Genomic DNA, 56,458 nt, shown 5'->3' on the forward strand with positions numbered 1-56,458 from the left:
CCCGCCTCCCCCCACCCAACCATGCAAAGACCTTCTACCTGAGTCCGACGTTCTTGACGAGGGTTCTCCGTGGGGTCCCCCGGCGCCGGGGCCCGCACCGGACGGCCTCAGATCAGGTCCCGCCGGCGGAACGCGGCGAACGCGGCCGCGACCAGCGCCGCGGTCAGCGCGAGCAGCACCGCCAGCCCCGAGCCCCAGCCGATCGCGTAGTAGCCGTCGCAGAAGCCCGCGCTGCCGCCGTCGCAGGCGAACCGGTCCCAGAACTGGACCTCGCCGCTGAGCCACGCGCCCACGTAGCTGGAGAGCATCCAGCGCTCCGGCCGGGTGGCGTCGACGATGTCCAGCACCAGCCGCGCGCCCAGCTCCCACACCACCAGGTACGCGGCGACCGTGCCCAGCGCCGCCGCGGTGTGCCGGCCCAGCGTGGCGATGGCGAAGCCGAGCGCCCCGGCCAGCAGCACCAGTACGAGCCCCCGGCCGTACGTGGCGCCCAGCGACCCCCAGAACGCGGCGTTCGTGCCGCCGGGCAGCCCGGCGGTCCGGCCGATCAGCCAGAACACCCCCAGGTACGTCGCCGACGCCACCGCCGAGAGCGCCAACAGCGCGCCGAGCAGCGTGCCGAGCTTGGCGCCCAGCACCGTCCAGCGGCGTGGCCGCCACAGCAGCAGGTTGACCACCCCGCCCGAGTTCAGGTCGGCACCGATGTAGGAGGCGCCGACCAGGAACCCGAAGAGCATCAGGAACGCGACGAGGAAGTAGAGGAGCGGCTTCGCCTTCTGGGCGAAGACGAAGACCCCGTTCAGGTAGTTCGCCGCGGTGACCGGCTCCGGCCGCAGCGCCGGGTCCAGCTCCGCGCAGTCCCGCGGGAGGTAGTCGTTCTCGTCCGGCGTGATCTCGCCCGCCCTGATCCGGAGGCAGCGGGTGTGCGCCGCCTCCATCTGGGCCACCTCCTCGGTCGCCTGTGCCCGGGCCCGGCTCAGCTCACCCGGGCTGGGCCGGTGCGAGCCGGCCAGCGTGGTCGCCACGGTCACCGCGAAGGCGACCAGCAGCAGCACCACCATCAACTGCACGAACCGGCGGGCGGCCAGCCGCTCCACCTCGGCACGGACCAGGTTCACGCGCCCACCTCCCGGCTCTCGCGCACGTCGAGATCGATCACCATGTCGTCCGCCGCCGCGCCGTCGACCTGGCGCGGCAACGCCGGGTGCGGGGCGTCGCCGGTCAGCTCCAGGAAGACGCTCTCCAGGTCCGGCCGGAGCGGGACCAGCTCGCGGACCCAGAGGCCCTGCTCGCCCAGCGTGCGGCTGATCACCTCGGAGTCGTCCACCCCGGCCACCACCAGGTGGTCGGGGTGAGCCGTGACCGACACGCCGGCTTGACCCAGCAGCGCCCCGGCCCGCTCCGGCTCGGCCACCCGGACCCGCCACTCGTGCTGGTCGAAGCCGGCCAGCACCTCGTCCACCCGGCCGTACGCCACCCGCCGGCCGTGGCTGATGATCGTCACGTGGTCGCAGATGAGCTGGATCTCGGCCAGGATGTGGCTGGACAGCAGCACGGTCACCCCGGCCGCGGCGAGGGACCGCATCAGGTCCCGCATCTCCCGGATGCCGGCCGGGTCCAGGCCGTTCGCCGGCTCGTCGAGGATCAGCAGCTCCGGGTTCTTCAACAGCGCCGACGCCACCGCCAGCCGCTGCTTCATGCCCAGCGAGTAGCCCTTGACCCGTTCGTCGCCCCGGTCCCGCAGGCCGACCTGCTCCAGCACCTCGTCGACCCGGGTGGTGGGGACGCCCCCGGCCAGCGCCAGCAGCCGCAGCGTCCGGCGGCCGGTGAAGTTGGCGAAGAACTGCGGGCTCTCCACGATCGCGCCGACCCGGCCCGCCACCTCCGGCAGCCGGCCGGGCGACTCGGCCCCGAGCACGCTCATCCGGCCGCCGTCGGCTCGTACCAGCCCGAGCAGGGCGCGCAGCGTGGTGGTCTTGCCCGAGCCGTTCGGCCCGAGGAAGCCGTGCACCTGCCCGGACTCGACCAGCAGGTCGAAGCCGTCGACGGCGGTCCGCCGCCCCTGACGCAGGCTGTGGAACGTCTTGCGGAGACCGGCGATCTCGATGACCGCGCTCATCCGTGGGGCTCCTCGGGACGGTCGGGCATGCTGCGTCCTTTCGGTGTGGTGACCAACGACACGGCGCCCCACCCTATGGTGGCGACGCCGCCCGTGGGGGGCAGCGCGCGGGCTGCGTGATTGGATGGACCGGTGACTGGGGACCTGGATCTGGTGATCAGCCTCGACGGGGTGACCGTCAAGCGCTCCGGCACCGCGCTGGTGCACGACGTCGACTGGCGGGTCGAGCTTGACGAACGCTGGGTGGTGCTCGGCCCGAACGGTGCCGGCAAGACCACCCTGCTCAACCTGGCCGCCGGCCGGCTGCACCCGACCGCCGGCACCGCGCACGTCCTCGGCGAGCGGATCGGCCGCACCGACGTCAACGAGCTGCGGATGCGGATCGGCCTGTCCACCGCGACCCTCGCCGAGCGGATCCCCACCGACGAGCGGGTGGTTGACGCGGTGGTCACCGCCGCCTGGTCGGTGGTCGGCCGGTGGCGGGAGAGCTACGACCGCACCGACGAGGCCCGCGCCCACGCACTGCTCGGCCAGCTCGGCATCGGCCACCTCGCCGAGCGGGCGTACGGCACGCTGTCAGAGGGCGAGCGCAAGCGGGTGCAGATCGCCCGGGCCCTGATGACCGACCCGGAGCTGCTCCTGCTCGACGAGCCCGCGGCCGGGCTCGACCTGGGCGGCCGCGAGGAACTGGTCGCCCGGCTCGCCGAGCTGGCGTACGACCCCGACGCCCCGGCGCTGGTGCTGGTCACCCACCACGTCGAGGAGATCCCGCCCGGCTTCACCCACGCGCTGCTGCTGCGCGAGGGTGGCGTGGTGGCGCAGGGCCTGCTCGCCGACACGCTCACCGCCGACAACCTGTCGAAGACGTTCGGCCTGCCCCTGGTCGTCGAGCGGTCCGGCGACCGCTGGACCGCGCGGGCCGCCTGACCGGCGGGAGGACCACCGTGCAGCAGCCCCGGGTCGCCGTGGTGGGCAGCGCCAACATGGACCTCGTCGGCACGGCCGCCGCGCTGCCCCGCCCCGGGGAGACCGTGCTCGGCAGCGACTTCGTCATGCTGCCCGGCGGCAAGGGCGCCAACCAGGCCATCGCCGCCGTCCGCGCCGGCGCGTCCTGCGTCTTCCTCGGCGCGATCGGCTCGGACGCCTTCGGGGTCACCCTCAAGGCCCGGATCACCGCGGCCGGCGTGGACGCCGGCCAGCTCCGGGTGGTGTACGGAGCCTCCGGCGTCGCCCTGGTCATGGTCGGCGGGGCGGGGGAGAACGCCATCCTGGTCACCCCCGGCGCCAACGGCGCGTTCACCGGCCTCACCGAGGGCGAGCTGCACGCCGTACGTGAGGCGGACGTGCTGGTCGCGCAGCTGGAGGTGCCGGTCGAGACGGTGACCGAGGCGGCGCTGGCGGCCCGGGCGGCCGGCACCCGGGTGGTGCTCAACGCGGCGCCGGCCCGACCGGTGCCGGCGGAACTGCTCGCCGCGGTGGACCTGCTGGTGGTCAACGAGACCGAGGCGCACGCGCTGACCGCGCGGGGCCGGGACGAGCCGACCGCGCTGCTGGCGCTGGTGCCCCGGGCGGTGCTCACCCTCGGCGCCGACGGCGCCTGGTACGTCGACCGGGACGGGACGGAGTTGCACGTCCCGGCGGTGAAGGTCGACGTGGTGGACTCCACCGCCGCCGGGGACGCGTTCACCGCCGCCCTCGCCGTGGCCTGGGGCGAGGGGCGCGAGCTGGTCGACGCGGTGCGCTGGGCGGCGGCGGCCGGGGCGGCCTGCGTACGCCGGCTCGGCGCCTCGGTGGCGCTGCCCCGCCGGGCCGAGATCGACGAGCTCTACACCCCGGCCTGACCGGCCCAGGCCGCGTCGGCCCGGAACGCCCGCCGGTACGCCGACGGCGAGGTCCGCATCGCCCGCCCGAAGTGGTGCCGGTAGGTGACCGGGCTGTCGAAGCCGACCGCCGCGGCGATCTCCGCGACCGGGGCGTCGGTCGTCTCCAGCAGGGCCAGGCTGGCCCGGATCCGCTGGTCGATCAGCCAGCGGATCGGGCTGGTGCCGGTGGCCCGGGCGAAGTGCCGCAGGTAGCTACGGGCGGACAGGTGCGCCTGCCGGGCCAGCGCCGCCACGGTCAGCGGCTCGGCCAGGTGCCGCACCGCCCAGGCCATGCTGGCCGCGATCCGGTCGTCGTCCGGGTCGACGCTGACCGGCGCTTCGATGAACTGGGCCTGGCCGCCGTCCCGGTGCGGCGGGATCACCAGCCGGCGGGCGACCGCGTTGGCCACCGCCGCGCCGAAGTCGCGGCGCACCACGTGCACGCAGAGGTCCAGCCCGGCGGCGCTGCCCGCGCTGGTCAGGATGTCCCCGTCGTCGAGGTAGAGCACGTCCGGGTCGACGGTGACCGCCGGGTGCCGGCGGGCCAGCAGGTCCGCGTACCGCCAGTGGGTGGTGGCCCGGCGGCCGTCGAGCAGGCCGGCGCCGGCCAGGGCGAACGCGCCCGAGCAGATGGACATCAGCCGGGCGCCCCGGTGGTGCGCCCGGCGCAGCGCGGCGACCAGTGCCGGCGACGGGTCGGCGGTCACGTCCGGCACCCCGGGCAGGATCACCGTGCCCGCCCCGACCAGCGTCTCCAGGCCGTACGGGGTGTGCAGGGCGGCACCGCCGACCACCGGCACCGGCCCGGGCCGCTCCGCGCAGACGATGAGCTGGTACCAGTCGACCTCCAGCTCGGGCCGGGGCAGGCCGAACACCTCGGTGACGATGCCGGTCTCGAACACCGACATCCCCGGGTACGCGAGCACCGCCACGGTCCGGTCGACGGGAGTCATGGCGGGATGTTAGCGAAGGACGGCGATCACGCCACTCCCGCCGGTGCCCCGGGCGGCCGCAGGATCGGGGCATGACCTTCTCCGTACCGCCGGCCGACCCGGCGACCGCCGCCGCCCACTTCCGTGCCCGGCTCAGCTTCGAGACCGACGTCAGCGACGTGCACGCCGCCTTGGAGGCGGGCACGCCGGGCCTGGTCGTGGTCGACTCCCGGGGCGACGCGGCCTGGCGGCAGGGCCACCTGCCGGGCGCGCTGCACCTGCCCACCGCCGAGATCGCCGCCCGCGCCGCCGAGCTGGTGCCGCCCGGGTCGACCGTGGTGACCTACTGCTGGGGGCCCGGCTGCAACGGGGCGACCCGGGCCGCCCTGGAGTTCGCCCGCCTCGGTCGGCCGGTCAAGGAGATGATCGGGGGCCTCGAGTACTGGGCCCGGGAGGGGCTGCCGGTGGTCACCGCGACCGGGACGGTCCGCCGCCGGGTGGACGAGCTGACCGCGCCCCGCGCGGCGGTGACCTGCGACTGCTGACGGCGGCCGGCTGCGGTCCGGTCAGTCGGCCGCGGCGTCGCGGTCGGCGGGTTCGTCGGCGAGGCGCTCGCCCCGACGGCGGAGCATGCCCAGGCCCGGGATGCCGGCGACGGCGAGCTTGAGGTCCCGGGTGACGGCGAGCAGGTCGTGCAGGTCCGGACCGACCCGGTCCAGGGTGGCCAGGATCGGCAGCACGTCCGAGGTCAGGTGCTCCTTGAGCTTCGGCAGCTCGTCGACCAGGCGGATCGCGGCGGTCACCTCCTCCGGGCTGAGCTGCTCGACGAACCGGGCCGCCATCGGCGCGGCCCGGCGCAGCGTCGGCTCGTACGCCGCCAGCAGTTCCGCCGCGGTGCCGGCCGCCACCCCGGCGGCGGCGGAGACCTGCTCGGCCTCCCCGACCACCACGGCGGCGGCCGCGGCGACCTCGGTCGCCGTGCCGACCGCCGCGGTGGCGGCGACGCTGATCACACCGACCTCCCGGACCGCCGCCTCCGCGTCGGTGAGCACCCGGTCGGTGCGGTCGAGGGTGCCCTCGATCCGGTCCACCACCCCGTTGATCCGGCGCAGCAGCGCCTCCACGTCGTCGAGGACGGCGAAGGCGCGGGCCGGCACGGCGGCGAACGCGGCGGCCGAGCCGAGCGCCTGGTCCAGGGCGGAACGGGTGAGCCCGACGACGGCGCCGGGGCGGGGGAGGGGAATCGCCATGCCCACCAGTGTGCGTCGGTCCGGCCAGCACCGCCGGGTCAGCGCATGCCCTCGAAGGTGACCTGCGGATCGTTCTGCGCCGGCGTACCCCATACCGCGTCGTCGTACGCGGCGTCGCCGGCCAGGTGCCGCAGGAACCACTCGGTGAGCAGCCGCCGGGTGAGCTGGAGCTGCGTCGTCCGGCTGATCGAGCCGCTGTCGCAGAACAGCGAGCCGCTGTCCATGAAGCCGCAGTGCGAGCCGCCCTTGATGATCCGGAGCTGCTTGGCCGGCGGCTTCGCCGCGTAGATCGGGCGCTGGTGGTCGGCCACCGGCGCGATGGTGTCCCGGTCGCCGGCGATCAGCTGGACCGGGACGGTGACCGTGGCGGCAGCTGCCTTGGCGGACGGGTTGGTCTCGGCGGCGGCCAGGTTCGCCACCGTGACCACCCTCGGGTTCCGGGCCGCCGCCAGGATGCTCGCCCCGCCGCCCATGGAGTGGCCGGACAGCCCCAGCCGGTCGACGCTGACGTGCCCGGCGAACCGCGAACTGGTCGTGGTGTCCTGCGCGACGGCCCAGGCCAGCGCCGCGTTCAGGTCGTCGGCGAAGGCGCTGTGGTCGGGCGAGAAGCCGCCCTGCGAGGTCGGGGCGATGACGATGAAACCCCACGTCGCCAGGTGGGACAGCGTCGAGGAGTACTTCGACACGCCCTGCAGGAAGCCGTGGCCGAAGGCGATCGCCGGGAACCGTCCGGCCGCCACCGGCTGGCCGCTTCCGGCGGCGGTGGCCGGATACGTGATCCGCGCCGAGAACGAGCGACCGGCCGCGCTCACGGTGGCGTCGACGTACCCGGCGGCGTACGGGCCGGGCGCGGACGGGTCGGTGACCGCCACGGCGGCGGCCGGGTCGGCGCCGGCGGCGGGCGCCGGCAGCACCAGGGCGAGCGCCGCCGCGACCGCGACGGCCAGTTTCCGCACCATGACAACCTCCTTGATGGACTTCGATGTCCATTCAGGAGAGCAGGGGCCGGAGTCGCTGCCCACACCCCGGTTCGTCAATAACGGGGGAGTTATGGCCCTCCCGCCCGTGGTGCTGCACCCAGAGTTCGTGCACCCGGCTGCCCCGCTCGTAGGAACGGTCCAGCCAGCCGAGCGGCAGTTCCAGGAACGGGGTCAGCGCCAACCCGATCGCCACGAAGGCGACGAGGACGAGCAGGGCCAGCTTCCAGTTGCCCCGGTCCTGCGCGCGCGGTGCCGCGTCGTCCGTTAATAGAGGGTCATCACTCAGCCTAACCACCCGCACTCAAGCGCGGCCGGTGCCGCCGGCTCTCGTTCCGCTGGCCCGCGCCGTGGCGGCTTGGCCGCAGCAACTACAAGGTTGATGACGTAGGTGACTCACCGTGGGCGACGTGCTGGCAACGGCACGCGGTGGGGACGAGTCGGTCCGCCGGCGCGGTGAGATCCGTCTACATCATCAAGTTTGTAGCGCCGAGGGAGGCATGCCGGTGGCTTGCTGCCCCGCTGCCGGCGCGGCGCCCCGGCGGGTGTCGGCCGGCCGTCGGGCGGCGGTCGGGGCGGGTAGGGCGGGACCGCGCGCCAGGCGTCGCGCGGGTAGCGTCGCGGGCATGGCGGAGCGGAGCGGGGCCGGGACGGCCATGACCGAGCAGGAGCGCAACGTCGAGGCGGTCCGGCGCTATCTGCGGACCTTCCTGACCAAGGACCTGGGCGAACTGGCCGAGGTGGTCGCCGAGGACGTGGAGATCTACGGGTCCGGCACGGCGGTGCGCGGCCGGCGCTATCCGGAGGGCGCCGTCTCGTCACCCGGGCTCACGGTGCTCGACCAGGAGATCGTGGAGATCTTCGCGGCCGAGGACCGGGTGGTGGTCTCGATGGTGCAGACCTACCGGCGGGACTCGACAGGGGCCACGACGGTGCAGAGCGCCTGCAAGATGTACCGGCTGGCCGGCGGGCGGATCGTGCAGTTCTGGGGCGAGCAGGACACCTACGGCCTGCTGCGCGGCCTGGGGCTGCTGCCTGACGAACCCATCACGTTCGACTGAGCCGGCGCCTGCTCCATCGCCCGCTGCACGGCCCGGTAGATCTGGCCGAAGCGCAGCGCGTCGCCGGTGCGGAGCAGCCGTACCGGCTGGTCGCGCCAGCGCGCCCACATCTCCAGCTCCCGGCTGCCCCGCGCGTACGAGCGGTCCAGGCGCTCGAAGAGCACGTCGGCGAGCGGGCCGACGCCGAGGCCGACCAGCACGGACGCCCCGACGATGGCGACGGTGACCACGGGGGAGCGGTGCAGCCAGAGCGCGAGCGCGACGCCGAGCCCGGCGGCCACCAGAGGACCGGCGAGGGCCGCGCCGATCGCGCCCCGGCCGGCGAGCACCCGCCACGACCGGCTGCCCCGCCGGTGCCAGACCATGCCCAGCTCGGCGAGCGGGTACGTGCGCCCGTCCACGCGCAGGGCCGTGGAGGTGACCTGCACCGACCGGTCGTCGTAGTACGTGATCATGGCCTCACTCCGGGTGTCGGGGCCGACACCACACTGTCTACCCCAACGAGCCGGGCCGTAAGGTTGGCACGCGACTTCGACGAGGAAGTGAGGGCAGCGTGGGCGAGTTCGTCAGGCTGGAAGTGAAGGACGGCATCGGCACCATCCGGCTGGAGCGGCCGCCGATGAACGCGCTCAACACCCAGGTGCAGGAGGAGTTGCGCGCCGCCGCGGCCGCGGCGACCGCCGACGCCGAGGTCCGCGCGGTCATCGTGTACGGCGGGGAGAAGGTCTTCGCGGCCGGCGCGGACATCAAGGAGATGGCCGACATGTCCTACGTGGACATGGCGGAGCGGGCCGCCGACCTGTCCAGCGCGCTCGGCGCCATCGCCCGGATCCCGAAGCCGGTGGTCGCCGCGATCACCGGGTACGCCCTCGGCGGCGGCTGCGAGCTGGCCCTCGCCTGCGACTGGCGGATCGTGGCCGAGGACGCCAAGCTCGGCCAGCCGGAGATCAAGCTCGGCATCATCCCGGGCGCCGGCGGCACCCAGCGGCTGGCCCGCCTGGTCGGCCCGGCCCGCGCCAAGGACCTGATCATGACCGGGCGGATGATCGACGCGGCCGAGGCGCTGCGGATCGGCCTGGCCGACCAGGTGGTCCCGGCCGCCGAGGTCTACGACGCCGCCGTCGCGTACGTGAAGCCGTTCCTGACCGGCCCGGTGCAGGCCCTGCGGGCGGCCAAGGCGGCCGTCGACGCCGGCCTCGACATGGACCTCAACTCCGGCCTGGCCTGGGAGAGCCAGCTCTTCGCGGCGCTGTTCGCCACCGACGACCGGCGCGAGGGCATGGCCGCGTTCGTCGAGAAGCGCAAGCCGGGCTTCACCGGCCGCTGAGCCGCGCCCCGGGTCGGCGGTCCACCCCGCCGCCGACCCGAGAGCGGTTCACATCTCGCCTACCGGCCAGTAGCGTGTGACTCCGGTGCGGCGACGAAGGGGAGTGGCGATGACGGAACGGGTCGAAGGTCACGGCGGCGAGCTGGCCCTCGCGGCGCTGCGCGCGCACGGCGTACGGGAGATGTTCACCCTCTCCGGCGGGCACGTCTTCCCGCTCTACGACGCCGCGCACAAGGCCGGCTTCCCGCTCTACGACGTCCGGCACGAGCAGTCCGCCGTCTTCGCCGCCGAGGCGGTGGCGAAGCTCCAGCGCCGCCCCGGCCTGGCCGTGCTCACCGCCGGCCCCGGCGTCACCAACGGCGTCTCCGGCCTGACCAGCGCCTTCTTCAACGCCTCGCCGGTGCTGGTGCTCGGTGGTCGGGCCCCGCAGTTCCGCTGGGGCTCCGGCAGCCTCCAGGAGATGGACCACCTGCCCCTGGTCGCCCCGGTCACCAAGCACGCCGAGACGGTGTTCAGCGCCGACGACATCCCGCGGGCGGTCACCGCCGCCCTCACCGCGGCCCTCACCCCGCACCGCGGCCCGGCCTTCCTCGACTTCCCGCTGGAGGCGGTCTTCTCCGTCGGCGACGCCGAGCTGCCCGCGGTCACCCCACCCGCCCCGATCGAGGCCGACCCGGACGAGGTCGCGAAGGCCGCCCGCCTGATCGCCGGCGCGTCCCGGCCGGTCGTCATCGCCGGCTCCGACGTGTACGCGGGCGACGCGGTCGACGCCCTGCGCGCCGCCGCCGAGTCGCTCCAGGTGCCGGTCTTCACCAACGGCATGGGCCGCGGCGCGCTGCCGCCCGAGCACCCGCTCGCCTTCGCCAAGGCCCGCCGGGTCGCGCTCAAGGGCGCCGACGTGGTCGTGGTGGTCGGCACCCCGCTCGACTTCCGGCTCGCCTTCGGCGACTTCGGCGACGCGCAGGTGGTGCACGTGGTCGACGCGCCCAGCCAGCGCGCCGGGCACGTCCAGCCGGCCGCCAACCCCGCCGGCGACCTGCGTCTGATCCTCACCGCGTTCGCCGAGCACTCCGGCGACCGGGCCGACCACGCCGACTGGATCGCGCAGCTGCGCACCGCCGAGGACGCCGCGAAGGCCCGCGACGCCGAGGAGATGGCCGCGGAGACCGACCCGATCCGCCCGGCCCGGGTCTACGGCGAGCTGCGCAAGGTGCTCGCCGCCGACGCGATCACCATCGGCGACGGCGGTGACTTCGTCTCGTACGCCGGGAAGTACCTGGAGCCGGCACAGCCCGGCACCTGGCTCGACCCCGGCCCGTACGGCTGCCTCGGCACCGGCATGGGCTACGCCATGGGGGCCCGGGTCAGCCACCCCGACCGGCAGATCTGTGTGCTGATGGGCGACGGCGCGGCCGGCTTCTCGCTGATGGACGTCGAGTCCCTGGTCCGGCAGCAGCTGCCGGTGGTCATCGTGGTCGGCAACAACGGCATCTGGGGCTTGGAGAAGCACCCGATGCGGGCCATGTACGGCTACGACGTGGCCGCCGACCTCCAGCCGGGGCTGCGCTACGACAAGGTGGTCGAGGCGCTCGGCGGCGCGGGTGAGACGGTGGAGAAGGCCGCCGACCTCGGCCCGGCCCTGACCCGCGCCTTCGACGCCGGCGTGCCGTACCTGGTCAACGTGCTGACCGACCCGGCCGACGCGTACCCCCGCTCCTCGAACCTGGCCTGACCGCGAGACCGCGACCGCCGCCGCCGGAACGACTGGCGACGGCGGTCGTGTGCTTCTGCCCGGAGGGAAAATCAGCGGTTTGTCAGCGGTTGTCGTCGTAACGTCAGCGCCGTCGCTCAAGGTGGGGTGACCAGCGAGAACGACGGGAGTTCCGATGACATACGCGATCCGCGCGGAGGGCCTGGTCCGCCGCTTCGGCGCGACCACCGCCCTGGCCGGGGTGGACCTGGCCGTCCCCGCCGGGACGGTGTTCGGGCTGCTCGGGCCGAACGGGGCGGGCAAGACCACGGCGGTCCGGGTGCTGGCCACCCTGCTCGCCGCCGACGAGGGGCACGCCACCGTCGGCGGATACGACGTACGCCGCGACGCGCACCGGGTGCGCCAGCTGATCGGCCTCACCGGCCAGTACGCCTCGGTCGACGAGAACCTCACCGGCACCGAGAACCTGCTGCTCATCGGCCGGCTGCTCGGGTTCTCCCGGGCCGACGCCCGGGCCCGCGCCCGGCAGTTGCTCGCCGACTTCCAGCTCACCGACGCCGCCGAGCGGGCCGCCAAGACCTACTCGGGCGGCATGCGCCGCCGCCTCGACCTGGCCGCCAGCCTGGTCGGCCGGCCGCAGGTGCTCTTCCTCGACGAGCCGACGACCGGGCTCGACCCGCGCAGCCGCAACGAACTCTGGGACATCGTCCGCGGCCTGATCGCCGACGGGGTGACCGTGCTGCTGACCACGCAGTATTTGGAGGAGGCCGACCAGCTCGCCGGTGAGATCGCCGTGGTCGACCACGGCCGGGTCATCGCCCAGGGCACCCCGGAGGACCTGAAGGCCCGTACCGGCGGGCAGGTGCTCGCGATCCGGCCGACCGACCCGACCGACCTGCCCACCGTGCTGGCCGTCGCCGCCGAGGTCACCGGGGCCACCCCCGAGGTCGCCCAGACCACCGTGTCCGTGCCGGTGAACGACCCGGGCGTGCTGCCCGCCGTGGTCCGCCGGCTCGACGCCGCCGAGGTCACCGTGGCCGAACTGGCCCTGCGTGGCGCCAGCCTGGACGAGGTCTTCCTCCACCTGACCGGTCACCGGGCCGAGCCGGACACCGCCCCCGCCGACCTGGAAGGAGTTCCGGCATGACCGCCACCATCCTCGCCGCCCCGCTCACCCCGGCCCGCCGGCCGAGCCTCGTCGCCGGGCTGCGGCACACCGTCACGCTGGCCTGGCGCAGCCTGGTGCAGATCAAGCACAACCCGATGGAGCTGCTCGACCTGAGCATCCAGCCGGTGATGTTCGTGCTGCTCTTCACGTACGTCTTCGGCACCGCGATCGCCGGCTCGCCCGGCGACTACCTGAAGTTCGCGCTGCCCGGGATCATCGTGCAGAACGCCTTCTTCGCCACCATGACCACCGGCTTCGGGTTGAACACCGACCTGACCAAGGGGGTCTTCGACCGGCTCCAGGCGCTGCCGATCGCCCGCTGGGCGCCGCTGGCCGGGCGGATCCTCGCCGACACCGTCAAGCAGGCCTGGTCGGTGGCGCTGCTGCTCGGCGTCGGGATGATCCTCGGCTTCCGGGTGGGCAACGGGGTCGCCGGGCTGCTCGCCGCGTTCGCCCTGCTGCTGGTCTTCTCCCTGGCCGCCTCGTGGATCTCCGTGCTGGTCGGGGTGCTGGTCAGCGAGCCGGACAAGGTGCAGATCTTCGGCTTCATGGTGATCTTCCCGCTGACCTTCACCAGCAACGCGTTCGTCCCGACCGACAAGATGCCGTCCTGGATGCAGCACTGGGTGGAGGTCAACCCGGCCACCATCCTGGCCGACGCGCTGCGCGGCCTGCTGGTCTCCGGCCCGGTGGCCGGCCCGGTCACGAAGTCGCTGATCTGGGCGGCCGTGCTGCTCGCCGGGTTCGCCCCGCTCGCCGTACGGGCGCTCAGGCGTCGAGTGTGACCCGGACCGCCTCGGCGGCGGTCTCCAACCGGTAATTCAGCCCGCCCGCGTACGCCTCGGCGAAACCCGCCTCGCCGAGCGCGGCGCGGGCGGCGGCCTCCACCCCGGGGCGGTCCAGGATCGCGTGGTCGGGGCCGCCCCGCACGCCGCTGGCCGCCCCGAGCAGCCGGGCGGCGGCGGTCGGGCGGCCCAGCCGTACCGCCAGGTCGGCGAAGCCGACCAGCACCGCGGCGACGACCGGGGCGTCCTGCGAGCCGAGGGCCAGGTCGAGGGCCCGGTCGTGGTGAGTGCGCGCGGAGACCAGATCTTCCTGCACCGCGTCGAGCATGGCCAGGTTGGTGGCGTGCAGCGCCCGCCACTGCGGCGCGACGCTGCGGTCACCGACCAGCCGGATGCTCTCCCCGAGGCAGGCCCGTGCCCCGGCCCAGTCGCCCTGGGCGCGCAGGATCTCCGCCCGGCCGTGCGCCACCGCCGCCCGGGTCTCGTCGGAACCGCTGACTTCCGCCTCCCGTTCGGCCCGGGACAACACCGTCAGGGCTCGGTCGTGGTCGCCGCGCCGCCACAGATTGTGCGCCAGGCGCAGCCGCATCTCGGGGACGTCGTCCGGGACCCCCAGCTCCTCGAAGTAGGCGAGGGCCTCCTCGTGGAACGGCGTGGCCCGGGCCGCCTCACCCCGCCGGTCGAGCAGGTCGGCCAGCGAGGTGAGGCCGAACGACATCCCCCACCGGTCCCCGACCGCGCGGTAGTGCGCCAACGCGGCGCGCAGGTCCGCCTCGGCCGACTCGTCGGACAGCCCGGCGTTCAGGAACGCGTGCGCCTGGAACAGCCGGGCGGTGCCCGCCACCCACGGGTCCGGGTCGTCGAAGAGCGCGGCGAGTTCCTCCGGGGCCTGCGGCGGCAGCCCGCTGCGGAACGCCGCGGCGACCAACCCGACCAGCCGCAGCACCGGATGCGTCGACTCGTGCCCGGCGGCCAGCTCCGCCGCCCGCTCCAGCCAGCCCATGCCGGTGGGCACGTCGTTGCGGGTGGAGACCAGGTTGAGCGCCGCCATGGTGAGGGCCACCGCGAGCCGGTCGGAGCCGGCCCGCTCGCCCAACCCGGGCAGCGCGAACACCTGCGCGGCCAGCTCCGCGCCCTCGGCCCGCTGGCCGCTCAGCCACCAGTACCAGCCGAGCGCGGCGGCGTACCGGACCGCGATCGGGGCGTCTCCGGTGGCGATCGCGTGCCGCAGCCCGGCGTGCAGGTTGTCGTGATCGGCGGCGAGCCGGCGCAACCAGTGCAGCTGCTCCCCGGTACGCAGCCGCGGCTCGGCCGCCTCGGCGAGGGCCAGGAATTCCATGGCGTGCGCCCGCCGGACCCGGTCCGCCTCGCCCGCCTCGGCCAGCCGGTGCCGGCCGTACTCCCGGATGGTCTCCAGCATCCGGTAGCGCGGCTCGGTCTCGCCGACCGCGACAACCAGCGACTTCTCGACCAGCGCGGCGAGCCGGTCGAGCACCTCCGGGTCGGCGGACGCGCCGAGTGGGAGTCCGTGGCCAGGGTCGGCGCAGACCCGCTCGACCGCCTCCAGGGTAGCCCCGCCGGCGAAGACGGCCAGCCGCCGCCACAGCGCCCGCTCCCCGTCGTCCAGCAGGTCCCAGCTCCAGTCCACCACCGCGCGCAGCGTCTGGTGCCGGGGCAGCGCGGTCCGGCTGCCGCCGGTCAGCAGCCGGAACCGGTCGTCCAGCCGACTGTCCACCTGGGCCGCGGTCAGCGAGCGCAGCCGGGCGGCGGCCAGCTCGATGGCCAGCGGCATCCCGTCCAGCGCGCGACAGATCCGGACCGCCGGGCCGACCGTGGCGTCGTCCACCGCGAAGTCCGCGCGGGCCGCGCCGGCCCGGTCCGCGAAGAGCCGCACCGCCGGGTACGCCAGCGCGGTCGCCGGGTCGACCTCGGCCGGCGGCAGGGCCAGCGACTCCACCGGACGCACCGCCTCGCCGGTGACGCCGAGCGGCTCCCGGCTGGTGGCCAGCACCCGCAGCCCGGGGCCGGCGGTGAGCAGGCTCCCGGCCAGCGCCGCAGCCGCGTCGAGCAGGTGCTCGCAGTTGTCGAGCAGCAGCAGGGCGGACCGGCCGGCGAGCGTCTCGACCAGCCGGTCGACCGGCTCGACCGGTTCGGCGGCGCCCCGGGGGCTGCGGGCCAGCAGCGCCTGTTCGCGCAGGCCGAGCGAGGCGAGCACGGCCTGCGGCACCTCGGCCGGGTCGGTCACCGGGGCCAGCTCCACCAACCAGACCCCGTCCGGAAAGCGGCCGGCCACCGCCCGGCCCGACTCGACGGCCAGCCGGGTCTTGCCCGCCCCGCCGGGCCCGGTGAGGGTGACCAGCCGATAGCCGTCGAGCAGCCCGGCGACCCGGTCGACGGCCTCCTCACGGCCGACGAAGCTGGTCAGCGTGGCGGGCAGGTTGCCCCGGACCGGACCGGCGCCGCGGCCGGCCGACCGGTGCCGTCCGGCGCCGCCGGTGTCCTCGCCGCGCAGGATCTCCAGGTGCAGGGCGGCCAGTTCGGGACCCGGATCGGTGCCCAGGGTGTCGGCGAGGGTGGCGCGCAGCCGCTCGTACTCGGCGAGGGCCTCGGCGGAACGGCCGGCCCGGTGCAGGGCCCGGATCAGCAACCCGGCCGGCCGCTCCCGCAGCGGATGGGCGGCGACCAGCTCGCGCAGCTCCGGCAGCAGGGCGTCCGGGGCCTCCCCGGCCAGCCGCGCCTCGACCAGGTCCTCGGCGGCGGCCAGCCGCAGCTCGGTGAGGCGGGCCACCGGCGCGCGGGCGAAGTCGGCGTCGGCGACGTCGGCCAGGGCCGGGCCGCGCCACAGCGCCAAGGCCTCGGCCAGCCGGCGGCACGCCTCGGCCGGGTCCGCGCCGAGCTGCGCCCGGCCGCCCTGCACGGCGGACTCGAACCGGTGCAGGTCGACGTCGTCCCGGGACACCGCGAGCCGGTAGCCGCCGGGCTGGGCCTCGACGGGCAGCCCGGGGGCGCTGCGGCGCAGCCGGGAGACGAGGGCCTGGAGCGCGTTCGCGACACCGGTCGGCGGGTCGGCGTCCCAGACACCGTCGGCAAGCCGGCCGATGGTGACGGTCCGACCCGCCTCCAGGGCCAGCAGGATCAGCAGCCGGCGCAGCCGGGCACCGCCGACCTGGACCGGCGTACCGGAATCGGCGCGCAGCTCCAGAGGTCCGAGCAGGCTGATCCGCACGGCGTCGATTCTGCCCGGCCGGTGCTCGGTCGCGGTGCTCAGACCTCCGGCCGGTCCCGGTCGTCCGTTCGCCGGCGCAGCTCCTCCTCGCGCCGGCGCAGGTCATCCTCCCACCGGCGGAGCAGCTCCTGGTCGTCCCGGCGGCGCCGCTCGGCCAGCGACGACAGGAATTCCGGGTCGTCGTCCGGCGCGACCGGCCGGCGACGGTCCTGTTCGGAGAATCCGTTCCCCATCGGCCAGGCGGTGCGCGGTCGGCGGGCACCCTGCTCCCGCCCGGCGACGAACCAGGCGATCGAGCCGACCAGCGGGAAGAACAGGATGATCAGCACCCAGGCGACCCGGGGCAGCGCCCGGATCTCACCCTCCTCGGCGGAGAGGCAGCTGATCAGCGCGCAGACGGCGAGGACGACCTCGGCCAGGAAGAAGAGCCCGTACAGGCGAACCATGCCGGACATGATGGACCATCGGTGCCGTTCACCGCAGCCCGCGTAGCACGTGCAACACGCCGAGCAGAGCCATCCCCGCCGCCGCCAGCGCGGTCAGCGGGAACGACCAGCGGTGCCCGCGGCGCGGCCCGGCGGCGGTGGCCCGCCGCCAGTCGACCAGGAGGGTGGCCAGCCAGGCGGCCACCGCGAGACCGGCCAGGATCGCGTCGAACGCGTGCCCGGCGAGCGCCAACCGGATCTCCAGCACGGTGACCCCGGTGAGCGCCAGCAGAGTACGTCGCCAGGCCAGCCGGGTCCGCTCGGGTTGCAGCCCGGGGTCGCGGGTCACTCGACCCCCCGGACCAGCACGGCGACCACCAGCAGCAGCGCGCCGAGCGCGACGATCAGGGCCAGCACCGCCGGGAAGCGGGAGGCGGGCAGCTCCTCGCCCAGGCGGATGGCCCGCTCGGTGCGCGCCCAGTGGTCCACCGCCCGGATCGCCACCGTGGCGCCGAGCAGCAGCAGCGCGACGGCGATCACCTCGCGCAGGTGGGCCAGCGGCAGCCGGGGCAGGAACTGCGCGGCGGCCAGCCCACCGGCGATCAGCGCCAGACCGGTCCGCAGCCACGCCAGGAATGTGCGCTCGTTGGCCAGCGAGAAGCGGTAGTCGGGCGTGGTGCCCACGGACCGCAGCTCGCGCGGATCGAACCAGCGCCTGATCGTCTCCCACACGTCGCCGATTATCCGCTTTGCCCGGTGCCTAGCCTGGAGGGATGACCGATCTTGACGCGCGCAGCCTGCGCGAGGCCTACGACAACCAGATCCGCCCGGAGATTCCGGACCCGGTGCCCGCCGGGGTGACCGTGGAACGGGACGGCCCGCTGGTCCGCATCCTCGGCCTGGACCGGGGCGGCTTCCTCACCTACCGGACCCTCGACGGACTGGCCGGGGCGGAGCTGGACGCGCTGATCGCCCGGCAGGTGGAGATCTTCCGGGCCCGGGGCGAGGAGGTCGAGTGGAAGCTCAACGGCCACGACGAGCCGGCCGACCTGGGGGACCGGTTGCGCGCCGCCGGCTTCGTGCCGGAGGACGTGGAGACCGTGGTGGTCGGCCCGGTCGCGGCCCTGGCCGCCGCCGTCCCGGTGCTGCCCGAGGGGGTACGCCTGCGCGAGGTGACCACCCGCGAGGACCTGGAGCGGATCGCCGCGATGGAGGAGGCGGTCTGGCACGAGGACCGGAGTCACCTGGTGACCGGGCTGGCGAAGGAGATCGAGGCCGACCCGCAGTCGATCACCATCGTGGTGGCCGAGGCGGGGGACACCGTGGTCAGCGCGGGTTGGGTGCGCTACCTGCGCGGCACCGGCTTCGCCACGCTCTGGGGCGGCTCGACCCTGCCCGAGTGGCGGAAGAAGGGCATCTACCGGGCGCTGGTCGCGTACCGGGCGCGGCTGGCCGAGCAGCGCGGCAAGACGTTGGTGCAGGTGGACTGCTCGCCGGACAGCCGGCCGATCCTGGAGCGGCTCGGGCTCGTTGCGGTCACCACCACGACCCCGTACGTCTACACTCCGTGATCATGGAACCGTTGACGGCGGACGAGCAGCTCACCCTCAAGACGGGGGCCTTCGGGGCGGTCTTCCTGGTCTCCAACGCGGTGCCCGGCATGCTGGCCATGGTGCGGGAGAGCATCGCCGCCTCCGGGGCGCTCGCCGACGCCAGTGGGGTGGTGAAGGCGGCGCTGACCACCGGTCCGCTGCCGGAGCTGTCGCACGACTCCGCGCTGGAGATCGAGGCGACCGTGCTCCCGGCGCTGAGCCGGGCGGTGGAGATCCTTCGGGCGAAGTCGCCCGGGGATGTCGAGACCTACCGGTCGGTGGTGCTGGCCGCCGCGGAGCAGGTGGCGCAGGTCAGCCGGGGAGTGGCGCCGGCCGAGGCGGCGGTGGTCGACAAGATCAGGGTCGCGCTGGCCGAGCCCGCCTGACCGGTTCGGTCGACCAGAGGGCGTGGACGCTGGCCCGGACGCAGCGGTCCCGGACCCGCCCGCAGGTGCACCGGTAGGTGTCCGGGAGCATCCGGCGGCAGGGACGGCGGGAGGTGGCGATGCCTTCCGCCGTGTCCCGTCCGCGCGCTGTGACGCCAATTTCCGACATGTCCACCATCTCCCTGTTTCGGAAGCTTACCCGGCGTGGCGACGCTCGGTGACCTGTGTCACTCTGAGGCCCCGGGGAGGCGATGCTACTTGCGGGTAACATTGCGCCGTGGGCAACTGCACAGCAGCTCGCGGTTGACCGATCGTTAAGTCACGCGGGAGGCTGCGCCCGTGACCGGGCGAGTGATCGCTACACCAAACAGGAGGGTCGTCGAAGCGCGATGAACATCGTCGTACTCGTCAAGCAGGTGCCCGATTCGGGCGCGGACCGCAGCCTGCGATCTGACGACAACACCGTCGACCGCGGTTCGGCGAACAACGTCATCAACGAGATGGACGAGTACGCCATCGAAGAGGCGTTGAAGATCAAGGAGACGCACGGCGGCGAGGTCACCATCCTGACCATGGGTCCGGACCGGGCGACCGAGTCGATCCGCAAGGCGCTCTCCATGGGTCCGGACAAGGCCGTGCACGTGGTGGACGACGCGCTGCACGGGTCCTGCGCCGTGGCCACCTCGAAGGTGCTCGCCGCCGCCCTCGGTCAGCTCGGCGCCGACCTGGTGATCTGCGGCGCCGAGTCGACCGACGGCCGGGTCCAGGTCATGCCGCACATGATCGCCGAGCGGCTCGGCGTGGCCGCGCTGACCGGCGCGCGCAAGCTCACCGTCGACGGCGCCACCCTGACCGTCGAGCGGCAGACCGAGGAGGGCTACGAGGTGGTCACCGCCTCGACCCCGGCCGTGGTCTCCGTCTGGGACACCATCAACGAGCCGCGCTACCCGTCCTTCAAGGGCATCATGGCCGCCAAGAAGAAGCCGGTGCAGACGCTCTCCCTGGGTGACCTCGGCGTCGCCCCCACCGAGGTGGGCTTCGACGGCGCGACCAGCGCCGTGCTGGAGCACACCAAGCGCCCGCCGCGCTCCGGCGGCGAGAAGATCACCGACGAGGGCGAGGGCGGCGCGAAGCTGGTCGAGTTCCTCGCCACCGAGAAGTTCGTGTGAGAGGTCTGGACATGTCTGAGGTTCTCGTCGTCGTCGAAGCCACCCGGGAATTCGGCGTCAAGAAGGTCACCCTCGAGATGCTCACCCTCGCCCGCGAGCTGGGCACCCCGAGCGCGGTCGTGCTCGGTGGCGCCGGCGCCGCCGAGGCGCTGAGCGCCAAGCTGGGCGAGTACGGCGCGGAGAAGATCTACGCCGCTGAGGGCGAGGAGATCGACGGCTACCTGGTGGCCCCGAAGGCCACCGTGCTGGCCGAGCTGGTCGGTCGGGTCCAGCCGGCCGCCGTGCTGCTCGCCTCCTCGCAGGAGGGCAAGGAGATCGCCGCCCGCCTGGCCGTCAAGCTGGACAACGGCATCCTGACCGACGTGGTCGCCCTCGCCGCTGACGGCACCGCCACCCAGGTCGCCTTCGCCGGCTCCACCATCGTCAAGTCCAAGGTCACCAAGGGCCTGCCGCTGGTCACCGTACGGCCGAACTCGGTCAACCCGGCCCCGGCCGCGGCCACCCCGGCCGTCGAGCAGCTCACCGTGTCGGTCGCCGACGCGGACAAGCTGGCCAAGGTCGTCGAGCGGGTCGCCGAGCAGAAGGGCTCCCGCCCCGAGCTCACCGAGGCCTCGGTTGTCGTCTCCGGCGGTCGCGGCGTCGGCAACGCCGACAACTTCAAGCTGGTCGAGGAGCTGGCCGACCTGCTCGGCGGCGCGGTCGGCGCGTCCCGGGCGGCGGTCGACTCCGGCTTCTACCCGCACCAGTTCCAGGTCGGCCAGACCGGCAAGACGGTCTCCCCGCAGCTCTACGTCGCGCTCGGCATCTCCGGCGCGATCCAGCACCGGGCCGGCATGCAGACCTCGAAGACCATCGTCGCGGTGAACAAGGACGCCGAGGCCCCGATCTTCGAGCTGGCCGACTTCGGCGTGGTCGGCGACCTGTTCAAGGTCGTCCCGCAGGCCGCCGAGGAGATCCGCAAGCGGAAGTGACGCCGCCGGGCTGAACGACAGAGCCGCCGTCCGGTGACCCGGGCGGCGGCTCTCGTCGTTGCGGCCTTCCGTGCGGTGGAAGGAGCTGATCGGCGGGCCGGGGAGCTGAGCCGGCCCGCCGATCAGTCTTGCTCAGCGTACCCAGCGGGAACAGCTCGGTCGTCCCTGGCACCCCGGGACGGGTGGTCCGGCATCCGGCGGTACCCGGCTCGGCCGTTAGGCTGAACGGTGATGGCATACCTGGATCACGCGGCGACGACCCCGATGCTCGACGAGGCACTCGAGGCGTACGTCGCCACGGCCCGCGAGGTGGGCAACGCGTCGTCGCTGCACGCGGCGGGTCGGCGCGCCCGGCGGCGGGTGGAGGAGTCGCGCGAGCGGGTGGCCGCCGTGCTCGGCGCCCGCCCCTCCGAGGTCATCTTCACCGGCGGCGGCACGGAGAGCGACAACCTCGCGGTGAAGGGCATCTTCTGGGCCCGCCGCGCCGCCCACGCCGAGCGGACCCGGGTGGTCTCCAGCGCCGTCGAGCACCACGCGGTGCTGGACGCGGTGGACTGGCTCGCCGCGCACGAGGGCGCCGAGGTCGGCTGGCTGCCGGTGGACGCGGCCGGCCGGCTGGACCCCGAGCGGCTGCGGGCCGAGCTCGCCGCACCCGGCGACCGGGTGGCCCTGGTCACCGCCATGTGGGCCAACAACGAGGTGGGCACGGTCCAGCCGGTGGCCGAGCTGGCCGCGGTCGCCGCCGAGCACGGTGTGCCGTTCCACACCGACGCGATCCAGGCGGTCGGCCAGGTGCCGGTCGACTTCGCGGCCAGCGGCGTGTCCGCGCTCACCGTCACCGGGCACAAGCTCGGCGGTCCGGCCGGGGTCGGCGCGCTGCTGCTGGCCCGGGACGTCGCCGCCACCCCGCTGCTGCACGGCGGCGGCCAGGAGCGGGACGTCCGCTCCGGCACCCTGGACACCGCCGGCATCGTGGCCTTCGCGGTCGCCGTCGAGGCCGCGGTCAAGGGCCAGCAGGAGTACGCGGCCCGGGTCGCCGCGCTCCGCGACGAGCTGGTCGAGCGGGTCCGGCAGGCGGTCCCCGAGGTGATCTTCAACGGTGACCCGGCCGACCGGCTCCCCGGCAACGCGCACTTCTCCTTCCCCGGCTGCGAGGGAGATGCCCTGCTGCTCCTCCTCGACGCCCAGGGCATCGCCTGCTCGACCGGTTCGGCCTGCTCCGCCGGGGTGGCCCAGCCCTCGCACGTGCTGTTGGCCATGGGCGCCGACGACGACCGGGCCCGGTCCTCGCTGCGGTTCACCCTCGGCCACACCAGCACCGGGGCGGACGTCGACGCCCTCATCGCCGCGCTGCCGGCCGCCGTGGAACGGGCCCGGCGCGCGGCCGCTCTCCGCACGCCCCGCTGACCCGGATACCCTCGGTGAGGACGAGGGGAGTGAGCTGGTGAGGGTTCTGGCGGCGATGTCGGGCGGGGTGGACTCCGCCGTGGCGGCGGCGCGCGCGGTGGAGGCCGGGCACGACGTGACCGGCGTGCACCTGGCGCTGGCCCGCAACCCGCAGACCTACCGCACCGGCGCCCGGGGCTGCTGCACCCTGGAGGACTCCCGGGACGCCCGCCGGGCCGCCGACGTGATCGGCATCCCGTTCTACGTGTGGGACATGGCCGACCGGTTCCACGAGGACGTGGTGGACGACTTCGTCGCCGAGTACGCGGCCGGGCGTACCCCGAACCCGTGCCTGCGCTGCAACGAGAAGATCAAATTCGCCGCGGTGCTGGACCGGGCGGTGGCCCTCGGCTTCGACGCGGTGGTGACCGGCCACCACGCCCGGCTGGGCGCCGACGGCCTGCTGCGGCGCAGCGTGGACCTGGCCAAGGACCAGTCGTACGTCCTCGCGGTGCTGACCCGCGAGCAGCTCGACCGGTCGATCTTCCCGCTCGGCGACTCCACCAAGGCCGAGGTCCGGGCGGAGGCCGCCCGGCGTGGCCTGGCGGTGGCCGAGAAGCCCGACTCGCACGACATCTGCTTCATCGCCGACGGCGACACCCGCGGCTTCCTGGCGCGGCGGCTCGGCGAGGCCCCCGGCGACGTGGTGGACGCGCTCACCGGCGCGGTCGTCGGCAACCACACCGGCGCCTACCAGTACACCGTCGGCCAGCGGCGCGGCCTGCACCTGGACCGGCCCGCCCCGGACGGCCGCCCCCGCTACGTGCTCTCCATCACGCCGAAGACCAACACCGTCACCGTGGGCCCGGCCGAGGCGCTGGAGGTCGACCGGGTCCGGGCCGCCCGCCCGGTCTGGACCGGCGGCGACCGGCCCGCCGGGCCGATCGAGTGCGAGGTGCAGCTGCGGGCGCACGGCGACGTGGTGGCCGCCACGGTGTCGCTGGACGCGGAGGAGTTGCAGGCGTCGCTGCGCCGCCCGGTCCGTGGCGTGGCCGCCGGCCAGGCGATCGTGGCCTACCGTCCGGACCCCGCCGGCGACATCGTCCTCGGCTCGGCCACCATCACCGACTGAGTCGTCGTCTCCCGCAGGTCGCGTTCCTTCTCGCCGGGGGCGAGGAGGCAGAGAGCTTGTCGGAGGCTACGAACTTGATGACGTGAACGACTCAGGCCGGCGGTCCCAGCCAGGGAGCATCCGGGCCGTCTCTGCTCCGCGACCGCGAATTCTGCTCCGCGACCGTGAACCGTCTGCGTCATCACGTTCGTAGCGCGCGAAACCTGCCGTCCGCCGAACGGCCGGGGCCGGTCGCAGCCACCCGGGGTGCCGCGGCGGATCGACCTCTCGACCCCGCTGCGCGCTCGCACCGCACGAACCGTCGCCGGGATCGCTCCCTGCGGTGGGCGGGGCGGTGGATAAGCTGCGGCGGTGAGTGATCAGCTCTGGCCCTGGCCCGCCGGGGCGGCGACCGGGATCGGTTCGCTGCCCGGCACCGACATCGCCGAGGCGCAGCGCATCGTGCTCGGCGAGCTGCCCGCCCTGCCACACCTGGCCGAACTGCCCGCCCGCGGCCCCGGCGCCGACCTGATCGGCCGTACCGGCGGCCTCCTCGTCGAACTGCCGGTCGAGCTGTACGCGGCCCGCTGGCGGATCGCCCCGCGCCCCGGCAAGGACGTGCGCCGCGCCCGGGACCTGATGGAACGCGACCTCGACCAGCTCGCCGAGCAGGCCGAGGAGTACGCCGGACCGGTCAAGGTCCAGGCCGCCGGCCCGTTCACCCTGGCCGCGTCGCTCGAACTGCCCATCGGCGGCCGGCTGCTCCGCGACCCGGGCGCCGTCCGGGACCTCGCCGGCTCGCTCGGCGAGGGGCTGCGCGGGCACGTCGCGGCGGTGGCCCGTCGGCTGCCCCGCGCGTCGGTGCTGCTCCAGCTCGACGAGCCGTCCCTGCCCGCGGTGCTCGCCGGGCGGGTGCCCACCGAGAGCGGCTTCGGCACCCACCGGGCGGTGGAGTCCGGCGTGGCCGGGGCGTTGCTGCGCGGCGTGATCGAGGCGGCCGGGGCGCCGACCGTGGTGCACTGCTGCGCCCCCGACGTGCCGCTGGCGCTGATCCGCGACGCCGGGGCGGTCGCCGTCGCCCTCGACCTCGGCCTGGTCACCGACCTGGACCCGCTCGGCGAGGCGATCGACGCGGGGCTCGGGCTGCTGGCCGGCGCCGCGCCCGCGCTGCCGCCGTCGGCCGGTCGCGCGCCGACCTCGGCCCAGGTCGCCGACCGGGTACGCCGGCTCTGGGACCAGCTCGGCTTCCCCCGCCGCCGGCTCGCCGAGCAGGTCGTGGTCACCCCCGCCTGCGGCCTGGCCGGGGCCACCCCCGCGTACGCCCGGGCGGTCCTGACCGCCTGCCGGGACGCCGGGCGCCGGCTGTACGAGGAGTAGGGGTTTCCTGTCGTACCGGCGGGGCAGGATGACCGCCATGATTGGACAGCTGCGTTCCACGGTGATCGACTGTCCCGACCCACGCGCGCTGGCCGGCTTCTACGCGGAGCTGCTCGGCCTCCCGCTGATCGAGGACAACTCCGACGGTGACGACTGGGTGGTGCTCGGCGGCCCGCCCGGGCACCAGCCCCGGATCGCCTTCCAGAAGGCGCTCGACCTGCGTGCCCCCGACTGGCCCGACCCGGAACGGCCGCAGCAGCTCCACCTGGACGTGACGGTGGACGACATCGAGGCGGCGGAGAAGGCGGCGCTGGCGCTGGGCGCCCGGCGGCTGCCCGGTGAAGGGGAGAGTTTCCGGGTCTACGCCGACCCGGCCGGCCACCCGTTCTGCCTCTGCTGGGACTGACCGCCGGCGGCGGCCTTGCGCCGGCCGGGCATGATCACCATCGTGACCGACTCCGCGCCGCGCCGCGCCTCCGGCTCGCTCTTCGGGCTCGCCTACGGGGACGCCCTGGGCAGGCCCACCGAATTCCTCACCGTCACCGAGATCGTCGGGCGGTACGGCCCGTCCGGTCCTCGGGAGCTGACCGACGACCCGGCGCTGGTCACCGACGACACCCAGATGGCGCTGGCCGTGGCCTGGGCGCTGCACGAGGCGCCCGAGCACACGCCGGAGGTGGTGGAGCCGCTGCTGCGGCGGCGGTTCGTCGAGTGGTCGGTCAGCCCGGACAACAACCGCGCGCCCGGGATGACCTGCCTGCGGGCGTGCGCGGAGTTGGACCGGGGCACCCGCTGGCAGGAGGCCACGGTGATCGGCTCGAAGGGGTGCGGGGCCAACATGCGGGTCACCCCGGTCGGGCTGCTCGACGTCGACCTCGACACCCTCGCCGGGCTGGCCCAGCTCCAGGCCGGCCTGACCCACGGGCACCCGACCGGCCTGGCGGCCAGCGAGCTGACCGCGTACGCGGTCCGGCTGCTGCGCGACGGCGCCGCCCTGGCCGACCTGCCCGGCCTGCTCACCGCCCGGGCCCACGAGCAGCGCACCGTCTACCGGGGCGACTGGCTGGGCGACCTGTGGCAGCGCCCCGGCGCGCGGACGCCGGAGGAGTTCATCGCCCGCGGCTGGGACGAGTGCCTGCGGGTGCTGGGCCGGCTCGACGCGGCCCTGGCCCGCCCGGACGACGGCGAGGATCCGTGCCGGCTCACCGGCGAGGGCTGGATCGCCGAGGAGGCCCTGGTGACCGCGCTGCTCTGCGCGCTGCGGCACCCCGACGAGCCGGTCGGCGCGCTGGCCCGGGGCGCCACCACGGCCGGCGACTCCGACTCCATCGCGGCGCTCGCCGGCGCCTTCGTCGGGGCCGCCCACGGCATGGCCGCCTGGCCCGCCGACTGGTCCACCCGCATCGAGTACGCCGACCAACTCACCACCCTGGCCGCACCGCGCGACTGACCCCGGTGCCGGTTGGGTCAGGTGGTGAGGTGCGGGAGGCGGCGGAGTTGCTTCCACAGTCCGGGGTCGCAGTCGCCGGCCTTGTCCGCGAAGGCGGTGGCCCGGATCGGGATCGGTTCGCTGATGTCCAGCCAGCTGTCGTGGTCGGCGCCCCGGTCCCAGCTCCGGGTGGGGATGCGGACATGGTCGTCCCGGTCCGACTTGTCCTGGCTGGTGATCTTCAGGACCTCGGCGTCCCGGCCGTCGACGCGCAGTACGAGGCAGGGGCGCACCTTCGAACCGGTCCCGTCGGCGTAGGGCACGTCGGCCCACCAGACCTCGGCCGGGCGAGGCGTGCCGGCCGGCCCCCGCCCGGCGTCCCGGGGCCGCGGCGGCGCGCCGCCCCGCCCCGGCCGCCGGCCCGCCGGTGCGGACCGCCGAGTGGCGGCCCGCCGGCGCCACTCGCTCCACAGCCAGCCGGCGGCGACGGCGGCCACGATCAGCGCCGCCCAGAGCAGCCCGTCGGGCATGCGTACCCCGCCTCTCGTCCGTGGCGGTCCACCGCCGTGCGGCGATCGTCGCACGGCCCGGCCCCCACCGCCCGGCGGCGCGACCGCGCGGGGCGGTCCGCGCCCCTGGTCAGGGCGGCTGGCGGGACGGTTGTCAGCCCCGACCGCTACGGTTCGGAGGTAGCACGAGCACGGGAGGTCGACAGCGTGTCCGAAGGCGGCGGCGTGTCCGAAGAAGCGGTTCCCCAGGCGGTCAGCCCCGCCCAGGAGGCGGCGGCCGGCGCCGAGCCGACCCCGGAGGTCTGGGAGCGGCACGCCACGCTCAGCCAGGAGCTGACCGAGCACCAGTACCGCTACTACGTGCTCGACGCGCCGATCATCTCGGACGCCGAGTTCGACCAGCAGCTGCGCGAGCTGGAGGCGCTGGAGGCCGAATACCCGGCGCTGCGTACCCCCGACTCGCCGACCCAGCGGGTCGGCGGCACCTTCTCCACCGACTTCACCCCGGTCACCCACGCCGAGCGGATGCTCTCGCTGGACAACGCCTTCGCCGACGAGGAGCTGGCCGCCTGGGGTGAGCGGGTCGAGCGGGACGCCGGGGGCCCGGTGCCCTACCTCTGCGAGCTGAAGGTCGACGGCCTGGCCATCAACCTCACCTACGACAAGGGCCGGCTGGTCCGGGCCGCGACCCGGGGCGACGGTCGCACCGGTGAGGACGTCACCGCCAACGTGCGCAGCATCAAGGACGTGCCCGCCCGGCTCACCCCGTCCGACGACTTCCCGGACGTGCCCGACTTCCTCGAGGTGCGGGGCGAGATCTACTTCCCGGTCGCCGCCTTCGCCGACCTCAACGCCGGCCTGGTCGAGCAGGGCAAGGCGCCGTTCGCCAACCCGCGCAACGCCGCGGCCGGCAGCCTGCGGCAGAAGGACCCGCGGGTCACCGCGTCCCGGCCGCTGCGCCTGGTGGTGCACGGCATCGGTGCCCGCCGGGGCTTCCAGCCGACCGCGCAGTCCGAGTCGTACGCGGCGCTGAAGGCCTGGGGGCTGCCCACCAGCGACCGCTGGCGGGTGGTGCCCGACCTGGCCGGCGTGGCCGACTACATCGCCTACTACGGCGAGCACCGGCACGACGTCGAGCACGAGATCGACGGCGTGGTGGTCAAGGTCGACCCGGTCTCCATCCAGGGCCGGCTCGGCTCCACCAGCCGCGCGCCGCGCTGGGCGATCGCCTTCAAATACCCGCCCGAGGAGGTGACCACCAAGCTGCTCGACATCGACGTCAACGTCGGGCGCACCGGCCGGGTCACCCCGTTCGCCGTGCTCGAACCGGTCCGGGTGGCCGGCTCCACGGTCGCCCTGGCCACCCTGCACAACGCCCAGGAGGTCGAGCGCAAGGGCGTGCTGATCGGCGACACCGTGGTGCTGCGCAAGGCCGGCGACGTCATCCCCGAGGTGCTCGGCCCGGTGGTCGACCTGCGGCCCACCGACGCCCGTCCGTTCGTCATGCCGACCACCTGCCCGGCCTGCGGCACCCCGCTGCGGCCGGAGAAGGAGGCGGACGTCGACATCCGCTGCCCCAACTCGCGCAGCTGCCCCGCCCAGTTGCGGGAGCGGGTCTTCCACCTGGCCGGCCGGGGCGCCTTCGACATCGAGGTGCTCGGTTACAAGGGCGCCGCCGCGCTGCTCGACGCCGGGACCATCCACGACGAGGGCGATCTCTTCGCCCTCGACGCCGAGCAGCTCGCCCGCTCGCCGTTCTTCGTCAACAAGGACGGCACGCTCGGCAGCAACGCCACCAAGCTGCTGGACAACCTCGCCGTGGCCAAGGAGCGGGACCTGTGGCGGGTGCTCGTCGCGCTCTCCATCCGGCACGTCGGCCCGACGGCGGCGCAGGCCCTGGCCCGGCACTTCCGCTCGATCGACGCCATCGAGGCGGCCGGCGAGGAGGAACTGTCCTCGGTGGACGGCGTCGGCCCGACCATCGCCGCCAGCATCAAGGAGTGGTTCGCCGTCGACTGGCACCGCGAGGTGGTCGAGAAGTGGCGGCGGGCCGGCGTACGGATGGCCGAGGAGGCCGGCGAGGAGGGGCCGCGTCCGCTGGAGGGGCTGACCGTGGTGGTCACCGGCACCCTCGCCGGGTTCAGCCGCGACCAGGCGTCCGAGGCGATCCAGAGCCGGGGCGGCAAGGTCACCGGTTCGGTGTCCAAGAAGACCAGCTTCGTGGTGGTCGGCGACAACCCCGGTTCCAAGGCCGACAAGGCGGCCAGCCTCAAGCTGCCGGTCCTCGACGAGGACGGCTTCCGGGTGCTGCTGGAGTCCGGCCCGGACGCGGCCCGTGAGGTGGCCCGCGTCGAGGGCTGAGCCGGGGCAATGTGAATCTTGAAGCGACCTGGTCGCGTATTCCAACTTAATTACGACTACGACCGATTCGTGACTGTCGCGTCGGGGAAATCGGCACCGAGGGCGTTTCATTGTCGTACGGCGTGTGAAACGACGCACGCCACGCTGTCCCCGGGAGGTGCGCGATGGAGACCGCCGACCCGCGAAACTCCGTCCCAGCCGGCCGGGCGGCGGCGTTCTTCGGCTTCGTCGCGGCGATCGGCGCGCTGGCCGTGCTGGTCTCGGCCGGCCCGCTGGCCGGGCTGCCCGACCGGCTGCCCGACCTGCCGACAGCCTTCTGGACGATGGCCGCGCTCGCCGTCGCCTGCGACGCCCGGCCGTTCGTGCCGCCGGGCCGCCGGGAGACCTCGGCGGTCTTCCCGTCGACCTGCTTCACCTTCGCCATCCTGCTCGGCTGGGGGCTCGGCCCGGCCGTCGCCGTGCAGGCCGTGGCCGTGGCCGTCTCCGGCTGGCGGATGGGGTACGCCGTCTGGCGCACCGGGTTCAACGCCGCGCAGTACGCCTGCGCGCTCGCCGCCGCGTACGCGGTCACCCGGCTCGGGCCCGGTCACCTCTTCGACGGCGGCCGGCTGCGCTGGACCGACGTGGCGGTGGTGTTCGCCGCCATCGCGGCCTGGTTCGCGGTGAACTACGCGCTGGTCAGCTCGGCGATCCGGCTGCGCTTCGGCGACCGCTGGTGGCCCACCGTCCGCCTCGGCCTCGCGTACGAGCTGCTCTCCACCGGCGCGCTGCTGCTGCTCGCGCCGGTGCTGGTGGCCGCCGCCCGAGCCAGCGCCGCGCTGATCCCGCTGGTGCTGGTGCCGCTCTTCGCCGTCTACCGGATGGCTCGGCTCTCCGCCGAGCGGGAGCAGTTGGCCGCCCTCGACCCGCTCACCGGCCTGCCCAACCGCAAGGCGCTGCTGACCGAGGTGGCCGAGCAGGTGCACCTGCACGCCGAGCGGGCGGCCCGGGGCGAGCCGGACGCCCACCTCGCCCTGCTGCTGCTCGACCTGGACCGGTTCAAGCACGTCAACGACGCCCTCGGGCACGCGGTGGGGGATCGGCTGCTGGTCGAGGTGAGCGCCCGGCTGGCCGACGTGGTGGGGGAGCGCGAGCTGCTGGCCCGCCTCGGCGGCGACGAGTTCGCCATCGTCGTGCCCCGGCTCACCGGCGTCGACGAGGCCCGCGAGCTGGCCGACCGGGTGGTCGCCGCGCTCGCCGAGCCGGTCCCGCTGGACGGGTTGCCGTTGGACGTCGGCGGCTCGATCGGCATCGCGATCTTCCCGGAGCACGGCGAGGACTTCGCCACCCTGATGCGCCACGCCGACGTGGCCATGTACGACGCCAAGCACCGCAACGACACGGTCGCCGTGTACGCGGCCGAGTCCGACCACAACTCCGCCGAGCGGCTCAGTCTCCTGGCCGACCTGCGCCGGGTGCTGGAGTCCACCCCGAGCGCGCCGGTCGAGCAGCCGCCCGGCGGGGTGCGCGGCGGCGACGGCGCGGCTCTCGCCCCCGCCCCCGAACTGGCCGGGCCGGAACGTGGGGGCCGGCGCGACGTCGTGCCCCGCAACGGTGGCCGCGGGGCGGCGCAGGCCGGCGACGCCCCGGGGCGGCGCTGGCTGCGCCGGCGCCGCGAGCGGGTGGAGGTCCGCCCCGACGACGAGCTGATCAACCGGATCGTCACCGCCGCCGACCCGATCCGCCGCCGGTCCGCCCACGCGCTCGCGACCGACGCCGCGGCGGGCGCGACCGACGCCGCGGCGGGCGCGACCGAGGCGGCGGCGGGCGCGACCGAGGCGGCGGCCCCGGCGGAGCCGGCCGGCGGCCACCGGGAGGACGAGCCGATCGACGCCTCCGCCACCCACGTCAGCCCGCGCGGCGACGCCCCGACCGCCGACCCGGCCGGGGACCCGGGCGAGATCACCATGTACTACCAACCGCAGATCGCCATCGCTACCGGCGAGGTCGTCGGTGTGGAGGCGCTGCTGCGCTGGCGGCACCCGCGCCGGGGCATGGTCGACCCCGGGGAGCTGATCCAGGTCGCCGAGCAGAGCGCGGTGATGCGGCTGCTCACCCGTCGGGTGGTCGACGACGTGCTGGAACAGGTGGCGAAGTGGTCGGCGGCGGGCATCACGCTGCGCGCCGCGCTCAACGTCAGCGTGCGGGACCTGCACACCGGGGAGATCGCCGAGCAGATCGCCGACCGGCTGGCCCGGTACGGCGTCCGGCCCGACCGGCTCCAGGTGGAGATCACCGAGGGCGCCCTGATGGCCGACCCGCGGCGGGTGCTGGCCAGCATCTCCCAGCTGCACCGGATCGGCGTCGGCATCGCGCTGGACGACTTCGGCACCGGGTACTCGTCCCTGCAGCACCTGCGCCGGCTGCCGCTGTCCGAGGTGAAGGTGGACCGGTCGTTCGTCCTCGGCATGGCCGACGACCCGGACGACGCGGCGATCGTCCGGTCGATGATCGAGCTGGCCGGGGCGCTCGGGCTGCGGGTGGTGGCCGAGGGCGTGGAGGACGAGCGCACCTGGCGGTTGCTGCACGCGGCCGGCTGCGACGTGGCCCAGGGCTGGTTCCACGCCCGGCCCATGCCGGCCGAGGAGCTGGCCACCTGGCTGTCCCGGTATCGCCCGGTCCGCCCCACGGTGAGCGCCGACGCCGACGGACCGCACCGTCCGGCCCGCTGATCGGCGGCCGGGCCCGGCGGTCGCGGAGCCGGTGCCGCGGCGGATGCGGCGGCCGGCGGACGGGTTGCCGGGGGAGTCGGAGACGTCGGGGCGACGGCGGGACAATAGACTCGCTCCGGTCACCGCGCGTCATCGACACGGTCGGGCGCGCGGCCGGCACACCGCAGACACAGCAGGACAGCCACGAAGGGGGCACCCGATGGCCGCCATCTCCCGCGAGGAGGTCGCGCACCTCGCGCGACTGTCGCGGCTCGCCGTCACCGAGGAGGAGTTGGACACCTTCGCCGGTCAGCTGGACGTGATCCTCCAGTCGGTCGCCCAGGTCGGCGAGGTCGCCGCGGCGGACATCCCGCCGACGTCCCACTCGGTGCCGCTGACCAACGTCCTCCGGGAGGACGTGGTGGTGCCCGGGCTGACCCCGCAGGAGGCGCTGTCGGGTGCGCCCGACGCCGAGGAGCAGCGGTTCCGCGTCCCGCGGATCCTGGACGAGGATGTGGCTTCATGAGCGACCTGACCAAGCTGACCGCGAGCGAGATCGCGGGCCTCGTCGCCGCCGGCGAGACCTCGGCGGTCGAGGTCACCCGGGCCCACCTGGACCGGATCGCCGCCGTGGACGACCAGGTCCACGCCTTCCTGCACGTCGACACCGAGGGCGCGCTGGCCGCCGCCCGGGGCGTGGACGAGCGCCGGGCCGCCGGCGAGGAGCTCGGTCCCCTCGCGGGCGTGCCGGTCGCGGTGAAGGACGTGCTCACCACCAAGGGCGTGCCGACCACCGTCGGGTCGAAGATCCTGGAGGGCTGGCGTCCGCCGTACGACGCGACCATCGTCGAGCGGCTGCGCGCCGCCGGCACGGTGATGCTCGGCAAGACCAACATGGACGAGTTCGCGATGGGCTCCTCCACGGAATACTCCGCGTACGGGCCGACCCGTAACCCGTGGGACCTGGAGCGGATCCCGGGCGGCTCCGGCGGCGGCAGCGCCGCGGCGCTGGCCGCGTACGAGGCGCCGCTGTCGATCGGCTCGGACACCGGCGGTTCGATCCGCCAGCCGGGCGCGGTCACCGGCACCGTCGGCGCGAAGCCCACCTACGGCGGCACCTCCCGGTACGGCCTGGTGGCGTTCTCCTCGTCCCTGGACACCCCCGGCCCGTGCGCGCGTACCGTGCTGGACGCCGCGCTGCTGCACCAGGTTATCGGCGGCCACGACCCGCGCGACTCCACCTCCATCCCGGCCCCGGTGCCGGACGTGGTGGGCGCGGCGAGGCTCGGCGCGACCGGCGACCTGACCGGGGTGAAGCTCGGTGTGGTCACCGAGTTCACCGGCGAGGGCGCCGAGCCGGGCGTGATGGCGGCGTTCCGCGAGTCGGTCGAGGCCCTGGCCAAGCTGGGCGCCGAGATCGTCGAGGTGTCCTGCCCGCACTTCAAGTACGCGCTGCCGGCGTACTACCTGATCGCGCCGAGCGAGTGCTCCTCCAACCTGGCCCGGTTCGACGGCGTCCGGTTCGGCCTGCGGGTCGGCGACGACGGCAACCGGTCGCTGGAGGAGGTCATGTCGCTGACCCGCGAGGCCGGCTTCGGCCCCGAGGTGAAGCGGCGCATCATGATCGGCACGTACGCCCTCTCCTCGGGCTACTACGACGCCTACTACGGCCAGGCGCAGAAGGTCCGCACCCTGATCACGCGCGACTTCAACGCCGCGTTCGAGCAGGTGGACGCGCTGATCTCGCCGACCACGCCGTTCGTGGCCTTCCCGATCGGGGCGCGTACCTCCGACCCGTACCAGATGTACCTGGCCGACCTGTTCACCATCCCGACCAACCTGTACGGCGGACCGGCCATCTCGGTCCCGTGCGGGCTCTCCGAGGGACTCCCGGTCGGTCTCCAGATCATGGCCCCGACCATGGCCGACGACCGGATGTACCGGGTCGCCGCGGCGCTGGAGTCCACGGTGGGCACGTTCACCCCGCCGGCGCTGTAGCGCACGACGCGGTTCACCGGCGCCGGCGGATCTCCGCCGGCGCCGGTGGCGTACCCGGGCCCCGATCCGGGGATCAGGCCAGGCCGCGTCGCCCGGCCTGCAACCCGGCCTGGAACCGGGTACGGGCGCCGAGGGCGGTCAGCAGGGCGGACGCGCGGCGGCCCAGGGTGCGTACGCTCACGCCCAGCTCCCGGGCGATGGCCTCGTCCTTGAGCCCGGTGGCGAGCAGCCCCAGCAGCCGCAGGTCCAGCTCGTCGCCCCCGGTCGCGGACTGTTCCGGGTCCCAGACCGGCAGCGGGGTGGCCTGCGCCCACAGCATCTCGAAGAGCTTCACCAGCGCCGACACCACCAGCGGCGCGCGGATCACCAGCGCGGCGTCCACGGCCCGCTCACTGGCCAACGGCAGCAACGCCACCGAGCGGTCGCCGATCGCCAGCTTCAGCGGCACGTCCGTGTGCACCCGGGCCTGTTCCCCGGCCGCCACGGAGGCCATCGCCTGTTCGAAGGCGCCGGGCAGCTCGAACGCCTCCGGGGCGTAGATCCCGCGCACCTTGGCCGCCCGGCCGAGCAGCTGGTTCTCGGACACGTTCGCGGCCGCCACCTCCTGCGCGTACGGCGGGCGATCGAGGACCAGCAGCTCACTGGTGACCCCGTGGGTGAGCTGGACGAACTGGGCCTCCACGGCGGCCCGGCCGGTGACGATCTCGAGCAGCTCGTCCGGGCTGGCCTGCAGCTCCTGCGGGAACTCCTCCGCGATCCGCTCGGCGGCTCGGCGGGCCGCCGCGAACTCCTCGGTGCGGCGGACGACCAGGGCGTTCACGGCGACGTCGGGGCGGGTCGCGAGCAGCCGGGTGCCGGAGCCGACGAGCCGGCTGACGAAGCCGAGATCCGCCAACCGGTCGGTCGCCGCGCGCACCGCCCGCAGGCTCTCGCCGACCTGCTGGGCGAGCTCCGGCACGCTCGACTGCCGCCGGCGCAGCAGCGCCAGGTAGACCGACTCCTCCACCGGGGTCAGCCCCAACGACTCGAACATCCGGCCCCCTCCGCGGCTGTCCGATCCAGGCCATGGCCGGGCTCGGACAGCCGAAACTCTGGCGATCGGCGCATGTCCACGTCTAGACATGCATCATGATCCTCTCCCGATTGAGCGGCGTACTCGCGCTGGCCGTCACGGTCGCCGGTGCCGCCGACCTCCTCGCCGCCGCCCCCGCCGCCGCCGACGGCTGGCACCGCCCGCAGTGCGGCGTGGTGCAGGGCGACGGTTCGGTGACCTTCACCCGCAACGACGGGGCCTTCCTGGCGCCGACCGCGACCGCGGTCAGCCCCGTGGCGTACCCCCGGCTGGTCGCGCTGGACACGCCGAACACGCTGGTGTCCATCGCCAAGAGGTCGATCCAGCGGTCCACCGACGCCGGCTGCACCTGGCAGCAGATCGCCGGCACCGAGCTGAACCTGGCGACGTACGACCTGGCCGCCGGGCCGAACGGCACCGCGTACGCGTACGGCATCAACGAACAGCCGGTCTACCGGGTGCAGGGCGACCAGGTCGTCGAGGTCGCCGGCCCGGTGCCGGCCGACGGCGTGGCCGCGCTGTCGGTGGACCGGACCGACGCGCGGGTGCTGCGGGCGGTCAGCAAGGCCGGGCAGATCTACGACTCCGGTGACGGCGGCGCCACCTGGACCGCCGTGGGGCTGCCGGCCGGCCAGAACGAGTACGTCTACAAGGCGGCCGTCGACCCCGCCGACCGGGCCCACGTCATCGTCGGCACCATGGGCAACGGCAGCTACGTGACGTTCGACGGCGGCCAGAGCTGGACCAGGTCGTCCGGGGTCGGTGCCACCCCGCGCTCGAACGGCTTCTCCGTCGCCTTCTCCCCGGCCGATCCGCGCACGGTGTGGTTGGAGGGCTACGACCTCAGCCAGAACGACAACTCCGCCCGGCACATCTGGCGCTCGACCGACGGGGGGCGCAGCTTCGCGTCGGTGCTCGACGGCGCCGGTCCGACGCTGATCAACGGCACCCCGCTCTGGCCCAGCCCGGTCGACCCGGAGGTGCTGTACTTCGCGTACGGCACCTGGTTCGGCGGCTACGGAACCGACCTCTACCGGTACGACGCGTCGACCGGCCGGCTGACCTCGCAGCACAACCCCCACGACGGCATCGCCGGCGTCGCCTTCAACCCGGCCGACCCGCAGGTGATCTACCTCGGGGTGGTCGAGGAGCGCTGATCCCGGGCCCGCCCGGGGACGGTTCCCCGGGCGGGCCGCAGCGGGTACCGGCGTGGATGGAAACCCGGGGGAGGTGACCGCACCCAGCCCCATTAGGCTGGAACGGTTCTGTCCGGATCGCGCCTGGAGCTCAGATGACGACGACACTGCCCGCGTACGACGAGGTCGTCGCGCGCTACGAACCGGTGATCGGCCTGGAGACCCACGTCGAGCTGGGCACGAACACCAAGATGTTCTGCGGCTGCCCGACCGACTTCGGCGGCGAGCCGAACACCCGGGTCTGCCCGGTCTGCCTGGGCCTGCCCGGCTCGCTGCCGGTGGCCAACAAGGCGGCCATCGAGGCGACGATCCGGATCGGCCTCGCGCTGAACTGCTCCATCGCCGAGTGGTGCCGGTTCGCCCGGAAGAACTACTTCTACCCGGACATGCCGAAGAACTTCCAGATCAGCCAGTACGACGAGCCGCTCTGCGTTGACGGCTACCTGGACGTCGAGATCAACGGCGAGACCGTGCGGATCGGCATCGAGCGGGTGCACCTGGAGGAGGACACCGGCAAGACGCTGCACGTCGGCGGCGCCACCGGCCGGATCCACGGCGCCACCGAGTCGCTGGTCGACTACAACCGGGCCGGCATCCCCCTGGTCGAGATCGTCACCAGGCCGATCCCCGGCACCGGCGCGCTCGCGCCGGAGGTGGCCCGGGCCTACGTCACCGAGCTGCGCGACGTGATCCGCTCCCTGGGCGTCTCCGACGTCCGGATGGAGGAGGGCTCGCTGCGCTGCGACGTCAACACCTCGCTGAACAGGTCGGGCGAGGAGTGGGGCACGCGTACTGAGACCAAGAACGTCAACTCGCTGCGCTCGGTCGAGCGGGCGGTCCGCTCGGAGATGCTGCGCCAGGCGTCCGTGCTCGACGCCGGTGGCAGGATCACCCAGGAGACCCGGCACTTCCACGAGGACACCGGGGACACCACCCCCGGCCGGTCCAAGGAGACCGCCACCGACTACCGCTACTTCCCGGAGCCGGACCTGGTGCCGCTCGCGCCGGACACCGCCTGGGTGGCCGAGCTGAAGGCCGCCCTGCCGGAGCTGCCGCGGCTGCGGCGCAAGCGGATCCAGCAGGACTGGGGCCTGTCCGACCTCGACATGCAGTCGGTGGTCAACGCCGGCGCGGTCGAGCTGATCGAGGCCACCGTCGCCGCCGGGGCCACCCCTGCCGCCGCCCGCAAGTGGTGGCTGGGCGAGCTGTCCCGGCGGGCCAACGAGAGCGGCGTGGAACTGGCCGACGTCGGTGCCACCCCGGGGCAGGTCGCCGAGCTGCAGAGCCTGGTCGACGCCGGCAAGCTCAACGACAAGCTGGCCCGTACCGTCCTGGAGGGCGTGGTGGCCGGCGAGGGCTCGCCGACCGAGATCATGACCAACCGGGGCCTGGAGGTGGTCTCCGACACCGGCGCGCTCACCGCCGCCGTCGACGAGGCGATCGCCGCCAACCCGGACGTCGCCGACAAGATCCGCAGTGGCAAGGTCGCGGCGGCCGGCGCGCTGGTCGGCGCGGTCATGAAGACCACCCGCGGCCAGGCGGACGCCAAGACCGTCCGCGAGCTGATCCTGGCGCGCCTCGGCGCCCAGGGTTGAGACCCGCCCGGGAGGCCGCCGTCGTGACCCGGCGGCGGCCTCCCGTCCTTTTCGAGTACGCGGCCACCCCGCAACCCCCTCGGCACGGCGTCAACGACGACGCCCGGATGGAGTCACCGTGAACCAGCACGACCTCGACGTCCTCGACGAGATCCAGCGGCGGGTGCTCTGGCTCGCCACCCGGATCGTGGACGCGGCCAACCACGACCGGAACACCGGCGACGGGGTGAAGGTCGGCGGCCACCAGGCGTCCAGCGCCTCCCTGGTCACCGCGATGACCGCGCTCTGGTTCGCCCACCTGGACGCCGAGGATCGGGTCGCGGTCAAGCCGCACGCCTCGCCGGTCTTCCACGCCATCCAGTACCTGCTCGGCAACCTGGACCGGTCGTACCTGCCGAAGCTGCGGGCGCGCGGGGGGCTCCAGTCGTACCCGTCGCGGACCAAGGACCCGGACGCGGTGGACTTCTCCACCGGCTCGGTCGGCCTCGGCGCCGCCGCGCCGCTGTTCGCCGCGGTCACCCGCCGCTACGTCGACGCCCACTTCGGCGCGCGCCCGCACTCCCGGTTCGTCGCGCTGATCGGCGACGCCGAGCTGGACGAGGGGAACATCTGGGAGGCGGTCGCCGACCCGGCCACCACCGGCCTGGGCAACGTGATGTGGCTGGTCGACTTCAACCGCCAGTCGCTGGACCGGGTCGTCCCCGGGATCCGCATCAACCAGTGGCGCGGCCAGTTCGAGGCCGCCGGCTGGCACGTCGTCGAGGTCAAGTACGGCCGCAAGCTCGCCGAGGCGTACGCCCGGCCGGGCGGGGAGGCGTTGCGCGACTGGATCGACCTGATGCCGAACGAGCAGTACCAGTCGCTGTTCGGGCTGGCCGGGCCGGCCCTGCGCAAGCAGTTCCTGGACGGCGCGCCGGCCGGGATCGCGGAGTTCATCGCCGACATTCCCGACGACGAGCTGGGCCCGCTCGTCACCGACCTCGGCGGGCACGACCTGGAGGCCATGCTCGACGCGTACGCCCAGTGCGACGCGGTCACCGACCGGCCCAGCGTGGTCTTCGCGTACACGGTCAAGGGGTGGGGGCTGCCGATCGCCGGCAACCCGCGCAACCACTCGGCGCTGCTCACCACCGAGCAGGTCGACGCGCTGCGCGAGTTCAACGGCCTCAACCGCGAGACCGAGTGGGACCGCCTCGACCCGGCGTCCCCGGCCGGCATCCGGGCCGGCGAGCGCCGGGAGGCGCTGTCCCGCGCGCCGCGCGAGCGGGCGCTGGGCGTCACCGTCCCGGAGACCACCCGGGTACGCGCGAACAAGCCGGTCTCCACCCAGGAGGTCTTCGGCCGGGTGCTGGTCGACCTGGCCCGCGACCCGCAGGTGGCGCCCTACCTGGTGACCACCGCGCCGGACGTGGCCACCTCCACCAACCTGGCCGGGTTCATCAACAAGACCGGGGTCTTCGCGCCCACCGAGCAGCGCTCCTGGACCGAGGACCGGATGCTGCGTTGGACGGAGACCCCTGCCGGCCAGCACATCGAGCTGGGCATCTCCGAGATGAACCTGTTCCTGCTGCTCGGTCAGCTCGGCCTCTCCTGGGACCTGTCCGGCCAGCCGCTGCTGCCGGTCGGCACGGTCTACGACCCGTTCGTGCTGCGCGGCCTGGACGCGTTCCTCTACGGCACCTACTCCGGCTCCCGGTTCGTGGTGGCCGGCACCCCATCCGGCATCACCCTCGCCCCGGAGGGCGGCGCCCACCAGTCCACCATCACCGCCTCCGTCGGCCTGGAACTGCCCGGCGTCACCTTCGTCGAGCCCGCGTACGCCGGCAGCCTCGACTGGCTGCTCTGCGACGCGCTCGGCCAGATCGCCGGGGGAGCGGCGCCGGCCGCCACCGCCGCGCCGGCCGAGGACGGGGCGTACTACTTCCGGCTCAGCACCCGGCCGATCGACCAGGCGCCGTTCGAGGCGGCCCGGACCCGGATCGGCGACGCGGTGCTGCGCCGGCAGGTGGTGGCCGGCGCGTACCGGCTGGTCGACGCGCACGAGGCGTACCCGCACCTGGCGGACGCCCCGGTCGTGCAGCTCGCCGCCTCCGGCGCGGTGCTGCCCGAGGTCCTCGCGGCCGCCGCGGAGCTGGCGGAGGAGGGCGTGGCCGCGCACGTCGTGGACGTCACCTCGCTGGACCGGCTCTACCGGGCCTGGCAGCGGACCCTGCGGCAGGGCGTGCGGACCGCGACCGTGCCGAGCGTGCCCGGCGCGCTCCGGTCGGCGTTCGCCGACCGGGTGCCGGTGGTGACCGTGCACGACGCCGCCTCGCACGCGATGGCCTGGCTCGGCTCCGCGCTCGGCGCCCCGGCGGTGCCGCTCGGGGTGGACGAGTTCGGCCAGTCCGGCAGCGTCCAGGAGCTGTACGAGCTGCACGACCTGCTGCCCGGCAGCATCGTCAACGCGGCCCTGGCCGCGCTGTCGCTGCGCTGACGGCGGCCGGCACCCGACCGGGCCGTGGGGCGTGGCCCGGCCCGTGTGGGCCGGGTCAGCCGGTGGTGGTGGGGCTGGGGCTCCCGCTCAGGGTCGGGCTCGGGGACTCCGGACCGCCCCGGGTCGGGGTCGGGGTCACCGGCACCTGGTCACCCTTCGTCGGGTCCCGGATCACGTGCCGTTCCAGGTTGACCTGCGACTGCCCGGTGCCGCCCACGGTGATGTCGTCGTACGCCTGCAGCAGCTTCTGCTGGTCGAAGTAGAGCACCGTCATGGTCAGCGGGGTGGGCTTCTCGCCCTCCAGGCCGCGCAGGCCGGCACCGCCGGTGGAGCCCTCCACCATCAGCTGGGTCGGCTGCTTCCCGGGCACCTGCGGCAGCTTGGAGACCTGGCGGGCGTGGGTGTGGCCGGCCAGCACGAGCGGGCAGGTGCCGGAGAGCGGCCCGGACGAGGCCGGGTCGTGCACCAGTGCGATGTTCACCTTCGTCGGCGAGTTCTCCGCCGTAGTGGCGAGCTGCTCACCGGCCCCGATCACCTGGTCGGCGACCTGCTTGGTCAGCCCGCTGCCGGCCGGGGAGGTCTCCTTGTCGGGGGTGAACCGGGGGTCGCCGATGCCGGCGATGGTCAGCCCGGAGACGGTGACCGTGGAGTTGTTCAGCACGATCGCGTTCGGCTGCTGGGCCACCGCCGCGGCGGTCCGCGCCGAGTCGTGGTTGCCACGGATGTAGACGTACGGCTTCTTGAGCAGGCCGATCGAGCCGACGAAGGACGCCTCGGGCTCGCTGCCCCAGTCGGTGATGTCCCCGGTGTCGATCACCACGTCGATGCCGAACTGCTCGACGACCGTCCGGATGAGCTGCCAACCGGTCGGGTTGAGGTGCATGTCGGAGACGTGCAGCACCCGGGTGGTGCCGGGCGCCGGCTGGTACACCGGCAGCGAGGAGACCGTGGTGTAGAGCTTGCTGACGTTGCCGACCAGCCGCTGGAGCTGCTCGGCGTACTTGGTGTAGTCGTTCGCGATCCGTCGCGCGTCACCCACGATCGCCGGCGCGTTGACCAGCAGCCCCTCGTAACGGGGTTCCTCGATCGCCTGCGGGCGGATGGTGGCGGCGGCCAGCCCGAGGCTGCCGGCGGTGATCACCAGCGCCAGCCCGCCGGCCCAGGCCATCCGGCGTACGTCCCGGAAGGCCAGCCCGGCCAGGAGCAGGGTGGCCAGCACCGAGGAGGCGAGCGTCTTCAGCCCGAGGCGCATCACCCCGGTGCGGACGTCGTCGACCGCCGACTGGCTGGCCCGGCTGATGCTTGCCGGGTCGTCGATCAACGCCTCGGTCCGCCGCTGGTCGAGGGCGCCCAGCTCTACCGTCAGGTACGCCGGGCCGTTGTGGCTGTCGAGCTTCAGCGCCCCCAGCGGCGGGATGTCGACCGTGGTGCCGCCGCTCAGCGACGGGCTCAGGCTGAGCTGTGCGCGGAACGGCCCGATGTCCGTCCCCAGGTGCCCACCGGCGTACGTGCCGGCCACGATGCCGGTCAGTGTGACCACCAGCAGGGCCAGCACCGCGCCGAGTCGGCGCAGCCGGGTCCGGGACCGCTCGCCCCGCCACGGTCGGAACGCCCAGCGGCGGGCACGCCCGGTCTCCGGGGCGGCCTCCGCCCCGGTGTCACGCTGCTCGTTCTCCTGGCCGTCCATGCTGAGATTCTGTCCTGCCCGATGAGGGATCTTGGCAAACCCGAGGGAAGCGTCGCCCTTCCCACCGGTTCGGTGCGCCGCGTGGCGACCTGGAGCCGTCGCCGGTCAGCTGCGCCCGGCCCCGCCGTCGGCGAAGACCAGCCGCAGTATCCGGTCGTCCTCGGCGGCCGGCTTGCCCCGGCCGTCGCGATTGGAGGTGCTCACCCAGACCGAGCCGTCGGGGGCGACCGCGGCCGCCCGGAGTCGACCGTACTTGCCGGTGAGCAGTTCGCGGGGCTGACCGAACACGCCGCCGTTCGCGGTCAGCTCGACCAGCCAGAGTCGCTGGCCCCGGAGGCAGGCGGTGACCAGCAGACGTTCCACCGCGGCCAGCCCGGAGCAGGAGGCGTCGGAGGTGCGCCACTGCACGATCGGGTTGACGTACCGCTTGTCGTCGGCGCGCCCCTCGACCTGGGGCCAGCCGTAGTTGCCGCTCTTGTCGATCTGGTTGATCTCGTCCCAGGTGTTCTGGCCGAACTCCACCGCGTGCATCCGGCGGTTCTCCGTCCAGGCGAAGCCCTGAACGTTGCGGTGCCCCAGCGACCAGACCGGGGAGCCCGGAGTGGGGTTGCCGGGTGCCGGCTTGCCGTCCCGGGTGAGGCGGAGGATCTTGCCGTTGAGGCTCTTCGGGTCCTGCGCGGCGGGCTGCCTCCCGGCGTCGCCGGTGCTGGCGTAGAGGTAGCCGTCCGGGCCGAAGCCGAGGCCGCCGCCGTCGTGGGTCGAGGCCTTCGGGATGCCGGTGAGGATCGGCGTGGGCGGCCTGCCCAGCTCCAGCTTTGCGATCCGGTTGTCCTGCGCGGTGGTGTAGTAGACGAAGACCGTGCGGTCCTTCGTGTAGGCCGGGGAGACCGCGATGCCGAGCAGCCCGGCCTCACCGCCGGCCGCCACGTCCGCGATGGTCTGCACCACGGAGACCTTCATCCCCTCCGGCCCGGACTCCGGGCCGACCTGGAGGATCCGGCCGCTGTCCCGCTCGGTCACCAGCGCGCCGCCGTCGGGGAGGAAGGCGATCCCCCACGGCACCGCCAGCCCCTTGGCCAGCACGGTGGCGACCACCTGCTGACCGGCGCCGCCCGGGCTCGCCGACCCGGAAGGCGTGGGCAGGTTCGGCGGCTCACCGGCCGGGTCGGGGTCGGGCTCGCCGAAGGCGCAGCCGGTGGTGCTCAGCAGCAGCGCCGCGCACGACGCCGCCAGCGCCGCCCGGAGACGGCGGATGCGGGGGTACGGGGGACGCGCGCTCACCCGGCCCAGCCTAGCCGGAACGGAGCGGTCAGCCGGCACGCAGCGCGAGCAGGGCGATGTCGTCCTCCCAGCGGTGGGCCCGGGCGAGCAGCCGGTCGCAGAGCTCGGCGAGGGGGAGCGCCGCGGTGCCGGCGAGCCGCTCGACCAGCTCGGCCTGCCCCTCGTCAAGCGTCCGGTCCCGGCGCTCGATCAGCCCGTCGGTGTGCAGCAGCAGGGTGTCCCCGGGGGAGAGGAGCAGTTCACGGCTGGTCCGGCGGGACGGCCGGGTCAGGCCGAGCAGGGGCTCCCGGGCCCGGTCGAGCACCGCGACCCGACCGTCGGCGTGGACCAGCAGCGGCGCCGGGTGCCCCGCGCTGCACCAGGAGATCCGGAGCCCGCCGTGTTCCGTCCGGCGCACCCGGGCCAGCGTGACGGTGGCGACGGTCGGGATGGCGAGTCCGTGGATCGCCCGGTCGAGATGGGTCATCAGCTCCTCGACCGGGTCCGTCCGGCCGTACGCGTCGCCCCGCACCAGGTTGCGCAGCTGGGCCATGGTCGCGGCCGCCTCGATGTCGTGCCCGGCCACGTCGCCGATCGCGGCGATCAGCTCCCCGTCGGGCTGGACGAAGGCGTCGTACCAGTCGCCGCCGACCTCGACCCGGTCGGCGACCGGCAGGTAGCGGGCGGCCAGCTCCATGCCCGGTACGACCGGCAGGGTGGGCAGCATGCTGTGCTGGAGCACTTCGGCGACGTGCCGCTGCTCGCCGTACATCCGGCTGTTGCCGACGGCCTGACCGGCCCGGCGGCCGATGTCCAGCGCGGTGCGCAGGTCGCTCTCGTCGAAGGGCCGACGGTCGGGGCCGTTGACCAGGGTGATGCAGCCGATGGCCCGCCCGCCACCCCCGGGGACCGGCACGCTCAGATGGGACCCGAAACCGAGGCGGGCGGCCAGCGGCGCCAGCTCCGGGCCGGTGGTGCCCCGTTCGACGTCCGCGAGGGCGGCCGCGCGGTGCAGGACCGGCCGTCCGGTACGCAGCACCGAGCGGATGATCGACTCCGGACCGAGCCTCGTGGTCAGCAGCTCGGCGAACCGGGCCATGTCCCCGGCGTGCCGGGGGTCGCGGTGGCGCGCCCACACGGTCCGGGGCCGGCGGGCCGGGTCGACCAGGGTGACCAGGCACCAGTCGGCCAGCAGCGGGACCATGGCGCGCCCGAGCCACTCCACCGCCGTGCCGACGTCGAGGGTGCCGCCCAGCGTTTCGCTCATGCCGGCCAGCATGGCTAGCCGGTCGTGCGCCTCCTCGGCGTGGCGGCGGGCCTGGTCCGCGCTGTCGACGGCGATCCGCAGGCGCAGCTCCGAGGAGCAGGCGGCGGCCAGGTCGGCGAGGGTACGCAGCTGTTCCGCGGTCCAGGCGCGGGGCTTGCTGTCGATCGCGCAGAGCGAGCCGAGGACCCGTCCCTCCAGGTCGGTCAGCGGCATCCCGGCGTACGCGATCACGCCCAGGTCCTCGATCGCCGGGTTGTGCCGTACCCGGGGGTGCAGCCGGGCGTCCGGCAGCACCATCGGCACTTCGAGGTCGACCACGTGCTGGCAGAACGAGTGACTGAGCGGGGTTTCCCGCCGGTCCGCCCACGGTTCGGGGAGCCCCACCGCGCCGGGGAAGAACTGGCGGTCTTCGGAGACCAGCGAGACCAGCGCGACCGGCACCTCGAGCAGGGTGCCGACCAGCCGCGCGAACCGTTCGAAGGCCTCGTCGGGCACCGCGTCGAGCCGGGTCTCCGCGAGCGCGCGCAGCCGCTCCGGGTCGGCCAGCGCCGGTGGCGGCGGGGCCGGCCGGTCGCGCGTCTGCTCGGTCATCGCCACCTGTCTCGGGAGACGGGACGCCCAACAGCGTCCCGTCCTCGGTTATACCCGGTACGTCCGCCGCCCGGAGCGGCCCTGGGGCCACGGTCACGGTCCCCGATACCCCGTCGCCGGTCGGCCGGAACCGGTGGACGGCTATCGTCGGCGGTCGTGAAGGTATGGATTCCGCACCGCGCCGGTCAGGCCCTCCTCGGCGACCTGCCTGGGGTGACCGTGGAGCTGCTGGAGGATCCCACCCGGCTCCCGTCGTCCCCGGCCGGCGTGCGGTTCTGGGTGCCGCCCTTCCTCGCCGGCCCGGAGGCCGGCGCCCTGCTGGCCGAGCTGCCCGACCTGGCGGTGGTGCAGCTCCTCTCCGCCGGGGCGGACGCCTGGGTGGGACGCGTCCCCGGCGGGGTGACGCTCTGCGACGCCCGGGGCGTGCACGACTCGGCCACCGCCGAGTGGGTCGTCGCCGCGATCCTGTCCGCCCTGCGGGGCTTCGCCCCGCTGGCCCGCGCGCAGGCCCGCCGCGAGTGGGCGTACGGCGAGGTGGCCCCGACCGACGAGCTGGCCGGCAAGCGGGTGCTGATCGTCGGCTCCGGCTCGATCGGTGCGGCGGTCCGCGCCCGGCTGGCCCCGTTCGAGGTCACCTTCACCCTGGTCGCCCGTACGCCGCGACCGGCCGAGGGCGTGCACGGGGTGGACGAGCTGCCCGCGCTGCTGCCCGAGGCGGACGTGGTGGTGCTGCTGGTGCCGCTCACCGAGCAGACCCGCGGCCTGGTCGACGAGAAGTTCCTCGCCGCGATGCCGGACGGCGCGCTGCTGGTGAACGCGGCGCGCGGTCCGGTGGCGCGGACCCCGGCGCTGGTCGCCGAGCTGGCCTCCGGCCGGCTGCGGGCCGCGCTGGACGTGACCGACCCCGAGCCGCTGCCCGCCGACCATCCCCTGTGGGAGCTGCCGAACGTGCTGCTCACCCCACACGTGGCCGGCTCGGTACGGGGTCTGCTGCCGCGGGCGTACCGGCTGGTGGGAGAGCAGCTCCGCCGCTTCGTGGCCGGGGAGCCGATGGTGAACCGGGTCGTAGACGGCTATTGACCGGCGGGGTTTCCGCCGCGACGGGCTCAGCCGGCGTTGTCGGTCAGCCGCTGACCGGTGGCCGAGATCAGCCGGGGCAGGTCGGCGGCGCGCACCGCGGGGAGCACGAGCAGTTCGCCGTCGTCGAGCCGGGCGACTGCCCGACCGCGGGCGTCGGCGGTCAGCTCGGCGACCCGTGTCCATGGGATCCGCCGCTGCCCCACGAGCGCCCGCAGCCGCAGCTCCCGGGCGTCGGCGTCGGTGCCGGCCCGCCAGGCCCAGATCGCGACCGCGAGCGGGACCAGCAGCACCCAGAGCAGCCACCAGCGGGCGGTGGCCAGCGGCAGCGCGCCGATGAACGCGACGATCGCGGCGACCAGGATCGCCTGGTTGTGGCGGAAGCGGAGGGTGTCGGCGCGGCTCACCCCCCGATGATCGCACCCCCCGCCGGCACCGGTCCGGGCGGGCGGAACGACCGTGGCTCACGGCATTGATGTGAGCGAGGTCACTCCTCGGTCCCATAGCTGCCCGCGTCCGGGATCGTTGTCAGGCGTGGCCGCGCGGGCACCCGCCCGGCGTCGTCCACGTTCCGTCGCCCCGACCTTCGACCGTTGACCCCGCACGTCGCTCCGCAACCGCACCGCCCCGTGCCCCCTCACGAAGGCGACCGCCGTGCCCGTCACCCACCTCTCCGGCGACCCGCGTCGCCGACCGCCACTGCCCGAACTCCTCGTGGCGCTCGCCGGCGCGCTGTTCGTCCTGGCCGGTGCCGTCGGCCTCGTTCCGGCCCGGTCCGCCGCGGCGCTCGCCGTCGCCGTCGGCTGCGCCCTGGCCTGCGTCCGGCTCGCCCGGCTCGCCGGCGCCCCGTCGGCCCCCGCGCCCACCTTGCCCGCGGTGCCCGGCCCAGCCGCCGCTCGCGCGTCCGGCTCAGCCGCCCCCGGCTCGCCCGCCGCCTCCGCGCCCGGCTCAGCCCTCGCGTCCCGCGCTCCCGACGGCGCCGAACCGGCACCGGCACTCGCCGGCCGTGGCGCCCGGGGCGCCCTCTCCCGCCGGGTCGCGGCGCTCCTCGACGGGGCCGTACTGGTCACCGGGCTGACCGTGGCCGTGCTGCCGGTGACCGGTTCGTCGTACCGGCTGCCGGTGGCGCTGGGCGGTCTCGCCCTCAGCAGCCCGCTGTACGCGCTGGCACTGCTCCGCTTCCCCGGGCGGTCCGGGCTCTCCGGGGCGGAACGGCTCCGCCGGACCGTCGACGTTCTCGGCCTGGGGATCAGCCTGCTCTTCGCGGGCGTGGTGCTGCTGCCGCCCGGTCCGGTGCCCCCGGCGGCCCGGGTCGCCACGGTCGGCGGCGCGATCGGGCTGGCCGTGCTGCTGGTGGGCGCGCTGACCGAGCGGCGGCGCCGGCCCGGCGCGGCCCGCTGCCTCGGCGGTGCCGCGGCCACCCTCGCCGGTCTCGCCCTGCTCGTGGCGCTGCTCGCCTACGACGCGCCCGCCGGGGCCACCGTCGCCGTGGTCCCGCCGCTGCTGCTCGGCGCGCTGCTCACCGAGGCCGGTGCCCGGCGTACCGCCGCCGGAGAGCGCGCCGGACCCGCCGGCCCGCCGGCCGCCTGGCCCGGGCTGACCGCGCCGGCCGGCATCGCGGCGCTCGCCGCCGGGTACCACCTGTGGACGGTCGGGGAGTTCACCGCCCCCGCGATGGCGCTCGGTCTGGCGGTCATCCCGCCGATGGTGCTCCGCGAGGTCCTCGCGGCCGCCGACCACCGCCGCCGCGCCGAGCGGCTGGCCGCCCACGAGGCCCGCCTGCGGGCGCTCGTCGGCGAGGTCCGGCTGGCCGTCCCGGATGGCGGCGCGGAGCCGCTCACCCGGCTGGCGGACCGGCATGAGCTGCTGCGCCGGCTCGTCGGCCGGGAGGGTGGCGCACTCCTCGTCGTCGACCTGCTCGGCCTCGACGACGGGACGGGCGTGGGCGCTCCAGTGCTGGCCGAGGCCGCCCGCCGGCTCGGCGCCGGTCGGGGCCCGGACGACCTGGTGGCCCGACTCGGCGGCACCGAGTTCGCCGTGCTCACGGACGTCGGGCCGGTGCTCGCGTACGCGCTTGGCACCCGGCTGGTGGCCGCGCTGGCCGCGCCGTACCCGTCCGCCGGCGGGCCGAGCCGGCTGCGGGTCGGTGTCGGGCTGGCCGAGACCACCGGTGGCGATCCGGAGGACGTGCTGCGCCAGGCCGAGCTGGCCCGGCGGCGCGCGGTGCAGCTCGGCGGGGACCGGGTCGAGTGGTACGACGCGTACCTGGAGGAGCAGCTCGTCCGCCGGCTCGACCTGGAACGGGAGCTGCCCGGCGCGGTGGCCCGGGGCGAGCTGGACCTGGTCTACCAGCCGGTGCTGACCCTGGCGGACCGGCTGCCGGTGGGCACCGAGGCGCTGCTGCGCTGGCGCAGTCCGGTGCTCGGCACGGTGCTTCCGGAGGAGCTGCTGCCGGTCGCGGCGGACCTGGACCTGCTCGGCGAGGTCGGGCGGTGGGTGCTGGACCGGGCCTGCCGGCAGCTCGCCGACTGGTCCGACGGCCGGCAGCTGTGGATGGCGGTGAACGTGACGCCCCGCGAGCTGGCCGCGCCGGACTTCGTGGCCCGCACGGCGACCGCACTGGCCGCATACGAGGTGCCGCCGGAGCGCCTGGTGGTGGAGGTGGCCGAGCCGGTTGTCGCCGCCGAGCTGCCCACGGTGGTGGCCCGGTTCGCCGGCCTCCGCTCGCTCGGGGTGCGCACCGCGCTGGACGACTTCCGCGCCGAGCACGCGTCCCTCGCGCAGCTCCGCCGGCTCCCCATCGACCTGCTGAAGGTCGGCCCGCACCTGGTCGGGCCGGCGCCCGACGGGCAACGCCCGCTCATCGACGTGGTGGCCAACCTGGGCGACCGGCTCGGCCTGGAGGTGATCGTCGAGGGGCTGGAGTCGGACGCCCAGGTGGCCGGGGCCCGCCGCGCCGGGTGCCGCTACGGGCAGGGGTTCGCGCTGGCCCGGCCGGCCCCCGCCGAGCGGGTCGAGGCATGGTTCGAGGAGTTTCCGTCCACCCCGCGTTGAGCTGGCCGTTCAGTGATTGCTGAACCGGTTCATCGGGGGCGGGGCGGTGCGGTGCTGCCGCGCGGGGTCAGGTGCGCCGTCTCGTCCTGGAGGCCGGTGACCGGCTCGCCGGCGATCACCGCGAGCAGCTGCCGCGCGGCGTGCGCCCCGTACGCCGGGATGTCCCGGCCCAGCGCGGTCAGCGGCGGGTGCACCAGCTGGCAGAGCGGGGAGTCGTCCCAGGCCACGATGGACAGGTCGCCCGGCACCGCCAGGCCCATCTCCTGGGCGACGGAGAGCCCGGCGATCGCCATCACGTCGTTGTCGTAGATCACCGCGGTGGGCCGGTTGGCGGAGCTGAGTAGCCGGCGGGTGGCCCGGGCGCCCTCCTCGCCGGTGTAGTCGGACCAGACCGTGGTCGCGTCGTCCAGCCCCAACCGGCGGCACACCTCGGTGAACGCGTCGGTGCGGATCTCGGTGTGCAGCAGCGAGGGCAGGCCGCCGACCCGGGCGATCCGCCGGTGCCCGAGGGCGACCAGGTATTCCACGGTCTCCACCAGTGCCGCCGCGTCGTCGGACCAGACGCTGGCCAGGCTGCCGGTGTGGCCGGGCCCGCCGATCACCACCGCCGGCAGTTGCAGCTCCTCCAGCGCGGGCACCCGCCGGTCGTCGGTGCGCAGGTCGCAGACGAAGACGCCGTCCACCCGCCGCTCGGCCCACCACCGGCGGTAGACCGCGATCTCCGCCTCCTGGTCGGCCACCACCTGGAGGGTCAGCGCGTACGAGCGGGCCGACAGCTCGGCCTCGACGCCACTGATCAGCTCCATGAAGAACGGCTCGATGCCCAGTATCCGGGCGGGCCGGCACAGGGCCAGGCCGACCGCCTTGGCGGTGGCGCCGGAGAGCGCCCGGGCCGCGCTGCTCGGGCTGAACCCGATCTCGGCGGCGATGGCCAGGATCCGCTGGCGGGTCGCCTCGGACACGCCGGGCTGCCCGTTCAGCGCGTAGGACACCGCGCCCTTGGAGACCCCGGCCCGCCGGGCGACATCGGCGATGGTCGGCCGCTTCACCGGCGTGCTCCTCCACTTGTCCGGCCCCTCGGGGGCGAGTCCTGCGCCGCCGGGCTGGCCGGCGGCTGTCACGCTACTGCAACGGCCCCGGCGGCCGATCAGCGCGCCCGGGGCCCTCGTGATGAACCGTACAGCCCGTCACTTGCGCGGTTAAGCGTACGGCCACCCCCACCCGTCTCCGCCAGGCCTGCGCTCACGATTCTGCTCCGGAGAGCGCTTAACCACGCATGGTCGCGCTCCCACAGCATCGGAAGGGTTACGGGAGAGCCGCGCTGTTAACCGGCCGTTGACAGTGTCCTGGGTCACCCGTACGGTGTGCTCACTTATCCGGTTCAGTCAACGTCTCTCGATCCCGGGAGCGTTCCCATTTGGCGCGGAGGATGACATGAAACGGTCCTGGACGCACTGGGCCCGGGCGGCCGCCGTGGGTGCCGTCAGCCTGGTCATGGTCGCGGCGTGCAGTGGCAGGAGCACCACCGGCGGCTCGGACGCGGCCGGCGGTCAGATCACCTTGAAGATCAATTTCTGGGGTGACTTCGGCCTGACCGACCTCAAGACCAAATACGAGGCCGCGCACCCGAACATCAAGATCCAGCTGAACTCGGGCGAGTACAACGCCCAGCACGAGGACCTGCAGAAGAAGCTCGTCGCCGGCAACGGCGCGCCGGACATCGCGGCGATCGACGAGGGCTTCATGGTCCAGTTCCGCAGCCAGTCCGACAAGTTCGTCAACCTGCTGGACAAGGGCGCCGGCTCGTACGAGAGCAAGTACCTGCCCTGGAAGTGGAAGCAGTCGCTGTCGGCCGACGGCAAGACCCAGATCGGCCTCGGCACCGACGTCGGCAGCCTGGCCATGTGCTACCGGACCGACCTGTTCAAGGCCGCCGGCCTGCCTGCCGACCGCGACCAGGTCTCCGCGCTCTGGCCCACCTGGGACAAGTTCATCGAGGTCGGCCAGCAGTACACCGCCAAGAGCAAGAAGAAGTTCATCGACTCGGGCACCAACCTGTTCAACCCGATCCTCGGCCAGCAGCCGGTCGGCTTCTTCAACGAGCAGGACCAACTCCAGATGGACGGCGGCCCCAAGGTCGCCTTCGACTACACCGTCAAGGCCATCCAGTCCGGCCTGTCGGCCAACCTCGCCAGCTTCCAGGCCGACTGGGACAAGGGCTTCACCAGCGGCTCCTTCGCCGTGCTCGCCTGCCCGGCGTGGATGCTCGGCCACATCAAGGACACCGCGCCCGGCACCCAGGGCAAGTGGGACATCGCGGCGGTGCCCGGCGGTGGCGGCAACTGGGGCGGCTCGTTCCTGACCATCCCCAAGCAGGGCAAGCACGTCGACGAGGCGTACAAGCTGCTGGAGTGGCTGGTCCAACCGGAGCAGCAGATCGAGATCTTCAAGAAGGTCGGCAACCTGCCCTCGCAGCCGGCGCTCTACGCCGACCCGGCGATCGCGGACTTCAAGAACCCGTTCTTCAACAACGCCCCGGTCGGGCAGATCTTCCCGAAGATGGCGCAGGGTCTCACCCCGCAGTACCTCGGCAAGAAGAACGGCCCGACCCGGGTCGCCGTCGAGAACGTCATCACCCGGGTGCAGAACAGGAGCCTGAAGCCGGACGCCGCCTGGGGCGAGGCGGTCAAGCAGGCCGAGAAGGCCGCCACCTCCTGACGTACCGCCGGTGACGGGGCGGGCGCCGGCCCGCTCCGTCACCGCCTCACCCGTCACCCACCTCGGCCCTGGAGTGATCCGATGTCCACCACCCGTGCCGCGCCCGCGTCGAGCCACCGATCCGCGCCGAAGCGCGGTCGCTCCGGGGGCGACGACCGGCGGCTGACCTGGCGCGACCGGCTGTACCGCTTCGACATGCGCTACATGCCGTACCTGATGATCGCGCCGTTCTTCCTGCTCTTCATCGTGTTCGGGCTCTTCCCGCTGCTGTTCAACGCCGTGGTCTCGCTGCGCAACTACCGACTCGACGACCCGACGCTGCCGTACTGGGCCGGCTTCGAGAACTTCAGCAAGCTCTTCGGCGACGACGACTTCTGGAACGCCCTCTACAACACCTTCGGAATCTTCCTGCTCTCCTCGGTGCCGCAACTGCTGCTCGCCCTCGTGGTCGCCTCGCTGCTCAACCGCAAGCTGCGGGCGCAGACCTGGTGGCGGGTGGGCGTGCTGCTGCCGTACGTCACGCCGATCGTCGCCTCGACGATGGTGTTCAGCGTCTTCTTCTCCCGCGACTTCGGCATGGCCAACTGGGTGCTCGGCCTGTTCGGCCTCGGCGGTCCGGACGCCCCGATCGACTGGCGGGCCGACAAGCTGCACGCCTGGATCGCCGTCGCCACGATGGTCAACTGGAAGTGGATCGGCTACAACGCCCTGCTCTACCTGGCCGCGATGCAGTCCGTCCCGCGCGACGTCTACGAGGCGGCCGCGATCGACGGCGCCGGCCCGTGGAAGCAGCTCTGGCGGATCACCGTGCCGATGATCCAGCCGGTCGTGCTGTTCACGGTCATCCTCTCCACCATCGGCGGGCTCCAGCTCTTCACCGAGCCGATGCTCTTCGACCCGAACGCGCAGGCCGCCACCGGTGGCCCCGACGGCGAGTGGCAGACCATCGCCCAGCTCATCTACAAGGTCGGCTGGAAGGACCTCAACCTCGGCTACGCCGCCGCGATGTCCTGGGCCCTGTTCCTGATCATCCTGATCGTCGCCGGCATCAACTACCTGGTGACGAACCGACTGTCCGGAGGTCGCAAATGACCGCCGTCACCCCGGCGCGCCGCAAGCCGCGGCTGATGGCCCGGGCCCCGCAGGACACCGCGGCCGGGTTCTGGACCTACCTGTTCCTCGCGGTGACCCTGCTGTTCGCCGCGTTCCCGCTGTACTGGATGTTCGTCATCGCGACCAGCAACGACGAGGCGCTCGCCAAGCTGCCGCCGGCGATCGTCCCGGGCGACCAGTTCCTGACCAACGTCGACGAGGTCTTCTCCCTCCAGGACGTCTACTTCGCGGCCTCGCTGGTCAACAGCGTCATCGTCTCGACCGTGGTGACCGCCTCGGTGCTCTTCTTCTGTTCGCTGGCCGGGTTCGCCTTCGCCAAGCTGCGCTTCCGGGGCAGCAACGCGCTGATGCTCTTCGTGGTGCTCACCCTGACCGTGCCCAACCAGCTCGGCATCGTGGCGCTCTACATCGTGATGGGCAAGCTCGGCTGGAACGGCACCCTGCTCGCGGTGATCGCGCCCGGCCTGGTCACCGCGTTCGGCGTGTTCTACATGCGGCAGTTCATCGTCAACACCGTCCCGGACGAGCTGGTCGAGTCGGCCCGGATGGACGGCGCCACCACCATGCGGGTGTACGGCAACATCGTGCTGCCGGCGATCCGCCCGGCCCTGGCGGTGCTCGGCCTGCTCACCTTCGTGGCCACCTGGAACGACTTCCAGTGGCCACTGATCACGCTGAGCGGCACCGACTTCCCGACCTCGATGGTGGCGGTCTCCGACCTGGCCAGCGGCAACTATGTGATCTACCGGCGGGTGCTGGCGGGGGCGTTCATCGCGACCGTCCCCCTGTTGGTCATGCTGTTCATCGGTGGACGCCAGATCGTCCGGGGAATCATGGAAGGCGCGGTGAAGTCTTGAGCCGTCACGCGTTGCACGAGGGTTGGGTGCTGCGGGCCGTACCCGGTCCGCAGGTGCCGCCGGAGGTCGCCGACCAGGCGGTCCCGGCCACCGTGCCCGGCTGCGTGCACACCGACCTGCTGGCCGCCGGCCTCATCCCCGACCCGTACCTCGATGACAACGAGAACCGGCTCACCTGGATCGGGCGGACCGACTGGGTCTACGAGACCACCTTCGGCTGGCAGCCCGGCGACGACGACCGGGTGGACCTGGTCTGCGCCGGCCTGGACACGGTTGCCACGGTCACCCTCAACGGCGTCGTGGTCGGGCGCACCGAGAACCAGCACCGCGGCTACCGGTTCGCCGTCGGGTCACTGCTGCGAGCCGGCGACAACACGCTGACCGTCCGCTTCGACTCGCCGTACCGGTACGCCGAGGCGCACCGGGAGCGGCTCGGTGACCGGCCCAACGCGTACCCGGAGCCGTTCCACTTCATCCGCAAGACCGCCTGCAACTTCGGCTGGGACTGGGGACCGACCGTGGTCACCGCCGGCATCTGGCAGGACATCGGGCTGCACGCCTGGTCGGCCGCCCGGCTGGCGGGCGTCCGCCCGCTGGTCACCGTCGCCGGCGGCGTCGGCCGGGTGGAGCTGCACGTCGAGGTCGAGCGGGTGGTGGACACCCCGTTGACCGTGCACGCCGCCGTGGCCGGCGCGGCCGTCGAGGTCACCGTGCCGGCGGGGGAGCGCGCGGCCGCGGCGACGCTCACCGTCCGCGACCCCGAGCTGTGGTGGCCCGCCGGGTACGGCGAGCAGCCGCTGTACGACCTCGAGGTGACCCTCCGCGCGGAGGACGGCCGGGCGCTGGACGGCTGGTCCCGCCGGATCGGCTTCCGCTCGGTACGCCTGGACACCGCCCCCGACGCGCACGGCTCCGCGTTCACCCTGCACGTCAACGACGTGCCGGTCTTCGTCAAGGGCGTCAACTGGATCCCCGACGACGCGTTCCCCAACCGGGTCACCCGGCAGCGGCTGGCCGACCGGTTCACCCAGGCGGTCGGGGCGAACGTCAACCTGCTCCGGGTCTGGGGCGGCGGTCGGTACGAGTCGGCGGACTTCTACGAGCTCGCCGACGACCTCGGCCTGCTGGTGCAGCAGGACTTCCTCTTCGCCTGCGCCGCGTACCCCGAGGAGGAGCCGTTCCGCTCCGAGGTCGAGGCGGAGGCCCGGGAGCAGGTCAGCCGGCTCGCCGGCCACCCGTCGCTGGTGCTCTGGACCGGCAACAACGAGAACATCTGGGGCTGGCACGACTGGGACTGGCAGGAGCCGCTCGCGGGCCGGACCTGGGGTCGGGGCTACTACCTGGAGCTGCTGCCCGCGATCGTCGGGGAACTGGACCCGACCCGGCCGTACTGGCCGGGCAGCCCCTGGTCAGGCAGCGAGGAGCTCCACCCCAACGATCCGGCGCACGGCACCATGCACATCTGGGACGTCTGGAACACCGACGACTACCCGAAGTACCGGGAGTACGTGCCGCGTTTCGTGGCCGAGTTCGGCTATCAGGCGCCCCCGGCGTACGCGACCCTGCGGCGGGCCCTCTCGGACGAGCCGCTCGCCCCCGACTCGCCGGGGATGGCCCACCACCAGAAGGCGATCGACGGGGACCGGAAGCTCCAGCGCGGCCTGGAGGCCCACCTGCCGGCGCCCGCCGACTTCGACGACTGGCACTACCTCACCCAGCTCAACCAGGCCCGGGCCATCCAGCTCGGCGTCGAGCACTTCCGCTCCCATCGGCCGGTCTGCATGGGCACCATCGTCTGGCAGCTCAACGACTGCTGGCCGGTCACCTCGTGGGCGGCGGTGGACGGCGACGGCCGGCGCAAGCCGCTCTGGTACGCGCTGCGCCGCGCGTACGCCGGCCGGCTGCTCACCGTGCAGCCGTGGGACGGCGGGCTGGCGCTGGTCGCGGTCAACGAGACCGGCGTGCCGTGGCAGGCGCCGGCCACGGTCACCCGGCTCACGCTGGCCGGGGAGCCGAGGGCGAAGACCTCGGTCGACCTCGACGTCCCCGCGTACTCCTCGGTGGTGCTGGCGCTGTCTTCGGAGCTGGCGCGGCCGGACGAGGCCCGGCGGGAGCTGCTGGTCGCGGAGCCCTGGGACGCGACGGAGCGGGCGCTGTGGTTCTTCGCGGAGGACCGGGAGATCGAGTGGCCGGCGGCGGAGCTGGACGCGACGGTCGAGCCGGTCGACGGCGGTCAACTGGTCCAGGTGACCGCCCGGACGGTGCTGCGCGACCTGACTCTCTTCCCGGACCGGCTGCACCCGTCGGCGGAGGTGGATCAGGCTCTCGTCACCCTGCTGCCGGGCGATTCGGCGGCGTTCACCGTGCGCGCGGACGTCCCGCTCGACCCCGCCGCCCTGACCCGCCGCCCGGTGCTGCGCTGCGTCAACGACATCACCGGAGCGACGGCGTGAGGCGGCGGGAGTAGCGCCAACTGCGCCGCCGGGCGACCGGTGGTGCTGGAGCCAACGTCGTCGGTGCCCGGCTGCGTGTCCCCTCCCGCCGGCGTGGCGTGATCCGAGGCATCCTCCCTGAGAGCGGTGGGGGGGGGGGGGGGGGGGGGGGGGGGGGGGGGGGGGGGGGGGGGGGGGGGGGGGGGGGGGGGGGGGGGGGGGGGGGGGGGGGGGGGGGGGG

At 74.1% G+C, this 56,458-nt stretch carries 47 protein-coding genes and 1 pseudogene; 30 read left to right on the top strand and 18 right to left on the bottom strand.

Features of this window, described 5'->3' with window-relative positions:
• Window positions 1–107 precede the first annotated feature (107 nt).
• A complete protein-coding gene (locus ACZ6S5_RS16640; protein ID WP_466001198.1) occupies window positions 108–1,118 on the bottom strand; it encodes an ABC transporter permease subunit in 1,011 nt (336 codons plus the stop codon).
• Window positions 1,115–2,119 (bottom strand): ATP-binding cassette domain-containing protein, encoded by a 1,005-nt coding sequence (locus ACZ6S5_RS16645; protein WP_466001200.1) that lies wholly within the window; start codon window positions 2,117–2,119, stop codon window positions 1,115–1,117. Before ACZ6S5_RS16645 ends, ACZ6S5_RS16640 begins: the two co-directional genes overlap by 4 nt.
• A gap of 120 nt (window positions 2,120–2,239) precedes the next feature.
• On the opposite strand from ACZ6S5_RS16645, the gene ACZ6S5_RS16650 reads away from it, so the two are divergent.
• The gene (locus ACZ6S5_RS16650; protein WP_466001202.1) at window positions 2,240–3,046 is read left to right on the top strand and encodes an ABC transporter ATP-binding protein; all 807 of its coding nucleotides are present in this window, start codon (window positions 2,240–2,242) and stop codon (window positions 3,044–3,046) included.
• 17 nt (window positions 3,047–3,063) lie between these two features.
• On the top strand, window positions 3,064–3,960 hold the full coding sequence (locus tag ACZ6S5_RS16655; RefSeq protein WP_466001204.1) for a ribokinase: 897 nt from the start codon (window positions 3,064–3,066) through the stop codon (window positions 3,958–3,960).
• Here ACZ6S5_RS16655 and ACZ6S5_RS16660 read toward each other — a convergent pair.
• On the bottom strand, window positions 3,945–4,934 hold the full coding sequence (locus ACZ6S5_RS16660; protein WP_466001206.1) for a helix-turn-helix domain-containing protein: 990 nt from the start codon (window positions 4,932–4,934) through the stop codon (window positions 3,945–3,947). The two genes, ACZ6S5_RS16655 and ACZ6S5_RS16660, sit on opposite strands and share 16 nt — an antisense overlap.
• Before the next feature lie 71 nt (window positions 4,935–5,005).
• Here ACZ6S5_RS16660 and ACZ6S5_RS16665 point away from each other — a divergent pair, with 71 nt between their 5' ends.
• Window positions 5,006–5,458, top strand: coding sequence for a rhodanese-like domain-containing protein (locus ACZ6S5_RS16665; RefSeq protein WP_466001208.1), 453 nt, complete (start codon window positions 5,006–5,008; stop codon window positions 5,456–5,458).
• A gap of 21 nt (window positions 5,459–5,479) precedes the next feature.
• On the opposite strand, the gene ACZ6S5_RS16670 is transcribed toward ACZ6S5_RS16665, so the two are convergent.
• From ACZ6S5_RS16670 to ACZ6S5_RS16680, 3 genes and pseudogenes are all read right to left on the bottom strand, one after another.
• On the bottom strand, window positions 5,480–6,163 hold the full coding sequence (locus ACZ6S5_RS16670) for a hypothetical protein (RefSeq protein WP_466001210.1): 684 nt from the start codon (window positions 6,161–6,163) through the stop codon (window positions 5,480–5,482).
• A gap of 38 nt (window positions 6,164–6,201) precedes the next feature.
• Complete coding sequence (locus ACZ6S5_RS16675) at window positions 6,202–7,122, bottom strand: alpha/beta hydrolase family protein (protein ID WP_466001212.1); 921 nt, start codon at window positions 7,120–7,122, stop codon at window positions 6,202–6,204.
• A 97-nt stretch (window positions 7,123–7,219) separates the two neighbouring features.
• A pseudogene (locus ACZ6S5_RS16680) lies at window positions 7,220–7,387 on the bottom strand (DUF6232 family protein); the annotation flags it as partial.
• A gap of 379 nt (window positions 7,388–7,766) precedes the next feature.
• On the opposite strand from ACZ6S5_RS16680, the gene ACZ6S5_RS16685 reads away from it, so the two are divergent.
• Window positions 7,767–8,201, top strand: coding sequence for a nuclear transport factor 2 family protein (locus tag ACZ6S5_RS16685; protein ID WP_466001214.1), 435 nt, complete (start codon window positions 7,767–7,769; stop codon window positions 8,199–8,201).
• Here the strand turns inward: ACZ6S5_RS16685 and ACZ6S5_RS16690 are convergent.
• Window positions 8,144–8,656 carry a DUF6232 family protein gene (locus ACZ6S5_RS16690; RefSeq protein ID WP_466001216.1) on the bottom strand — a complete coding sequence of 171 codons (513 nt, stop codon included), beginning with the start codon at window positions 8,654–8,656 and terminating at the stop codon, window positions 8,144–8,146. The two genes, ACZ6S5_RS16685 and ACZ6S5_RS16690, sit on opposite strands and share 58 nt — an antisense overlap.
• A gap of 98 nt (window positions 8,657–8,754) precedes the next feature.
• Here ACZ6S5_RS16690 and ACZ6S5_RS16695 point away from each other — a divergent pair, with 98 nt between their 5' ends.
• The 4 genes from ACZ6S5_RS16695 to ACZ6S5_RS16710 all read left to right on the top strand — a co-directional run bounded on the left by ACZ6S5_RS16695 (window position 8,755) and on the right by ACZ6S5_RS16710 (window position 13,192).
• Window positions 8,755–9,528: an enoyl-CoA hydratase/isomerase family protein gene (locus ACZ6S5_RS16695; RefSeq protein ID WP_466001218.1), complete on the top strand. Its 774-nt coding sequence runs from the start codon at window positions 8,755–8,757 to the stop codon at window positions 9,526–9,528.
• Window positions 9,529–9,637: 109 nt separating this feature from the next.
• The gene (locus ACZ6S5_RS16700; protein WP_466001220.1) at window positions 9,638–11,260 is read left to right on the top strand and encodes an acetolactate synthase; all 1,623 of its coding nucleotides are present in this window, start codon (window positions 9,638–9,640) and stop codon (window positions 11,258–11,260) included.
• Window positions 11,261–11,414: 154 nt separating this feature from the next.
• The gene (locus ACZ6S5_RS16705) at window positions 11,415–12,386 is read left to right on the top strand and encodes an ATP-binding cassette domain-containing protein (protein ID WP_466001222.1); all 972 of its coding nucleotides are present in this window, start codon (window positions 11,415–11,417) and stop codon (window positions 12,384–12,386) included.
• Window positions 12,383–13,192 carry an ABC transporter permease gene (locus ACZ6S5_RS16710; RefSeq protein WP_466001224.1) on the top strand — a complete coding sequence of 270 codons (810 nt, stop codon included), beginning with the start codon at window positions 12,383–12,385 and terminating at the stop codon, window positions 13,190–13,192. The genes ACZ6S5_RS16705 and ACZ6S5_RS16710 overlap by 4 nt, the downstream gene beginning before the upstream one ends.
• On the opposite strand, the gene ACZ6S5_RS16715 is transcribed toward ACZ6S5_RS16710, so the two are convergent.
• From ACZ6S5_RS16715 to ACZ6S5_RS16730, 4 genes are read right to left on the bottom strand one after another with little or no spacing between them, the layout of a single operon-like run.
• Window positions 13,176–16,418 (bottom strand): ATP-binding protein, encoded by a 3,243-nt coding sequence (locus ACZ6S5_RS16715; RefSeq protein ID WP_466001226.1) that lies wholly within the window; start codon window positions 16,416–16,418, stop codon window positions 13,176–13,178. The two genes, ACZ6S5_RS16710 and ACZ6S5_RS16715, sit on opposite strands and share 17 nt — an antisense overlap.
• A gap of 38 nt (window positions 16,419–16,456) precedes the next feature.
• Entirely contained in the window at window positions 16,457–16,864 is a 408-nt protein-coding gene (locus ACZ6S5_RS16720) for a PLD nuclease N-terminal domain-containing protein (RefSeq protein WP_466001228.1), read from the bottom strand.
• A gap of 28 nt (window positions 16,865–16,892) precedes the next feature.
• A complete protein-coding gene (locus ACZ6S5_RS16725; RefSeq protein ID WP_466001229.1) occupies window positions 16,893–17,192 on the bottom strand; it encodes a DUF202 domain-containing protein in 300 nt (99 codons plus the stop codon).
• Entirely contained in the window at window positions 17,189–17,575 is a 387-nt protein-coding gene (locus ACZ6S5_RS16730; protein ID WP_466001231.1) for a YidH family protein, read from the bottom strand. The genes ACZ6S5_RS16725 and ACZ6S5_RS16730 overlap by 4 nt, the downstream gene beginning before the upstream one ends.
• A 41-nt stretch (window positions 17,576–17,616) precedes the next feature.
• Here ACZ6S5_RS16730 and ACZ6S5_RS16735 point away from each other — a divergent pair, with 41 nt between their 5' ends.
• The 9 genes from ACZ6S5_RS16735 (at window position 17,617) to ACZ6S5_RS16775 (ending at window position 26,285) form a co-directional block, all read left to right on the top strand.
• Window positions 17,617–18,414: a GNAT family N-acetyltransferase gene (locus tag ACZ6S5_RS16735; protein WP_466001233.1), complete on the top strand. Its 798-nt coding sequence runs from the start codon at window positions 17,617–17,619 to the stop codon at window positions 18,412–18,414.
• A gap of 2 nt (window positions 18,415–18,416) precedes the next feature.
• The gene (locus ACZ6S5_RS16740) at window positions 18,417–18,821 is read left to right on the top strand and encodes a hypothetical protein (protein WP_466001235.1); all 405 of its coding nucleotides are present in this window, start codon (window positions 18,417–18,419) and stop codon (window positions 18,819–18,821) included.
• Window positions 18,822–19,210: 389 nt separating this feature from the next.
• Window positions 19,211–19,990, top strand: coding sequence for an electron transfer flavoprotein subunit beta/FixA family protein (locus tag ACZ6S5_RS16745; protein ID WP_466001237.1), 780 nt, complete (start codon window positions 19,211–19,213; stop codon window positions 19,988–19,990).
• Window positions 19,991–20,001: 11 nt separating this feature from the next.
• Entirely contained in the window at window positions 20,002–20,961 is a 960-nt protein-coding gene (locus tag ACZ6S5_RS16750) for an electron transfer flavoprotein subunit alpha/FixB family protein (RefSeq protein ID WP_466001239.1), read from the top strand.
• Between the two features lie 231 nt (window positions 20,962–21,192).
• Window positions 21,193–22,368: a cysteine desulfurase family protein gene (locus tag ACZ6S5_RS16755; protein ID WP_466001241.1), complete on the top strand. Its 1,176-nt coding sequence runs from the start codon at window positions 21,193–21,195 to the stop codon at window positions 22,366–22,368.
• A gap of 37 nt (window positions 22,369–22,405) precedes the next feature.
• Entirely contained in the window at window positions 22,406–23,479 is a 1,074-nt protein-coding gene (mnmA, locus tag ACZ6S5_RS16760; protein ID WP_466001243.1) for a tRNA 2-thiouridine(34) synthase MnmA, read from the top strand.
• A 351-nt stretch (window positions 23,480–23,830) separates the two neighbouring features.
• Complete coding sequence (locus ACZ6S5_RS16765) at window positions 23,831–24,835, top strand: uroporphyrinogen decarboxylase/cobalamine-independent methonine synthase family protein (protein ID WP_466001245.1); 1,005 nt, start codon at window positions 23,831–23,833, stop codon at window positions 24,833–24,835.
• Window positions 24,836–24,872: 37 nt separating this feature from the next.
• On the top strand, window positions 24,873–25,241 hold the full coding sequence (locus ACZ6S5_RS16770) for a VOC family protein (protein ID WP_466001247.1): 369 nt from the start codon (window positions 24,873–24,875) through the stop codon (window positions 25,239–25,241).
• Window positions 25,242–25,271: 30 nt separating this feature from the next.
• Window positions 25,272–26,285, top strand: a complete 1,014-nt coding sequence (locus ACZ6S5_RS16775) for an ADP-ribosylglycohydrolase family protein (protein WP_466001249.1) — start codon at window positions 25,272–25,274, stop codon at window positions 26,283–26,285.
• Between the two features lie 17 nt (window positions 26,286–26,302).
• Here the strand turns inward: ACZ6S5_RS16775 and ACZ6S5_RS16780 are convergent, their stop codons facing one another.
• On the bottom strand, window positions 26,303–26,794 hold the full coding sequence (locus tag ACZ6S5_RS16780; RefSeq protein WP_466001251.1) for a type II toxin-antitoxin system PemK/MazF family toxin: 492 nt from the start codon (window positions 26,792–26,794) through the stop codon (window positions 26,303–26,305).
• Window positions 26,795–26,998: 204 nt separating this feature from the next.
• Between ACZ6S5_RS16780 and ligA the strand changes: the two genes are divergently transcribed.
• The 4 genes from ligA (at window position 26,999) to gatA (ending at window position 33,822) form a co-directional block, all read left to right on the top strand.
• Window positions 26,999–29,134 (top strand): NAD-dependent DNA ligase LigA, encoded by a 2,136-nt coding sequence (gene ligA, locus ACZ6S5_RS16785; protein WP_466001253.1) that lies wholly within the window; start codon window positions 26,999–27,001, stop codon window positions 29,132–29,134.
• Between the two features lie 164 nt (window positions 29,135–29,298).
• Window positions 29,299–31,845, top strand: coding sequence for a putative bifunctional diguanylate cyclase/phosphodiesterase (locus ACZ6S5_RS16790; protein WP_466001255.1), 2,547 nt, complete (start codon window positions 29,299–29,301; stop codon window positions 31,843–31,845).
• A 199-nt stretch (window positions 31,846–32,044) separates the two neighbouring features.
• The gene (gene gatC / locus ACZ6S5_RS16795) at window positions 32,045–32,350 is read left to right on the top strand and encodes an Asp-tRNA(Asn)/Glu-tRNA(Gln) amidotransferase subunit GatC (protein WP_091190253.1); all 306 of its coding nucleotides are present in this window, start codon (window positions 32,045–32,047) and stop codon (window positions 32,348–32,350) included.
• Window positions 32,347–33,822, top strand: a complete 1,476-nt coding sequence (gatA, locus tag ACZ6S5_RS16800) for an Asp-tRNA(Asn)/Glu-tRNA(Gln) amidotransferase subunit GatA (protein ID WP_466001257.1) — start codon at window positions 32,347–32,349, stop codon at window positions 33,820–33,822. Before gatC ends, gatA begins: the two co-directional genes overlap by 4 nt.
• Before the next feature lie 73 nt (window positions 33,823–33,895).
• On the opposite strand, the gene ACZ6S5_RS16805 is transcribed toward gatA, so the two are convergent.
• Window positions 33,896–34,855 carry a helix-turn-helix domain-containing protein gene (locus ACZ6S5_RS16805; protein WP_466001259.1) on the bottom strand — a complete coding sequence of 320 codons (960 nt, stop codon included), beginning with the start codon at window positions 34,853–34,855 and terminating at the stop codon, window positions 33,896–33,898.
• A gap of 95 nt (window positions 34,856–34,950) precedes the next feature.
• On the opposite strand from ACZ6S5_RS16805, the gene ACZ6S5_RS16810 reads away from it, so the two are divergent.
• From ACZ6S5_RS16810 to ACZ6S5_RS16820, 3 genes are all read left to right on the top strand, one after another.
• A complete protein-coding gene (locus tag ACZ6S5_RS16810; RefSeq protein WP_466001261.1) occupies window positions 34,951–36,051 on the top strand; it encodes a WD40/YVTN/BNR-like repeat-containing protein in 1,101 nt (366 codons plus the stop codon).
• A 134-nt stretch (window positions 36,052–36,185) separates the two neighbouring features.
• Entirely contained in the window at window positions 36,186–37,685 is a 1,500-nt protein-coding gene (gene gatB / locus ACZ6S5_RS16815) for an Asp-tRNA(Asn)/Glu-tRNA(Gln) amidotransferase subunit GatB (protein WP_466001263.1), read from the top strand.
• 118 nt (window positions 37,686–37,803) lie between these two features.
• Window positions 37,804–40,161, top strand: coding sequence for a transketolase-like TK C-terminal-containing protein (locus ACZ6S5_RS16820; RefSeq protein WP_466001265.1), 2,358 nt, complete (start codon window positions 37,804–37,806; stop codon window positions 40,159–40,161).
• Between the two features lie 55 nt (window positions 40,162–40,216).
• Here ACZ6S5_RS16820 and ACZ6S5_RS16825 read toward each other — a convergent pair whose 3' ends face one another.
• The 3 genes from ACZ6S5_RS16825 to ACZ6S5_RS16835 all read right to left on the bottom strand — a co-directional run bounded on the left by ACZ6S5_RS16825 (window position 40,217) and on the right by ACZ6S5_RS16835 (window position 44,966).
• Window positions 40,217–41,848 carry a metallophosphoesterase gene (locus ACZ6S5_RS16825; RefSeq protein ID WP_466001267.1) on the bottom strand — a complete coding sequence of 544 codons (1,632 nt, stop codon included), beginning with the start codon at window positions 41,846–41,848 and terminating at the stop codon, window positions 40,217–40,219.
• A gap of 105 nt (window positions 41,849–41,953) precedes the next feature.
• Window positions 41,954–43,129 carry a PQQ-dependent sugar dehydrogenase gene (locus ACZ6S5_RS16830; RefSeq protein WP_466001269.1) on the bottom strand — a complete coding sequence of 392 codons (1,176 nt, stop codon included), beginning with the start codon at window positions 43,127–43,129 and terminating at the stop codon, window positions 41,954–41,956.
• Window positions 43,130–43,157: 28 nt separating this feature from the next.
• Window positions 43,158–44,966, bottom strand: a complete 1,809-nt coding sequence (locus ACZ6S5_RS16835) for a SpoIIE family protein phosphatase (protein WP_466001271.1) — start codon at window positions 44,964–44,966, stop codon at window positions 43,158–43,160.
• Window positions 44,967–45,122: 156 nt separating this feature from the next.
• On the opposite strand from ACZ6S5_RS16835, the gene ACZ6S5_RS16840 reads away from it, so the two are divergent.
• Window positions 45,123–46,046, top strand: coding sequence for a 2-hydroxyacid dehydrogenase (locus ACZ6S5_RS16840; RefSeq protein WP_466001273.1), 924 nt, complete (start codon window positions 45,123–45,125; stop codon window positions 46,044–46,046).
• Window positions 46,047–46,072: 26 nt separating this feature from the next.
• Here the strand turns inward: ACZ6S5_RS16840 and ACZ6S5_RS16845 are convergent, their stop codons facing one another.
• Entirely contained in the window at window positions 46,073–46,450 is a 378-nt protein-coding gene (locus ACZ6S5_RS16845) for a PH domain-containing protein (RefSeq protein WP_466001275.1), read from the bottom strand.
• A gap of 247 nt (window positions 46,451–46,697) precedes the next feature.
• Between ACZ6S5_RS16845 and ACZ6S5_RS16850 the strand changes: the two genes are divergently transcribed.
• On the top strand, window positions 46,698–49,097 hold the full coding sequence (locus ACZ6S5_RS16850) for an EAL domain-containing protein (protein ID WP_466001277.1): 2,400 nt from the start codon (window positions 46,698–46,700) through the stop codon (window positions 49,095–49,097).
• Between the two features lie 29 nt (window positions 49,098–49,126).
• Here ACZ6S5_RS16850 and ACZ6S5_RS16855 read toward each other — a convergent pair whose 3' ends face one another.
• On the bottom strand, window positions 49,127–50,146 hold the full coding sequence (locus tag ACZ6S5_RS16855) for a LacI family DNA-binding transcriptional regulator (RefSeq protein ID WP_466001279.1): 1,020 nt from the start codon (window positions 50,144–50,146) through the stop codon (window positions 49,127–49,129).
• Between the two features lie 385 nt (window positions 50,147–50,531).
• Between ACZ6S5_RS16855 and ACZ6S5_RS16860 the strand changes: the two genes are divergently transcribed.
• From ACZ6S5_RS16860 to ACZ6S5_RS16875, 4 genes are all read left to right on the top strand, one after another.
• A complete protein-coding gene (locus ACZ6S5_RS16860) occupies window positions 50,532–51,815 on the top strand; it encodes an ABC transporter substrate-binding protein (RefSeq protein ID WP_466001281.1) in 1,284 nt (427 codons plus the stop codon).
• Window positions 51,816–51,896: 81 nt separating this feature from the next.
• The gene (locus tag ACZ6S5_RS16865; RefSeq protein WP_466001283.1) at window positions 51,897–52,907 is read left to right on the top strand and encodes a carbohydrate ABC transporter permease; all 1,011 of its coding nucleotides are present in this window, start codon (window positions 51,897–51,899) and stop codon (window positions 52,905–52,907) included.
• A 35-nt stretch (window positions 52,908–52,942) separates the two neighbouring features.
• On the top strand, window positions 52,943–53,785 hold the full coding sequence (locus ACZ6S5_RS16870) for a carbohydrate ABC transporter permease (protein WP_466001291.1): 843 nt from the start codon (window positions 52,943–52,945) through the stop codon (window positions 53,783–53,785).
• Window positions 53,782–56,238 carry a glycoside hydrolase family 2 protein gene (locus tag ACZ6S5_RS16875; protein ID WP_466001285.1) on the top strand — a complete coding sequence of 819 codons (2,457 nt, stop codon included), beginning with the start codon at window positions 53,782–53,784 and terminating at the stop codon, window positions 56,236–56,238. Before ACZ6S5_RS16870 ends, ACZ6S5_RS16875 begins: the two co-directional genes overlap by 4 nt.
• The last annotated feature ends 220 nt before the right edge of the window (window positions 56,239–56,458 follow it).

It is taken from the genome of Micromonospora sp. NPDC051924, from assembly GCF_055586005.1.

What these genes read in the sequence shown, in the direction of transcription:
- ACZ6S5_RS16645 (WP_466001200.1), bottom strand. Translation starts at nt 2,119, where the DNA reads ATGAGCGCGGTCATCGAGATCGCCGGTCTCCGCAAGACGTTCCACAGC.
- ACZ6S5_RS16660 (WP_466001206.1), bottom strand. Translation starts at nt 4,934, where the DNA reads ATGACTCCCGTCGACCGGACCGTGGCGGTGCTCGCGTACCCGGGGATG.
- ACZ6S5_RS16665 (WP_466001208.1), top strand. Translation starts at nt 5,006, where the DNA reads ATGACCTTCTCCGTACCGCCGGCCGACCCGGCGACCGCCGCCGCCCAC.
- ACZ6S5_RS16670 (WP_466001210.1), bottom strand. Translation starts at nt 6,163, where the DNA reads ATGGCGATTCCCCTCCCCCGCCCCGGCGCCGTCGTCGGGCTCACCCGT.
- ACZ6S5_RS16675 (WP_466001212.1), bottom strand. Translation starts at nt 7,122, where the DNA reads ATGGTGCGGAAACTGGCCGTCGCGGTCGCGGCGGCGCTCGCCCTGGTG.
- ACZ6S5_RS16685 (WP_466001214.1), top strand. Translation starts at nt 7,767, where the DNA reads ATGGCGGAGCGGAGCGGGGCCGGGACGGCCATGACCGAGCAGGAGCGC.
- ACZ6S5_RS16690 (WP_466001216.1), bottom strand. Translation starts at nt 8,656, where the DNA reads ATGATCACGTACTACGACGACCGGTCGGTGCAGGTCACCTCCACGGCC.
- ACZ6S5_RS16700 (WP_466001220.1), top strand. Translation starts at nt 9,638, where the DNA reads ATGACGGAACGGGTCGAAGGTCACGGCGGCGAGCTGGCCCTCGCGGCG.
- ACZ6S5_RS16705 (WP_466001222.1), top strand. Translation starts at nt 11,415, where the DNA reads ATGACATACGCGATCCGCGCGGAGGGCCTGGTCCGCCGCTTCGGCGCG.
- ACZ6S5_RS16710 (WP_466001224.1), top strand. Translation starts at nt 12,383, where the DNA reads ATGACCGCCACCATCCTCGCCGCCCCGCTCACCCCGGCCCGCCGGCCG.
- ACZ6S5_RS16720 (WP_466001228.1), bottom strand. Translation starts at nt 16,864, where the DNA reads ATGGTTCGCCTGTACGGGCTCTTCTTCCTGGCCGAGGTCGTCCTCGCC.
- ACZ6S5_RS16735 (WP_466001233.1), top strand. Translation starts at nt 17,617, where the DNA reads ATGACCGATCTTGACGCGCGCAGCCTGCGCGAGGCCTACGACAACCAG.
- ACZ6S5_RS16740 (WP_466001235.1), top strand. Translation starts at nt 18,417, where the DNA reads ATGGAACCGTTGACGGCGGACGAGCAGCTCACCCTCAAGACGGGGGCC.
- ACZ6S5_RS16745 (WP_466001237.1), top strand. Translation starts at nt 19,211, where the DNA reads ATGAACATCGTCGTACTCGTCAAGCAGGTGCCCGATTCGGGCGCGGAC.
- ACZ6S5_RS16750 (WP_466001239.1), top strand. Translation starts at nt 20,002, where the DNA reads ATGTCTGAGGTTCTCGTCGTCGTCGAAGCCACCCGGGAATTCGGCGTC.
- ACZ6S5_RS16755 (WP_466001241.1), top strand. Translation starts at nt 21,193, where the DNA reads ATGGCATACCTGGATCACGCGGCGACGACCCCGATGCTCGACGAGGCA.
- ACZ6S5_RS16770 (WP_466001247.1), top strand. Translation starts at nt 24,873, where the DNA reads ATGATTGGACAGCTGCGTTCCACGGTGATCGACTGTCCCGACCCACGC.
- ACZ6S5_RS16775 (WP_466001249.1), top strand. Translation starts at nt 25,272, where the DNA reads ATGATCACCATCGTGACCGACTCCGCGCCGCGCCGCGCCTCCGGCTCG.
- ACZ6S5_RS16780 (WP_466001251.1), bottom strand. Translation starts at nt 26,794, where the DNA reads ATGCCCGACGGGCTGCTCTGGGCGGCGCTGATCGTGGCCGCCGTCGCC.
- ACZ6S5_RS16790 (WP_466001255.1), top strand. Translation starts at nt 29,299, where the DNA reads ATGGAGACCGCCGACCCGCGAAACTCCGTCCCAGCCGGCCGGGCGGCG.
- gatC (WP_091190253.1), top strand. Translation starts at nt 32,045, where the DNA reads ATGGCCGCCATCTCCCGCGAGGAGGTCGCGCACCTCGCGCGACTGTCG.
- gatA (WP_466001257.1), top strand. Translation starts at nt 32,347, where the DNA reads ATGAGCGACCTGACCAAGCTGACCGCGAGCGAGATCGCGGGCCTCGTC.
- ACZ6S5_RS16805 (WP_466001259.1), bottom strand. Translation starts at nt 34,855, where the DNA reads ATGTTCGAGTCGTTGGGGCTGACCCCGGTGGAGGAGTCGGTCTACCTG.
- ACZ6S5_RS16810 (WP_466001261.1), top strand. Translation starts at nt 34,951, where the DNA reads ATGATCCTCTCCCGATTGAGCGGCGTACTCGCGCTGGCCGTCACGGTC.
- gatB (WP_466001263.1), top strand. Translation starts at nt 36,186, where the DNA reads ATGACGACGACACTGCCCGCGTACGACGAGGTCGTCGCGCGCTACGAA.
- ACZ6S5_RS16825 (WP_466001267.1), bottom strand. Translation starts at nt 41,848, where the DNA reads ATGGACGGCCAGGAGAACGAGCAGCGTGACACCGGGGCGGAGGCCGCC.
- ACZ6S5_RS16835 (WP_466001271.1), bottom strand. Translation starts at nt 44,966, where the DNA reads ATGACCGAGCAGACGCGCGACCGGCCGGCCCCGCCGCCACCGGCGCTG.
- ACZ6S5_RS16860 (WP_466001281.1), top strand. Translation starts at nt 50,532, where the DNA reads ATGAAACGGTCCTGGACGCACTGGGCCCGGGCGGCCGCCGTGGGTGCC.
- ACZ6S5_RS16865 (WP_466001283.1), top strand. Translation starts at nt 51,897, where the DNA reads ATGTCCACCACCCGTGCCGCGCCCGCGTCGAGCCACCGATCCGCGCCG.
- ACZ6S5_RS16870 (WP_466001291.1), top strand. Translation starts at nt 52,943, where the DNA reads ATGGCCCGGGCCCCGCAGGACACCGCGGCCGGGTTCTGGACCTACCTG.